Below are 57,671 nucleotides of genomic sequence, written 5' to 3' on the forward strand. Positions count from 1 at the left end.
CCAACGAAAAGTACATCCACAGTCTTTTCTGGGCACAAGGTTATTACGGCGCACCACGTAACTACTCAGTGTCTTTCAACTGGCAGCTGTAAGCTTTGAGCTAGAAGCTGAAAGTTTTAAGCTTTAAGTACATAAAAAGCCGCATTATATGCGGCTTTTTCACATTTAGCTAAGAGCTGTCAGCTCTAAGCTATCTTAATCTGATGGCTGATGGCTGATGGCTTATAGCACCCATAAAAAAACCGCTAACTGTGTAGCGGTCTTTTTTGTGTTAAGTGCGGGTCAAATCACGCTTAACTGTACTCTTTTGCGGTGTTTATAGCTCGTCTTCAGCTAATAGGCCTGCATCTTCACCATCTTCTGGTTGTTCTGTTGCCTGAAGTAATAGCATCTCACGTAGCTTACCTTCGATCTCATCTGCGATCTCTGGGTTGTCTTTTAAGAACTTAATTGAGTTTGCTTTACCTTGACCAACTTTGCTGCCATTGTAGCTGTACCAAGCACCTGACTTTTCAACAATCTTATGCTTAACACCTAGGTCAATTAACTCGCCTTGTTTCGAAATACCTTCGCCATACATGATGATGAACTCAGCTTGTTTAAATGGCGGAGCAACCTTGTTCTTAACAACTTTAACGCGAGTTTCGTTACCAACAACCTCGTCGCCTTCTTTCACAGAACCAATACGACGAATATCGATACGTACTGAAGAGTAGAATTTAAGTGCGTTACCACCTGTTGTTGTTTCTGGGTTACCAAACATAACACCAATTTTCATACGGATTTGGTTGATGAAAATACATAGTGTGTTTGAACGCTTGATGTTACCTGTAAGCTTACGTAAAGCTTGTGACATTAAGCGAGCTTGTAGACCCATGTGTGAGTCACCCATGTCACCTTCGATTTCAGCTTTAGGTGTTAAAGCTGCTACCGAGTCAACAATCACAACATCAACTGCACTTGAACGAACTAACATGTCACAGATTTCTAATGCTTGCTCACCAGTATCTGGTTGAGAAACAAGTAAGTCATCAATGTTTACACCCAATTTTTGTGCGTATACAGGATCTAGAGCGTGCTCAGCATCTACGAATGCACAAGTTTTACCTTGCTTTTGAGCTTCAGCGATAACTTGTAAAGTAAGCGTTGTTTTACCTGATGATTCAGGACCATACACTTCAACAATACGACCCGTAGGTAAACCACCAATACCTAGTGCGATATCGATACCTAGTGAACCAGTTGAAATTGCTTCAATATCTAGGGCTTTATTGTCGCCCAGTTTCATAATTGAGCCTTTACCAAATTGACGCTCAATTTGTGATAAAGCAGCGTCTAAGGCTTTTTGTTTGTTATCGTTCATTCTGTTCTCCAAATCCGGCTAATGCAGACAGTATACTGTATGAAATCACAGTATCAAGCTAATTTTCAGATTTTATCAATTCAATTATATTTTTTAATGAGTAAACAATAGCTTGCAGTCTAACTTCAGCTCGATCACCAGAGAAAACTTGCTGACTTGGGTAGTTTTGACCAGCAAAATGAATGCAAAACCATACTAATCCCACAGGTTTATCCAGTGTTCCACCACCGGGGCCTGCTATCCCCGAAATAGCTATTGCGATATCTGCATTTGCTGCTTTTGCTGCCCCCGATGCCATTTCAACAACGGTTTGCTCACTCACCGCACCAAAGCTGTTTAAGGTTTGCTCGCTAACGCCAATGAGCTCATGTTTTGCTTGGTTACTATAAGTGACAAACGCTCGGTCAATATAATTAGAGCTGCCTGGGGTATCGGTTAGTGCATAACTCACTCCACCACCAGTGCATGACTCTGCGGTAGTGATCCATAAGCGTTTATCCGTTAAAATAGCTCCTAATTTCGCAGCAAGTGTTTTAATCTCTTGATGTAATTCCATATTCAGCCTTTGGGTAAATACATGTCGTTTGATCTTTATGCACCGCACACTATAAAACAACAAACCCCTATGATGCAGCAGTATCTAAAAATAAAAGCCGAGCATCGGGATATTTTATTGTTTTATCGTATGGGCGACTTTTACGAACTTTTCTTTGATGATGCCAAGCGTGCAGCGCAACTTCTTGATATTTCTCAAACCCATCGAGGTAAAGCCGGTGGCGACCCCATTCCAATGGCGGGCGTACCCTATCACGCAGTCGAAAACTATTTAGCTCGCCTTGTACAAATGGGTGAGTCAGTAGCTATTTGTGAACAAGTTGGTGACCCAGCGACTAGCAAAGGCCCTGTTGAGCGTAAAGTTGTACGTATTGTTACACCGGGCACAATTTCTGACGAAGCATTATTACAAGAACGCCAAGACAACCTGCTAACCAGTGTATGGCAAAGTAAACAAGGCTTATATGGTATTGCTTATTTAGATATTAACTCTGGCAGATTCAATGTGTTAGAAGTTAATACCGATGAAGCATTTAGCTCAACATTACAGCGTTTAGCCCCTGCTGAGCTGCTTTACAGTGAAACATTTGCAAATGTGCACTTAATTGAACATATCAAAGGCGCACGTCGTCGCCCGGAATGGGAATTTGATCTAGATACTGCGCAGCATTTACTTTGCGACCAATTTGGCACCAAAGATTTAGTTGGTTTTGGAGTAGACAAAGCACACGCGGCTTTAGTGGCTGCAGGCTGCTTAATGCAATACGTAAAAGACACTCAGCGCATAGCCCTGCCGCATATTCGTGCAATCACCCTTGAGCAAAACGAACACGCGGTGATCTTAGATGCAGCAACTCGTAAAAACCTTGAACTAACGGTTAATTTATCGGGCGGTTACGAAAACACACTTGCACAAGTACTTGATAAAACAGCCACAGCTATGGGTTCACGCTTATTAAAGCGTCGTATTCATACCCCTGTGCGCAGCAAAACAGAGCTCAACTCTCGACTAAACGCAATTAGTGCAATTATCGATGCGCAATTATGTGGTGAGCTACAAGAGTCATTAAAGCAAATTGGCGACATTGAGCGTGTTATTGCACGCCTAGCACTTTGCACAGCACGCCCGCGTGATTTAACGCGCCTACGTAGTGCACTGCAAGCTCTGGCACCATTACACGAATTACTTTTGGACGCCAACGATCCGCGTATTAGCCAAATTATTGCAAAGTCGCAGCAATTACCTGAGCTACAAGACTTACTAGAACGTGCTGTCATCGAAACCCCACCGGTGCTTATTCGTGATGGGGGTGTTATTGCCCCAGGTTATAACAGTGAGCTTGATGAATGGCGTGCCCTAAGCCAAGGCGCAACCGATATTCTCGATAAGCTTGAAGAACGTGAGCGTGAACGCACAGGCATTAGCACCTTAAAAATTGGCTATAACAAGGTGCATGGCTTTTTTATTGAAGTAAGCCGTGCGAACTCGCACTTGGTTCCTGCGGATTATATTCGCCGTCAAACGCTAAAAAATAATGAGCGTTATATTATCCCTGAGCTTAAAGAGCACGAAGATAAAGTACTTGGTAGCCAGTCAAAAGCGCTAGCGCTTGAAAAACAGCTTTACGAGCAACTATTTGAGTTTATTGCTCCGCACATTGAGCAGCTACAAACAATGGCAGCCGTACTAGCAGATTTAGATGTACTGAACAACTTAGCTGAACGTGCGCAAGCGCTTAATTATGCTAAGCCAACTTTGTGCGATAACGATAATATCAGTATTAAGCAAGGTCGCCACCCGGTAGTAGAGCAGGTAATGAAAGACCCGTTTATAGCTAACCCTGTGGAGCTTAATAACGACCGAAAAATGCTCATTATCACAGGTCCAAATATGGGTGGTAAATCGACCTATATGCGCCAAACTGCACTTATTGTTCTAATGGCTCACATTGGTTGTTACGTTCCTGCTGATAGTGCAGAGATTGGTAATATTGACCGTATCTTTACGCGTATCGGCGCAAGTGATGACCTAGCATCAGGACGCTCAACCTTCATGGTTGAAATGACCGAAACAGCAACAATTTTAAATAATGCCACAGCGCAATCACTAGTCCTGATGGATGAAATAGGTCGCGGTACTTCGACCTATGATGGTTTATCACTTGCCTATGCAACGGCTGATTACTTAGCATCAAAAATTGCCGCTAAAACCTTATTTGCCACCCACTATTTTGAGCTAACCGAACTGGCCGAACAAAAAACAGGGCTGGTAAATGTGCACCTTGATGCCATTGAGCACAACGACACCATTGCCTTTATGCATACCGTGCTTGAAGGCGCAGCAAGCAAGAGCTTTGGCTTACAAGTTGCTGCCTTGGCTGGTGTACCAAAAGCGGTGATCCAACAAGCAAAACAAAAGCTTAAAATGCTTGAGAACCATCAACCTGTTACTGCCCCCATTGAGCAACAACAACAAACGTTAAGTTTTGATGATGAGCCTTCTGAGCTTGAATTAACCTTAAAACAGCTTGATCCAGACAGCTTAACGCCAAGACAAGCACACCAACTACTGTATCAATTAAAAGATTTACTGTAGTGCAATAAAAGAGGTATAAAAAAAGCTGACGTAATGTCAGCTTTTTTGTGTGTTCTAGACCCGAAGGCCTATGTATTGTTGTCAAATCAGGTGAATTGGTCGAATAGGCTATCTGTACTTAAACCTTCGTGTTGCAAAATGTCTTTTAAGCGACGTAATGCTTCCACTTGAATTTGTCTTACACGTTCACGTGTTAAGCCTATTTCACGACCAACATCTTCAAGGGTTGATGGCTCATAGCCTAGTAAACCAAAACGACGAGCAAGTACTTCACGCTGTTTCGGGTTTAACTCTCCAAGCCAATCAACAATGTGCTTGTTGATGTCATTATTTTGTACTTCGCCTTCTGGACCATAGTCTTTTTCATCGGCGATAATATCTAGTAACGCTTTGTCATTTTCACCGCCGATAGGTGTATCCACCGAGGTGATTTTTTCGTTTAAACGCAGCATCTTAGTGACATCTTCAACCGGCTTATCTAAGCACTCTGCAATTTCTTCTGCGGTTGGTTCATGGTCAAGTTTCTGCGTTAATTCACGGGCTGTTCTTAAATAAACATTAAGCTCTTTAACCACGTGAATAGGTAAACGAATCGTACGTGTTTGGTTCATGATGGCACGTTCAATGGTTTGACGTATCCACCAAGTTGCATAAGTTGAAAAACGAAAACCACGTTCTGGGTCAAATTTCTCAACGGCTCTGATAAGGCCTAAATTACCTTCTTCAATAAGGTCTAGTAGCGCAAGGCCACGGTTGTTGTAGCGGCGGGCAATTTTCACCACTAAACGTAAATTACTTTCAATCATTCGCTTGCGAGAGGCTTCGCAGCCTTTCAGTGCTTTTCGAGCAAAATAAACTTCTTCTTCTGCGCTTAGCAGCGGAGAAAAACCAATCTCACCAAGATACAGCTGCGTAGCATCTAAATTCTTGGCAACTTCTTCTTTTGCAAAAATTTCATCTTCGTTGTCGACTTCTTCAAGTAATTCAGAAGACTCTTCTTCGACTACCGTGTCATCAAATTTATCGTCAATCGCGTCAGTTTTTTTCTCTAGTTTTGCTGTGTGACCCATAAGCGTCCTCCCGAGCAAATATGTGATTGAGCTAAATCACTTTATCAATACCCTAAATGGCTAAGGTAGATACTTAGCAGGATTGACTGCTTGACCCCGATAACGAATTTCAAATCTCAAAGCCGTAACCGTAGAGTCTGAACTGCCCATTTCTGCTATTTTCTGCCCCGCCTTTACTTCCTGTTTTTCCTTTACAAGCAACTTTGAATTGTGCGCGTAAGCGCTTAGGTAATCATCATTGTGTTTCAATATGATTAAATTACCGTACCCCCTCAATGCGTTGCCCGCGTATACCACAGTTCCATGTGCAGCAGCTAAAACAGAAGCCCCTTGTTTATTAGTGATCTGTAATCCTTTAAAGCCATTCTCTTTGTTAGAGAAGCGTTTTGTGACTTTACCTTTTGCAGGCCAGCCCCATACAACTTTAGCATTAGAATCACGCTTTTTTTCACTAATTATTTTGTTGGCTTGTTTCTGAACATACTCTCGTTGTTTTGGCTGATCAAGCCCTTTCTTTAATTTTTTGTTATTTTTTTGTATAGAAACAGTAGACTTTTTACTCGAATTCGTATATTTTTTCGTCTTTTTTGATTTTTGTGCCGATTTTGTGAGCGAAATACTCTGCCCAGGGAAGATGGTATAAGGTGCTGGAATATCGTTTATTTTTGCGAGGGTTCGAAAATCTTGCTGAGCGCTAAAAGCAATTGAATACAAAGTATCGCCCTTTTTGACTACATATTTTGAGCCCGAGATATTTACTTTGCGTGTGGCGGGTTTAACTTTATTATCTAAACTACTAACCGGTGCCGGTGCTTCGCGAGAAGTACAACCAAAGAGCAAAATACTAAGAAACAAAGTAACATAGACTGTTAACTGCCTGCTCATCGTAAAATGCTCCTTATCGTACTAGTTTAATGGTTTTACGGGTTATCGTAGTAAAAAGTACGCAACCACAACTAAAACAACTAATCCCCAGCCAAGCGCTTCAACATATTGACGTAATTTTTGCTCCATTTTAACGCCGCCCCACTTCATTAAAGCCGACACTAAGAAGAAACGCGCGCCACGACCTATTGCCGAGGCAATTAAAAATGGCAAGAATGCCATTTGCATCAAACCTGCACCTATGGTGAAAACCTTATAAGGTATAGGAGAGAAGCCCGCTAAAAACACCACCCATACACCATAGTTTTCAAACCAACTTAGCGCTGTGTCAAATTTAGCTTGCCAACCCATTTGCGCAATCAGCGGTTCAACTACCGGTTCGAATAACCAAAAGCCAAGTAAATAACCTAAAATACCACCAATCACTGAAGCAATAGTAGTAAAGCTGGCAAAGCGCCATGCTTTATCTGGCTGAGCAAGCGACATAGGGGCTAGCATGACATCCGGTGGCACCGGAAAAAAAACAGATTCAGCAAAACTCATCCCTGCTAAATAACGCTCCGCATGACGGTGTTTAGCCCATACCAGCGCCATATCATATAACTTAGTAAACAACTTCAAAGTATAACGTCCTATTCAATATCACCAGGTACCAAAGGTACAAATCGTACTGGTGCAACTTTATGTTCTGTAAAAGTGTCGCCATTTCTAACGACCATCATTAATTGCTGATCTTGCTCACCGATAGGTGCAATCATAACGCCCCCATCAGCAAGTTGTGCCAGAAGTCCTTTTGGCATAGTAGCCGCAGCTGCTGTGACAATAATCCCCTCAAACGGAGCTTGCGACTGCCAGCCTTGCCAACCGTCACCGTGTTTCATGGTGACATTATATAAATCAAGCTTATGCAAACGACGTTTTGCTTGCCATTGCAATGCTTTAATACGCTCTACCGAGCACACTTTAGTGAAGGTTTTTGCCAGTATTGCTGTTTGGTAGCCAGAGCCTGTGCCAATTTCGAGCACTTTATCACGTACACCCGCTAAGCGGAGCAGCTCAGTCATGCGTGCGACAATATATGGCTGCGAAATCGTTTGCCCTTGACCGATTGGCAGTGCAGTATTTTGATAAGCTTTGTGCTGCAAAACATCATCAATAAAAATGTGTCTGGGTGTTGAGGCTATCGCTTCAAGCACAGTACTGTCTTCTACACCTTCGCGTTTCAATAACTCTGCTAATGCCAGTGCGCTGCGATTATAATTAGTCAGCACTATTAATCTCCATATTTGCTAACCAGCTATCGACGGCTTGTAAGCTCTCTTTCGCCGTCATATCAACACTAAGCGGGGTCACTGATGCATAACCATTATTAATGGCATAAAAATCAGTGCCTTCACCTGCATCACTTTCAGCACCAAGGGTACCATACCAATAAATGTCACGGCCCCATGGGTCTTGTTGTTTCGTCATGGTTTCAGCTTTATGACGCGAACCTAAACGGGTTACCTTAACTCCTTTTAGCTCAGTAAGCGGAATATCTGGCACGTTTAAGTTGATGATTTGATCTTTCGGTAACGGGTGCGATGCCAACTCTTTGATAATACTCACCGCAACCGCTGCAGCAGTTTCAAAGTGATTTCCTTCTTTAGAGCATAACGACACAGCAATCGCCGGCAGTCCTAAGTGGCGCCCTTCAGTGGCCGCTGCTACTGTACCTGAATACAAGGTATCATCACCTAGGTTGGCGCCGTGGTTTATTCCTGCAACCACTAGATCTGGCTGCTGCTCGACTAATTCATTAACTCCCAAATGCACACAGTCAGTCGGCGTGCCATTAATCGAAATAAAGCCATTATCAAGGGTGGTTGCACGAAGTGGATTCATGAGCGTTAATGAATTACTTGCGCCACTACAATTACGATCTGGCGCTACTAAGGTCACATCTGCTATTTGCGTCAATGCATGATACAAAACCGCAATCCCTTTAGCATGTACGCCATCATCATTGCTCAATAAGATTTTCATTTACGCATCCTTTTGTTTTTGTTCTCTGGGGCTTGCATCTTGATAGTCCACCAGCTCACGCAGCAGGGCGGTAGCAAAACAGCCTTTTGGTAAACCAAAACTTAACTTTAAAGTAGTTTCATCAATCGTTTCAACAGCTAATGAATCAGGAATAAGTCGTAACATTCTACGCTCATTCTTAAGGCCAAGTTCGCTAAGGCCATCTATCCAAGACTGATAAGGTTCGAGCCACACTTTTTCGGTTTCGGTCAGGCCTTTTTCGCCTTTACCAACCATAGGTGCCGACATCACAATATCGCCAGACGCTAAGCGCGCAATATTGTCATCACTAATGTTGTCTTCAAAAAAAGCATTACTGCCGCTGAGCATAAACACTTCGCGGTGCATTGTTTTCGCAAGGCCATGCTCGGCAACCCGCATACTCACGATTTCATTAAATACATAAGAGCGCGCAGCTGAAATAACTAAGCCACGCAATTTTTTATCGCGGATACGCTCTCCAGCAAACATGCGCTTTGCCATTTCAAGGTTGTGACCACCATGGCCAAAGCGCTGCTCACCAAAGTAATTAGGCACACCAGAACGCACCGCGTTGATACGGCACAAAATATCCAGCGGCTCAGTTACATTACGTAATGTAATGGTAAAGCGATTGCCTTTATGACAACCGGTTCTGAGCTTACGGTTATGGCGCTGTTGCGATATTACAAAAAACTGATCGTTATTCAGTTCGCTAAATTCTATGTGCTTCTTAATTGGAACTGGCACGCTAAACCATTGGGTACACACGCCATGACGGTCTTTTAAGCCTGCATAACTCACATCTCGTGGAGATACCCCTGCTTTTTCGGCAATGCGTTTCGCAATAAACTGAGTATTTTCGCCTTTTTTTACAACCTGCAAGCAAACATGTTCACCAGAACCGGTAAACTCAATACCTAAATCTTCATCAACCATGAAGTCTTCAGCGTGAGTTTTAAAGTCAGCCTTAGAAAGAGGTTTACCGTATAGGTAGTTTAACTCGCTCATGCGCTTTGTTTGCTCATAATCACCACAGCGTGGCTTGAGATACCTTCTTTGCGGCCTTCAAACCCAAGCTTCTCAGTGGTTGTTGCTTTCACATTAACTTGTGAAATATCAGCTTCAAGGTCTTGGCATAAGTTTTCACGCATTGCTTGAATATGTGGCAACATTTTTGGTGCTTGCGCAACAATCGTCACATCTGCATTGCCAAGTATATAACCTTGCTCTTTAGCAAGCCCAACCACGTGACGTAGTAAAATTCGGCTATCAATATTTTCGTATTCGCTCGCAGTATCAGGGAAATGCTTGCCAATATCACCCATTGCCAATGCGCCTAAAATGGCATCACACAATGCGTGAATGGCAACGTCACCATCTGAATGTGCTAAAAAGCCTTGTGGGTAATCTATTTTTTCACCACAAATTACCAACGGGCCTTCGCCGCCAAATTTGTGTACATCAAAGCCATGGCCAATTCGAATCATGAGGTACTCTCGTTTTGTTGTTTTTGCAGTAAAAATGCTGCTAAATCTAAATCTTCTGGGGTGGTAATTTTAATATTGTCACTGCGACCTGCAACCAGCTTAACAGGCTGCTTAGCCCATTCAATTGCCGATGCTTCATCGGTGATAGTCACACCATTTTTAAGGGCACTTGATAGCGCATTAGTCAGCGCCTGATAAGGGAAAAGCTGAGGGGTGAGTGCCTGCCATAAATCATCACGTGGAACCGTTTGCTCACTGTGTGTATGACCGCGCTTAATGGTGTCTTTTACTTTTGACGCTAAAATACCGCCTTCATTGGCAGCGATACATTCAGTTATTAAACGCTGAATATCTGCCAGACACACTAACGGCCTTGCCGCATCGTGAACAAGTACCCAATCAGGTGGGTTGTCAGCAAGTGATAGCAAGGCGTTAAGCACTGAATCAGCGCGCTCTTTACCACCACTCACACGCTCAATGCGCTTATCTATGTGTGGTAAATCAGCAAAGTAGCCGTCATCATCGCTAATTGCTACTTTGATGGTGTTTAATTCGTTAAGTTCTGCAAGTTTACTTAGGGTATGTTCTAAAATAGTTTTACCCGCAAGTTCAATATACTGCTTTGGCGCCGAATGTTGCATTCGACTCCCTACTCCCGCAGCGGGAACAATGGCGGTGATAGTTTGCTTAGTGTTCATTTTGCTGTTGACCTGGTAATACGCGAATAAATGTTTCGCCAGGTTTAATCATTCCTAATTCATTACGCGCCCGTTCTTCAATGCCCTCTTGACCGAGCTTTAAGTCTTCAATATCGGCTTTGAGCACTTTATTGCGCTTTAATAATTTCGCATTGGTGTCTTGATGAGAGGTAACCGCTTGTTTTAAACGAGTGTAGTCTTGCACCCCATTATGGCCAAACCATAAGCGGTACTGAATAAATAAAGCCAAACACAACAAGGCGAATTGAAAAACCCGCATTGAACACTCCTTCGCGGTTAAATTAAGTCAAAGGGCGTTTTAAATTACGCCAATTTATATTGCTTGCTAACAGCATTTCTCTTAATGACAAACGCTTAGGTGTGATGCGTTTATTAAATTGCCATTGATGACCGCAACACGCCGCAGCCATCACCGCCTTTGCAGGCTTAAGCAATTGAATATGCGTGTTTTCTAGCGATTCACCGGAAGTATCAAACCAACCAAGCTCGTTGCAATGTACCTTATTGTCGCTTACTTGATCTAAGCTGTCTATGCGCACGGTTGTACATTGCTCGTCATTAATTAGCACGGGAACAATTAACCCGCGCTTAGCATGTTGACTATAAAAGTCTTTTGAGTCTTTTTTATTATAAACAGGCGGCGTTGTTTTTTGTTTTTCAAGCCAACTGCCATTTTGTGAATCGAGCTGTAGTGGCGCATCACCACTGACAATACGCATAGCTAAACGCTCAATATAGTAAGGCAGGCTTGCTAATAAACGTTTTAGCCTTGCTGTATCAGGTTCATCAACTAAACGCGGGATCTCACGAGCATAGAATGCATTACATAACTGCGCATACAAAGCTCGCTCGGCATCAGTTTGCCAAATTTCGGCTTGTTGCGAGTGTTCGCTCTGTGAAGTTGGTTTAGACAATGCGCGCTCTTATAAAACAATTGCTTGACTGTTTTATAGCATAGAGCGTTTATTGAGCGCTACTTTACTGCGCCTTTTTTACCCAATTTTGCATTACCAGTTTCTAAAAACTGCACCATTGCATCACGCTTTTTACCTAGTAGCAAACTACCATCAGCTAAAAACATAAAGTTTTGCCAACAACGTTTAAAAACAGCAAAGCTGGTTTCAATGATGTTGTCGCGAGCCATGCAAAAATAAACAGTGGTGTTTGCTTCCCACTCTAAGTGGTTAAGGATTTCTTCTGGTAACTGCTCATCGCCCGCTTCCCATGCACTTTCCCAGTTAATGGTCTCTGAAAAGCTGTCGTCTTTGCCGCACCAATCTGTTTTATCAAAAAAGTCAGGGTGATCATGCTCGCGGCTCACCATAGTAGTCCATAAAACCGCAGCGCGTTCAGCGCTCATTGGTTTAATTTGCGCTGCGTCTTCGCTGCTTATCGGCATATCTTTATGACGAAAAACCCAGGCTTTTTTGTATTCATCTAACGAAATATAATTCATAGTTTATGCAGTTTGTTTCAGCGTAAAATGTGCAAACTGCAATTATACCCAAATGACTCCAAGATGCGAGATAAACACATGACAATCAAACCCGGTATTTACCTACATTACAAAGGTCCAAAATACAAAGTTGAATATGTTGCTACCCACAGCGAAACGAATGAGCCGCTGGTAATTTACCAAGCCCTATACGGCGAATTTGGCATGTGGGCACGCCCGCTTAGTATGTTTACAGAAACCGTCACTGTAGAGGGTAAAACGATACCGCGTTTTGCATACCTTTCAGACGCCGACTAACTATGGCATCATGACGTTATTAATCACTGCTCAGACCAGATAAGGTGACATCGTGCTTTTTAATTCAACCGATAACTACATTGCCAGTAACTCATTAAAACAAGCGGTTAACGCAGCGATCTTGCTCGAAAAGCCGCTGCTTATAAAAGGCGAACCCGGCACAGGTAAAACCATGCTGGCCGAAGAGCTTGCGAAAAGCTTAGACACCACGCTAATTCAATGGCACATCAAATCAACCACTAAGGCGCAGCAAGGTCTGTATGAATATGATGCAGTATCGCGCCTTCGCGACAGCCAGTTAGGTGATGAGCGTGTGCACGATATCAGCAACTACATTGTAAAAGGGAAATTATGGCAAGCCTTTACTTATGGTGAACAACATAACAAACGCCCTGTACTATTGATTGATGAAATAGACAAAGCCGATATTGAATTTCCCAACGACTTGCTATTAGAACTCGACAAAATGGAGTTTCATGTTTATGAAACCGGCGAGCGAGTTATTGCTAAGCAACGTCCGATTGTGATCATTACGTCAAATAACGAAAAAGAACTGCCAGATGCCTTTTTACGTCGTTGTTTTTTCCATTACATTGATTTTCCAAGTAGTGAAGAAATGGCGCAAATAATTGATGTGCATCACCCGCATGTTAAACAAGATTTAGTACGCCAAGCACTTGAGGTGTTCTTTAATCTACGTGATGTAAACGGCATTAAGAAAAAGCCATCAACCAGCGAATTACTCGATTGGTTAAAGCTACTTATGGCCGAAGATATTGACGCTAAAACACTGCATGATAAAAGCCAAAAAGGTGGCCTAATGCCTATGTTTGGCGCGTTATTAAAGAACGAGCAAGACATTAGCTTAGTCGAAAAACTTGCGTTTATGAGCCGCCGTTAAGATGTTGATTGCGTTTTTCTTTAAGCTTCGCGAATACCGCTTACCTGTTAGTTTGCGAGAGCTACTTGATTTGATCAATGCGCTCAAGCAAGGGGTTATTTTTGCCGACGTTGACGCGTTTTATTATTTGGCGCGTACCATCATGGTAAAAGACGAAACCCACTTTGATCGTTTTGATAAAGCCTTTGCAGATTACTTTAGTGGCGTGGCCGACCTTGATCTGCTCGAAAGTTTAAAACAGCAACACGACTTGCCTAATGATTGGCTACGCAAAGAGTTTGAAAAGCACCTAAGCGAAGAAGAAAAAGCGCAATTACAAGCCATGGGCGGCCTTGATAAACTCATGGAAACCCTCAAGCAACGCCTTGAAGAGCAGCAAAAGCGCCATGCTGGAGGTAATAAGTGGGTGGGTACCGGTGGCACTTCACCATTTGGTGCCTATGGCTATAACCCTGAAGGTGTTCGCATAGGCCAAGACGGTAACCGACATCGCCGTGCGGTAAAAGTATGGGATAAACGCAGCTACCGAAACCTTGATAGTGACCGTGAAATCGGCTCGCGCACCATTAAACTTGCTCTAAAAAAACTGCGTAAATTTGCCCGTACTGGCGCCAGCGATACTCTCGATTTAACCGAAACAATTCGCGCTACTGCAAAACAAGGCGGCATGCTCGATGTAAAAATGGCACCAGAGCGCCATAATGCGGTAAAAGTATTGATGCTGTTTGATATCGGCGGTTCAATGGATGATTACATTCATACCTGCGAAGAGTTATTTAGTGCCGCCCACAGCGAGTTTAAACACCTTGAGTTTTACTATTTTCATAACTGTTTGTATGAGCATGTTTGGCAAGACAACGAACGTCGTCACTCTAACGTCATTGATACCATGACCTTGATTAACAAGTTCACCAGCGACTACAAGGTGATCTTTGTTGGTGACGCCACCATGGGCCCTTACGAAATAGCCTACCCTGGTGGTAGCGTTGAGCATTGGAATGAAGAGCCCGGCAGCGCTTGGCTAAACCGCATAACCAATCACTTTGATAAAGTCGCTTGGCTCAACCCACAACCCGTTGAACACTGGCGCTATTATCAATCAATTGATTTTATAAAGCAGTTAATGGACAACCGCATGTACCCACTCACGCTAGATGGAATTAGTAATGCGATTAGGGAGTTGAGTTAGAAAGTTAGAAAGTTAGAAAGTTAGAAAGTTAGAAAGTTAGAAAGTTAGAAAGTCTGAACTGGCCACTATCTAAGTCAAGCAGCTCGAAAACTTTACTCTTACCCCTAGTAACTCGCTAACTGTCAATCTGACAGCTCTAACTTTACTCTTTCCCCTTGTAACTCGCTAACTAAGCGAGTTTCCAAACTAAAAACACCAGCGCAAAGCCCACTAAATAAACCAAACCTAGCCAGCTGAGGGTGCGTAATAAAGGTGAGTGATGAATGCTGGGTTCTGAGCGTACTAAACTAAAGTTCAGCCATGCAAATACGGGAGTGGTTACAAAAGCGAGGGTCATAGCAAAAGTAAGCATTGGGCCAAGGGCTGATTTAAAGAATAAAATCACTGCCATACCTGCAAATGCTTGTAGTAATAACCACATATTTAAACTGTGTTTAGATTGTTTAATCGGTAGCAGTTTATGTGACTCATTTAATGTTCTAGCGTAGCCATCAAGCACAGTTAGCGTGGTGCCAAACATGCATAAAAAAGCAATACCTGAAACCAGCGGTCTTGCCCACTCGCCCATGGTAAGGGCATACATATCAATTAGCTGCTTTGCAAAAGCGACTCCACCTAATTGCACAGCTTGTGCTTGGCCATATTGTACTAACACACCTAACGAGAAAAACACGAGCGCAAGTGCTGCGGTAAGCCAGTAGCCCAAATTAAAGTCAAACAAGCCTTGTTGTTTTGTCACTGGTTGTTGGTGCTGCTTTTCTTTTAGCCACAATGAGCTAATTGCTGATATTTCGATAGGCGCAGGCATCCAGCCCATAAGCGCGACCATAAAGCCGAGCATAGCAAGCTCATACGGCGACGGACCCACATAGTCAACTGGCGCCATAGCACCATTATTAATTGCCACTACCAACGCTGCCACAGTTGTAACCGTTAACAGCCCCATAATGAGCTTTGAGACATTATCGAGCGCTTTAAAATGCCCTAACAACAAAATAAGCAAACACACAGCTAAAATCAGCCAGCATAATAAGGTCACAGAAATTGTGACAGGTAATGCATAGTGCAGTAGGCTGGCCGTTAATAATAAAACCCCCGCAGTATTCACTACGGCGGCGACTATATTAAGCGCAATAAAGCTATAGAAATACCCCGGCCCTTTTTGCTTGTAGCCCTCAACTAAACTTTGTTTAGTCGCGAGCGTGTACTCCATGCCAAATCGAAAGAACGGATACTTCAATACGTTTACTACAATGATTAGCCAAAATAGCTGCCAGCCGAATAACGATCCTGCTTGTGTTGATGCTACTAGATGTGAGCCACCAATGGCGGCTGTAGCCATTAAAATCCCCGGCCCTAAAGCATTTAATTTAGACTGCCAATTTGATACTGCTGCTTGCATATGCTTTGTGTGTTTTATTCTTAGTAACAAGCAACTTACAGCGTTTTGTGTGAGATTGGAAGCAGAGCAAGTTAGCAAGTTAGCAAGTTAGCAAGTTAGCAAGTTAGCAAGTTAGCAAGTTAGCAAGTTAGCAAGTTAGCAAGTTAGCAAGTTAGCAAGTTAGCAAGTTAGCAAGTTAGCAAGTTAGCAAGTTAGCAAGTTAGCAAGTTAGCAAGTTAGCAAGTTAGCAAGTTAGCAAGTTAGCAACACTAGACTACCTACCACTTGTGTCAAGTAACTCGCTACTCGTTGGTTTTTTTAATCTGACTTCTAACGACTGATATCTAATATCTCCATTTTTGTTCAGCGTTAAAACGTCTCGTATATCGCAAACTTTCCCCTTTACTCTTTCTAACTCACTAACTTTTAGAACTTCAATCTGACGGCTGACGGCTGACGGCTGACGGCTGACGGCTGACGGCTGACGGCTGACGGCTGACGGCTGACGGCTGACGGCTAATAGTTAAATATTAAAACCAAAAAAGCCAAGCGTTTCGCAACGGTTGGCTTTTTCAGATTTAGTTTTAAGGCTAGCCGCTTAGGCTAGCGTTCTGTAATTAGTTCAGGTTCATTTCCTGGATGATTTCGTGGGCAATTTCCGGTGTAGTACTGACCGGCTTTTCGTGTAGTTTGGCTTTCATTTGCCCTTTACGATGTTTTAGTGATGCATCAAGTTTTTTTGCAGCACCTGCGATAGCTGGGTACATCACATCATCTTCAGCTTTTACTGATAAACGTGCGCCTTCATAGGTTGTACTAATCTCAGCCTGATATTTATTGTGTTCTTTTGAAAGAATAATATCGAGTGATATTAATGATGGAAAATGGCTAGCAATTTTCGAGAACTTCTCGTTGATATGAGCTCTAACAGCCTCAGTAACGTCAACATGATGACCAGAAATATTAATCTTCATAGGGTATCCTTTTTTCTTGTTACCTCACAGTTAGTATTGGGGGCGAATTGAATTAACACAAGCCAAAATTGCAGATAATTAGTAATTGATTGTAACCACAGATGATTTAGATCATGCGTTGCGGATAAAATATGCAAAAGCCCGCATCACACGGGCTTTTCAGAGAGGTTAACAACTGCTCATTAACTATACGAACAACAGTAATCAGCAAATTCGCTGACCTTTACTAGAAAGGTAACATTTGCATCAACGGTAAATGACTCTCCAGCTTGCATTGTTTGCCATTCGCTCTCACCGGGTAATAGCACTTGCCAACTGCCACCGTTAAGCTCCATCAATTCTTTTTTGCTCGTAGCAAACTCAAACTCACCTGGTTGCATAAAGCCTAACGTCTTCGTGCTGCCATCAGCAAATACCACTGTTCGGCTAGACACTTTACCGTCAAAATACACATTGGCTTTTTTCAGCACACTTACATTATCAAACTGAGACATCCTCACTCCTGTTGTTTTATTATTAAGTTACAGACAGTGCCAGTTGTCGGTTTAGCATTCAAGGGGAGCTGGGTGAGAAATAATCAAGTCGGGCTAGCTGTAAGCTGTCAGTTTTAAGCCGAAGGTGCAATTGTGGTAGGTCGTGCTTTAGCACGAGTATCAGCATGATAAGCACATCCTTCTTACTTTAGTTTGAGTTCAAAAATATGGCTTGAACGCTTTGTTACATACCTTGCATCCAAGCTCAACTGATACCATAATTAGGTATCTATTGGTATTAAGGGCTAAATCATGGCTAAAAACACTAGTATTACTTTGGGTGACCATTTTGACAGTTTTATAGCAAATCAAATTCAAAGTGGTCGCTATGGCTCGGCGAGTGAAGTCATACGCTCCGCTTTACGTTTACTTGAAAGCCAGGAGACGAAAATGAACACTTTACGCCAATTACTTGTTGAAGGTGAAAATAGTGGAGTTGCGGATTATGACCTTGATTCGTTTATCAATGAGTTAGACAACGAAGAAAGAAAATGAAGCCCTTTCAATTAACTAACAAGGCAAAATCTGATTTAAAAGATGTAGCCTTGTTTACCTCTCGACGCTGGGGTCGTGAACAGCGAAACATTTATCTAAAACAATTTGATGACTCATTCTGGCTGTTAGCCGAAAACCCTGACATTGGTAAAGCCTGTGACGAGATTCACGATGGCTATAGGAAATTCCCACAAGGAAGCCACGTAATCTTTTATCGTCAAATCGGCAGTCAAAATATCGAGATCATTCGTATCCTCCACAAAAGTATGGATGTGAATCCAATTTTTGGCGCATAACCCTCATCTTAAAAACTTAAATTTGGCTTCTGGTATTCAATCAAAAAGCATAACTTTCACGCGAAATAAATTTCACGCTTACAGTGAGGTATTTAAAACTGACAGCTGATGGCTGAAAGCTACCAGCTCTTAGTGCGTTGGGTTTCACTCCGTTCTACTCAACCTACGGGGGAATAAAAAAGCCCGCGCTGTGGTTATACAGGGCGGGCTTTTAAGTTTTAGCGGCTAAAGCTTAGAACAAGGCGTTTGCTTTGTTTACGATGTTTTCAACAGTGAAACCAAAGTGCTTGAATAGCTCGCCTGCAGGTGCTGACTCACCGAATGTCGTCATACCAACTACTGCGCCGTTTAGGCCTACATATTTGTACCAGTAGTCTGCGATGCCCGCTTCGATTGCTACGCGGCGTGTTACGCTTGCTGGTAATACGCTTTCTTTATACGCAGCGTCTTGCTCATCAAATAAATCAGTTGAAGGCATAGATACCACACGTACTTTTTTACCTTGTGAACGCAGTTCTGCTGCGGCATCTTGTGCAAGCTGTACTTCAGAACCTGTTGCAATAAGGATAAGCTCTGGCTCACCGTCACAGCTAAGTACGTAACCACCTTTTTTCACATCAGCTAACTGCTGTGCAGTACGCGTTTGTTGCTCAAGGCCTTGGCGAGTGAAAATCAGTGATGTTGGGCCATCTTTACGCTCAATTGCTTGTTGCCATGCAATCGCTGACTCAACTTGGTCACATGGGCGCCAGTTCACTAGATTAGGCGTTAAACGCATGCTTGCAATTTGCTCTACCGGTTGGTGCGTTGGGCCATCCTCACCTAAACCAATTGAATCGTGTGTGTAAACGAAGATGCTTGGCTGCTTCATTAATGCCGCCATACGTACTGCGTTACGTGCGTATTCCATGAACATTAGGAATGTTGCACCGTATGGAATAAAGCCTTTGTGCAATGCAATACCATTCATAATCGCTGACATACCAAATTCACGTACACCGTAGAAAATGTAGTTACCGCTAGCATCGTTTGCTTCTAGGCCTTTTGAGCCATCCCAAAGTGTTAAGTTAGAACCTGCAAGGTCAGCAGAGCCACCCATGAATTCTGGTAGTAACGGGCCAAACGCATTTAATGCATTTTGTGATGCTTTACGTGTTGCTGGGTTTGCTGGGTTTGCTTGTAGCTCTTCAATGTAAGCTTGTGACTTTTCAGCCCAATCAGCTGGTAACTCACCATTTGTACGGCGTTTAAACTCAGCAGCAAGTTCAGGGTGTGCACTTGCGTATGCTGCAAACTTTTCGTCCCAGCTGGCTTCTAGTTGCTTACCTTTTTCTTTGCCATCCCACTCGCTGTAGATATCAGCTGGGATTTCAAATGCATCGCCAGTCCAACCTAGGAATTCACGAGATGCTTTAATTTCGTCTTCACCTAGTGGTGCACCGTGACAATCATGGCTACCTGATTTGTTAGGTGAACCGTAGCCAATCACTGTTTTACAACAGATTAATGATGGCTTATCAGTGATGCTACGCGCTTCTTCGATAGCGGCGCGAATTGCATCAGGGTTATGACCATCAACATCGCTTACTACGTGCCAGCCGTATGCTTTGAAGCGCGCTGGTGTGTCATCGCTGAACCAACCTTCTACTTCACCATCAATTGAGATGCCGTTGTCATCCCAAAACGCAACTAGTTTACCTAGGCCTAATGTACCGGCTAATGAACAGGCTTCGTGTGAAATACCTTCCATTAAACAGCCATCGCCCATGAATGCATACGTGAAGTGATCAACAATATCGTGACCTTCACGGTTAAACTGTGCAGCTAGCGCTTTTTCGGCAATTGCCATACCCACTGCATTTGTGATCCCTTGACCTAATGGACCCGTAGTAGTCTCAATACCTGGTGCATACCCATACTCTGGGTGACCTGGTGTTTTTGAGTGCATTTGACGGAAGTTTTTAATTTCCTCTAGTGGTAAGTCATAGCCACTTAAGTGCAGTAGAGAATAGATCAGCATTGAACCGTGGCCATTCGAAAGAATAAATCGATCTCGGTCTGCCCACTCTGGATTCGTTGGATTGTGCTTTAGATAATCGCGCCATAGTACTTCTGCGATATCTGCCATGCCCATAGGGGCGCCAGGGTGACCAGATTTGGCCTGTTGTACTGCGTCCATTGATAAGACGCGAATAGCATTTGCAAGTTCTTTGCGTGATGGCATGAATTCTCCTACCTTTATGTATTTGCGCTGGTTGTTTATGAAGCCCCATTCTTACTTATTGTAAGGGTACAGTGCAATTAAAAATCCGCATTAAATGCACCAATTATGGGCGTTTGTTAAGAACAATACGTTATTAGTAATTTTAAATAGACGTCTAGGCGTAAAATTACTATGCAAACATATTTGTTTTAGATAAAATACGCCCCTTAATTTTTTAGCGCTATTACCGACGTTTGTGAAGCGCAATATTTGTGAGCAGAAATACAATGGCAAAACATTTATTTACTTCTGAATCTGTTTCTGAAGGTCATCCGGATAAAATCGCGGACCAAATCTCTGACGCGGTTCTAGATGCTATCCTTGAACAAGATTCTCATGCCCGTGTTGCATGTGAGACTTACGTTAAGACCGGTATGGTGATGGTTGGTGGTGAAATCACAACTAGCGCTTGGGTTGATATCGAAGAAATCACACGTAAAACAGTACGTGAAATCGGTTACACGCACTCAGACATGGGTTTCGATGCTGACTCTTGTGCAATCCTAAACACTATCGGTAAACAATCTCCAGACATCAACCAAGGTGTTGACCGTGCTCGCCCTGAAGAGCAAGGCGCTGGTGACCAAGGTCTAATGTTCGGTTACGCATGTAATGAAACTGATGTTTTAATGCCTGCACCTATCACTTATTCGCACCGTCTAGTTCAGCGCCAAGCTGAAGTTCGTAAAAGCGGTGAGCTTAACTGGTTACGCCCAGATGCAAAATCTCAAGTAACGTTTGCATACGAAAATGGCAAGCCTGTTGGTATTGATGCAGTTGTTCTTTCAACTCAACACTGTGATTCAATCTCACAAAACGACTTAGTTGAAGCGGTAATGGAAACTATCATTAAGCCGGTTCTTCCTGCTGAGCTAATCTCAAGCGCAACTAAGTTCTTCATCAACCCAACTGGCCGTTTCGTAATCGGTGGCCCAATGGGTGACTGTGGTCTTACAGGTCGTAAAATAATCGTTGATACATACGGTGGTATGGCTCGTCACGGTGGTGGTGCTTTCTCTGGTAAAGATCCATCAAAAGTTGACCGTTCAGCTGCATATGCTGCTCGTTACGTTGCTAAAAACGTGGTTGCTGCTGGCCTTGCTGACAAATGTGAGCTACAAGTTTCTTACGCTATCGGTGTTGCAGAGCCAACATCTATCAGCATCGAAACATTTGGTACAGGTAAATTAGAAGAAGCGCGTCTAATTGAATTAGTACGTGAGCACTTCGACCTACGCCCTTACGGCTTAATCCAAATGCTTGATCTTGAGCGTCCTATCTATCAACCGACTGCGGCATACGGCCACTTCGGTCGTGATGAGTTCCCTTGGGAGCGTACAGACAAAGCAGACGCACTTCGTTCAGCTGCTGGCCTGTAATAGGTTTGATAAAATGAAAAAAGCGCCTTTTGGCGCTTTTTTTATGTCTGTTTTAAAGGTAGGTAACTATCTTTTCGTAAACTGCGACACCCCAAACTAAGGCTAGAATTAGCAAGCTCAATGTCACTGCCGCAGAAGCCATATCTTTAGCTCGTCCCGATAATACATGATACTCAATCCCTACCCGGTCAGTGAGCGCTTCTATCGACGAGTTCAGTAACTCAACAATTAATAATAACAAGTAAGGAATAAACAACACTAACCAATGATTTAATGACTGCGCAAGAACCACTGACAAGGGTAATAAACACACCCCTAAATAGATTTCAGAACGAAATGCCGACTCTTCTTTAAATGCCGCTTTAAAGCCTTTAATAGAACACTTGGTTGCTTTTAAAATACGCCCAAAGCCAATACCATTTGGCTTATTAACTAGGGGAATTTTTGGTTCTTTCATTTTTTACCTACCCGCTCAGAATTAGCCTGATCATAATAATAAATTCTTACTCTGTCACCCAAATACGCTTGATTAAACGCTAGCAATCACCTGGAATACTGCTGGTGTTTGCGCGGGAGAACTGATTATTAGTTAATTGTTCTCTCAGTGCTTGTAGCGTTTTATAAACGCTTTTTAGCGATACCTTGTTACTTAACCAATGCGGAATTGAACCACTTGGATCAGCATAGGCTTGATGGCTGACCAACAAATTACTTTGTTGCTGCTCTAAACGCCAATAGGCGGTGAGGTCTTTAATACGCACAACGCCAGAGACTTCGGCTTTTGCATAAGGTTGGCTTTTGATTTGTAACTCGGTTTTGTGCTCATCTAAAGCGTGATAACAAGAGTAACTGACTAAATCTCTATCTGACACCGGCCAAGGCGAGTTAAAGTGGGTATAAACAAGGGTTTCTGAAGGGCTTAAGCGCTCCATTAGCGTCACGCTTTTGACATTTTCGAGCCAGTTTGCGGCGTTGTCGGTATCACTGAGCAATGCCATAAAATCACTGGCCTTGGCATTTTTTACCAGCACAGAAGCATTAATTTCTATAATACCAGTTTCGTGCTTTTTATAGCTAACCTTTATGCCGTCTTGCTGTTTGTAGGTTTGCCATTCAATAGGGTTAGCTACTGCCGAGAGACTCAAACATGCTAACCCTATCCATAGGCACAAGCGCATTTATTTAAAACCAATATGGGTCTGTATTAAATGACGCGTGGCGACTTTGCTCCATCGCACTAACCAAAAACTCTGACTTTTGATCAAGCCATGATTGAATTTTTGTCAGCTCTAAGTCATCTTGTCCTGCACATAACTGCTTTAAGTACTCAAGGGTGCTTAACTCATAAATACCATGGGAGATATCAACCCACGGCATACGGAACTCATTTCTATCTTCTTTATCGAACAAAGCGCCTAAGCAGTTGCCGCTGAGTAATGAATTTTCAAGGCGGGTGCGTAGTGCCAAATAGTCTTTATCTGTAAACACTTGCTGCTCAGGAATAAGCTCGTGCATGTCGTGCCAATCTTTAGCAAATAAACGCTTAGCAATATCGGCAACTGGTTTTTCTGCAGCCTGAAACTCAGCCTGCCCCCATGATTTGCGCCACTGTTTTTCAATTAACCAGGTTGTTAATTGTAATAATAAGCGGTTGTATCGGGTGCTATGAAAAAGAGTTTCAATATCATCAATGCTTGGCTGTAACTCTTTTAGGTCATTAATAACTTGTGTGAGCTCAGGCGCACTGTTGATTTTTTTGTAGTATGCGTGGCGCTTAGATGTGTAGGTTTTTAGCTGAATAGCATTTTCAACCCACGCTAATTCGCTCAATAACCACTTTAACTCTGTACGCAATGAGTCGGTATCGTCTTTACTAACAATATCGTCAAACAGCCAAAATGTATGGCGAATTAAACGAATACCGTCTGTGACACGCTTAAGGGTTTTTAAGCTTGGTTTTATGAAATAGCAGGCTTCATGTTTTTGTACAAAGCGAATCGCGTAGTTAATGCTTTCTACTAAAGCTTGTTCTTGGGTTGCACCACGTTTTAGTGGCACAAAGCCAATTGATTTGCTTGCTTTTAATGGTTTGTCATCTGCAAGACGATAACCTCGAGCAGCTTTAGAATAAAGCCCTAAGCGAACATGGCTTTCACTAACCAGTTTATCTGCCAAAGCAAACAACTCATTACGACTACCTTCAATCAGTTCGATTTCAAGTTCAGAGATTGGCTCAACCTGACCCGAGGCAGCAACTTCACCTTTATCTAATACCACTTCAATTTTTGCGCCATTTTCGGTTTCGAGTAACCAAGTACGGCGTATAAAGTTAGTGCTAAAAATTGGGTATAGGTTTTCTGCAATACCAGACACTTGCATGCCATGCGGCCAAATAGCAGCATCAAATGCGAGTAAATCAGGGCGGTTACCTGACAGTGGTAAGTTGTATTCTGGGCGCTGATGTAAGCCGCCAACCACTTCGCCAGCAAGCTTGATAGTTTGTTCACACTCACCATCACAACAGCGAGTACGAAGGCCAATATCTAAAGCGCGTAATTCTCGGCTTGGCGTATCGTAATAAGCATTTTGTAAATTGCGTGACGGTTTGTTAGTAACGGTTTTTGCAAATTGGGTAATTAATGCGGGGATCAGTGGAACAACGGCATCTGACACCAAAAACTTCAGTTCTATCTCAGTATCCATTCGCTTTGCGGAGTACATTTAAAATAAATAAGTGATCAAAATAAACAAAGCAGACTGTTAATGCAAATTTTTTCCTGTTTTTTACGGTTAAGCCCACGCACGGATTACAATATCAGCCTTGCTATTAATAGTTGAAATCCCTACTATCTCTATACATAAAGAAATTATAAATTTAGCCACTTCTAGGCAAGATCACATTAACAAGGTAGATTGATGTTAAAACAGTGTATTTTTGGGTTGCTCCTTGCGGCCACCTCTTTTATTAGCTACGCAGAAGAAGCACCAAGCAGCGACAGCCAAAACACCGCCTACATAGTCGATAACCTGTATACCTTTATGCACTCAGGCCCAAGCAAAAACTACCGCATTTTGGGTTCAGTTGATGCAGGTACGCAAGTTGTGTTGTTGTCAGGTGAAGATAATGGCTACTTTAAAATTCGTGATGATAAAGATCGTGAAGGTTGGGTTGAGTCAAAATTTGTTACTGAAAACGCGGGTATTCAACAACAGTTTCAAGCGCTGAATAACGACATGACGGTAATGCAAGAGCAGCTTCGCCAAGCTGAAATTGAGTTGCCACAACTACAAGAGCAGAACAAATCACTAACAGAGCAAAACCTAGCTCTTAGCAAGCAAATCGAAACACTTAAGAACACTATTGAGTCTGAGCGCAATGCAAAGCAAACAGCCAGTGCTAAAGAGAAGCGTCAGCTACTTACATATGGCGGCGCAATTGCATTTATCGGCTTACTGTTAGGTATTATCTTAACCGTGGTGTTATCTCGCCGTAAACGTTACGACGGCTGGGCATAAGCCACTAAATAGTCAATAAAAAAGCACCTGATGGTGCTTTTTTTGTATCTATATATCGAACCTTAGTCCGGTATCTTGTTTAATTTTTTCGATCACCATATAGGTGTGATGCGTACCTACCCCTGGTATATCAACTAAATCCCCCAGCACCTGACGGTATTCGTCCATATCAGACACACGTACTTTTAATAAGTAGTCATAGCCACCAGCAACCATGTCGCATTCAACTACTTGTGGAATATTTAAAATATATTCACGAAAGACTTTAAATACCGATGTATTCGAAGTCACCAACGAGACCTGTACATGTGCTAACAAGCTCTGGTTAAGCTTTGCTTCGCTAAGCTTTGCGTAATAGCCTTCGATGTAGCCTTCTTGCTCTAAACGTTTTACACGATCTAGACACGGGCTTGGGCTCAGATTTACCTGTTTTGCGAGGTTTACGTTCGATATTCTGCCATTTTTTTGCAGAGCGTCTAAAATTGCTAAATCGATGCGATCTAACATGCGTAATCTATTCGGACTGGTCATAACAGAATTTTATGCGGCTAAGTTAACGGTATGCCCTGTAAATTATCGTAAATCGAAAAATTTAACCAGCATATTCTGCTGGATTTTAATTAGAATGCACGAATTATATCAATGGTAAGAAATGCAATTAGTTCATTTTTTAGACTCCACATACCAGAGGGTTACATATGCTATTTAATGGCGATTTGACAACTGAATGTCCAATTAGACAAAAGATCCGTGATTTCTACCGTATTGACGAAAATGCGGTTATTGATCATATTTTGCCTTTGGCTGAAGTAGGCGTGAAAGCGCGTAGCCGAGCGTGGGAACGTGCTCGTCAAATGGTTTTAAATATCCGTCGCGATCAGGATGGTCAAAGCGGTGTAGATGCACTATTAAATGAATTCTCACTTTCAAGTGAAGAAGGCGTTGTATTAATGTGTCTTGCAGAAGCACTATTACGTGTTCCAGATAAAGCAACGCAAGAGTCACTAATTCGTGACAAACTTGCTAAAGGTGACTGGAGCTCGCATTTAGGTAGCAGCGATTCTTTGTTTGTAAACGCCTCTTCTTGGGGTCTGTTAGTAACCGGTAAAATGGTTAACTACAGCGACAAGTCAAAAGAGCAGCAATTCGGTGTACTTAAGAAAACAATTGGTCGTTTAGGTGAGCCTGTTATTCGTAAATCTGTGAACTTCGCGATGAAGATCATGGGTAAGCAATTCGTTATGGGTCGTACTATCGACGAAGCGATTGAACGTGCAGCAGAAAAAGAGCAAAAAGGCTACGTTTACTCATACGATATGCTAGGTGAAGGCGCACGCACAATGAAAGATGCAGAGCGTTACTTCAACAGCTACATGACAGCTATCCACGCGATTGGTAAAGCAGCAAATGGCCGTGGACCAATCAAGAGCCCTGGTATCTCAGTTAAAATTTCTGCGATTCACCCTCGCTATGAATTCACTCACCGCGAACGTGTTATTGCTGAAGTTGTACCTAAGTTAAAAGAGCTTGCGCTTGCAGCGAAAAGCTACGATATCGGTTTTACTGTTGATGCTGAAGAAGCTGACCGTTTAGATATCTCTTTAGATGTTATTGAAGCGGTATTCAGTGATGACGATTTAGGTAACTGGAACGGCTTTGGTTTAGCAGTTCAAGCATACCAAAAGCGCGCTATTTTTGTCGTTGAGTGGGTTGCAGAACTTGCTCGTCGCGTTGGTCGTAAACTAATGGTTCGCCTTGTAAAAGGTGCATACTGGGATACAGAAATCAAAACCACTCAACAAGATGGTTTAGATCATTACCCGGTATTTACACGTAAGGCGACCACTGATGTTTCTTACAAAGCTTGTGCTATTAAGCTTCTAGAAGCACGCGATGTATTGTATCCGCAATTTGCTACACACAACGCATACACTGCAGCAACAATCTTAGAAGTTGCAAAAGGCGACAACGAAGGTTTTGAATTCCAACGCCTGCACGGTATGGGTGAGTCGTTATTCGACCAAATCGTAACCCAAGAGAAAATTCAATGTCGTGTTTACGCACCAGTGGGTCAACACGAAGACTTACTTGCATACTTAGTACGTCGTTTATTAGAAAACGGTGCTAACTCGTCATTCGTTAATGCGATTGTTGATACGACTAAGCCTGTTGAATCACTATTACCTGACCCTGTAGAAACACTGCAAGGTTTACGTAACAAGTACAACACGCAAATCAAGATGCCAATTGATTTATACGGTGAAGAACGTGCTAACTCAAAAGGTATGGACTTAACTGATATCAACGTCATCACACCATTTAAAGAAAACCTTGATACCTGGTTTGATGAGCACCGCATTGAATTAAGCGATGTGCCAGAAGGCTCTCTTCCTGTGAAGAACCCTGCAAATCACAAAGAGATTATTGGTCATGTGAAACTACAATCTTCTGACGAAATGACTGCTCTTTTAGAAAATGCAGAAAAAGCATTTGAGTCATGGTCACAAACGCCTGTAAAAGAGCGCGCAAACTTATTACGTCGTGTTGCTGACATCTTAGAACGTCACCACGATGAGCTTGTTGCTATCTGTATTAAAGAAGCTGGTAAAATTACCCAAGATGGTATCGATGAAGTTCGTGAAGCAGTGGATTTCTGCCGCTACTACGCGGCACGCGCTGAAGAACTTTCTGAAGATGAGCGCTTTGAAGCACGTGGGGTGATCTTATGTATCAGCCCATGGAACTTCCCACTTGCAATCTTCTTAGGTCAAGTAGCTGCAGCAATCGTGACTGGTAACACAGTTATTGCTAAACCTGCTGAGCAAACAAGCTTAATCGCACTTCGTACCATTGAACTGATGCTATCTGTAGGTTTACCAGAGCACGTTGTACAACCTGTTATTGCTCGTGGTAGCGAAGTAGGTAAAACTATCGTTCCTGATGAGCGCATTCAAGCTGTTATGTTCACAGGTTCTACAGAAACAGGTACTGTTATTTCGCAAACACTTGCTGCGCGTAATGATATTCAAGTACCGCTTATCGCTGAAACAGGCGGTCAAAACTGTATGATCGTTGACTCAACCGCTCTACCAGAGCAAGTTGTTGACGATGTGATCAGTTCAGGTTTCCAAAGTGCTGGTCAACGCTGTTCTGCACTGCGTGTATTATTCTTACAAGAAGACGTTGCTGATGGCATCATTGAGATGATCAAAGGTGCTTTAAAAGAGCTTCACGTTGGCGACCCGTCATTGCTTTCAACTGATATCGGTCCTGTTATCGACGAAAAAGCACTGAAAAATTTAAATGACCATGTTGAATACTTAAAAGGTAATGCAACACTTCACTATGAGTGTGCTATTCCTGATAACAATGAAAATGGTGCTTACTTCTTTGCGCCTCGTTTATACGAAATCAAAGATTTATCTGTACTTAAGCGCGAAGTATTTGGCCCATGTGTACATATCATCCGCTTTAAAGGCACAGAGCTTGATAACGTGATTGACCAAATCAATGGCACAGGCTTTGGCTTAACAATGGGTGTGCATTCGCGTATCGAAGAGCGCTGTGAATACCTAGCGAAAATGTCACGTGCAGGTAACGTTTACATCAACCGTAATATGATCGGTGCGATTGTTGGCGTACAACCTTTCGGTGGCCGTGGTTTATCAGGTACTGGTCCAAAAGCGGGTGGCCCTAACTACCTACAACGTCTAGTGAAAGAAAAAGCATCACCAGATAACGTGCAAATGACAAACCTAACACCTGATGAGTTAGATACTCACCACTATTCAGGTGCAGCTGAGCAGGTTGCTACGCTAATGGATAACTCATTACGCGACGAGAAAATCTGGCGTGCAACACCACTGAACGACCGAGTTTCTGCTGTACGTCAATTACTTGCAAAAGTAGCGACTGTAGAAATTATCGACGAACTTGCCGATGATTTAGCATTAACGCTAGCTGATGCTCGTGCGCAACTTAACCGTCTTGAAAAACACATGCGTAAGCACACTGTGTTGCCTGGACCAACGGGTGAGTCAAATACACTACACCTAGAGCCTCGTGGTTGTGTAGTTTGTTATGCAGATAAGAGTACGTCATTTAACTTCTGGGCAATTTCGATTATCACAGCACTTGCTGCTGGTAACACGGTAATCACGGTTGCTTCTGAGTTATTCTTTGACGAAGCAGTTGCATTCAGAGACAAGTTTATCTCAACAGGTATCGCTGAAGGTGTATTCCAAGTAGCTAAACCTAATCAGTTACAAGCTATCTTGGCGCACCCTCACCTTGCAGGTGCGGTTGTTGCAGCTCGTTCATCACGCTTAGGCTACTTTAGCCAGCAGCTAGCACAACGTAAAGGTGCAATCCTGCCAGTGATCAGCTCTGAGTACTATGACACGCTAATCAAGCGCTTACTCACTGAGAAAACAATCAGTGTTGATACAACCGCTTCAGGTGGTAACACATCACTAATGACCTTAGTTGAAGACGACGAGTAATCGTATTAGTTAAAGGAAATTAAACTTTCCTGAGCTACTTAAAAGCCCTCGCATTTGCGGGGGCTTTTGATTTTTACAGATACCTTTTTACTATTCTTATTTACCGAGCTACAAATTTTCTGCTAGTTTTATAGTAATGTATTCGACTAGAAGTAAAGGCTTTGAAAACACTCCCTATCAATCAACTTAAGCCCGGCATGTTTGTCCAAAGTGTGACAAAACAAAAAGGCAAGATCCGTATAAAAAACCAAGGTTGGGTAAAAACACAGGGAAGCATAGACAAGCTGATCAAGGCTGGCATATTAGAAATAGCGATAGACCCAGACAAAACACTGACCTTAGACAGTGAGAATAAAGTGGTTGAGCAGCAACATAATCCGCAACCTGTTGGCGAGACTAGCGCTTTTGACCCTTGGCACACTACTCACAGTGTGTCTGCAGAAATGGGCAAAGCAAACAGCTTATATAACGAAGCAAGATCATTGCAAAGCAAAGCCTTTGACGATATCCGCGATGGCAACAAAATTGATATTGCCCCTTTTAAAGAACTCGCAAGTGGCTTTATTGATTCAGTTTTTCGTAATCAAGATGCGCTTGCCTGTATCACTCGAATGCGTGAAAAAGATGCTTACCTACTTGAGCATTCTATCAATGTATCAATTTTGATGAGTATTTTTGCTAAGCACTTAGGTATTGAAAAAGCCATTATTGAAGAGCTTGCGACCGGTGCTTTACTTCACGATATTGGAAAAATAAATATTCCCGATGAGATACTCAATAAGCCTGGCAAGTTAACAGATGAAGAGTACAAAGCTATTCAAGATCATGCTCGTTTCAGTAAAGAAATTTTAGAGCAAGCAGGCTTGAGCGGGATTGCTGTAGATATAGCAGGGTTCCATCACGAACGTTTAGATGGCAGTGGCTACCCGTTTGGTAAAAGTGGTGACGAGATAAGCTTGTACGTACGCATGGCTTCAATTGTTGATGTGTATGATGCATTGACCGCTGAGCGGGTCTACAAAGCAGGAATGGAGCCAATTAAAGCATTTAAAATACTCAAAGATGGCTGCCCAGATAGCTTTGACGGAGATCTAGTCACTAAGTTTATTCAGTGCATCGGTGTTCACCCGGTTGGTACCTTAGTTAAACTTGAAAGCCAAAAATTAGGTTTGGTCACACACAGTAACCCTACAAGTCCTTTAAAACCTCAAGTGAAAGTGTTTTATAACGCTAAACATGCACGCTATACCGAAGTGCAAGATATTGATTTGGCTAACAGCCGTTGTCACGATAGCTTAGAATCAGCAGTCAGGCCGAGAGACTTTAACATCGACCTGATCCGCTTTTTTAAAAGTGCTATTCTACCTTAGCCCTTAAACTAAAGACTGGCTACTCAGGCCAGTCTTGTAATGCTTTTAAAGTAAACTCATACCCATCGTAGCTTAATAAGCTCTGCTCTGGAGTGATTTCAATGACTGATAACACACCTATGTTATCGCCTTCGTATAACTCACGACCATTTAACTTTATCCAACGCTTCGATGTTTCTGAAGCATAAATATGCGCTTGGTATTTAATGGTAGGAATGAGACTTTGTAATGCATCAGGCAAGAGCTCAATTGGCTCTGCATAAGACGTATTTTTAGTGCTACGGGTAATATCAACACTATGTTTGTTATCAACATCTTCAACCGCTTTAGCAAAAGCATCTTTCAATGTATCTGGTACATCTTTGAGCTCATCATTTGTTGATGATTGAGAAGCTGGTTGAGTTGGCTGACCATTAAGTGGCTTGCCTAGCACCTTGTATTTACTTAAATCAATGCCATTACTGCTCATTTGCTGCGGGTTGATTTGTTGCATTGGCTGCGAAAACTGTGGCTGTGATTGATACACTGGCTGATTTTGATACACAGCTTGTTGCTGGTACTGAGGTTGTACTTGATAACCTTGATTTGCATACATAGGGGCTGAATTTACCGGAACTTGTACCCACTGATATTGCTGACCTTGCACTGGCACCTGCTGCATCATTTGTTGCGGTACAGATTGTTGCACTTGCCCTTGTTGCATCGTTGTTACTTGGGCTGGGTTATTGGTCGCTTGCGGGTTTTGGCTTTGCGCTACTTGCTGTTGCTTAGCGGGTTGCTGTGTTTCAGGACTTGCCTGAGCCTCAGTGGCAACGCTTTCTGTGGTTTCATTGCTGTTATTAACAAGCTTTGGCTGCTCAGCAGCAGGTTTAGTTTGTTGTAACCATTTACCAATCGAAAATCCTGCCATAAGCGTCAATATTGCCGCCAGTAATAGCCCAAATGAAAAAGCTAAGCGTCGATACCGTGTTAATTCTTGCTGTTGTTTGAGCGCAAGTGCGGCTTGGTCATGATCAACGGCAGTTTGTGCGTGCTGATCAGATTGTTTAATTGCATCTAGTAATAATGACATAAATGAACACTCGTTATATTAGGTAGGATAAACCAATACCCATTCCTAATACGGCTAAAAATGAAACTGGGTAAAGCCAAACATAACTCGGCTCTTTATTTGCTACAGCAACAGGAGTGCTGGTTGGCGGCAGTGCTTCTGCGGCTGAGCGCATCACAAGCTCGCTGTCGATACTCAATTTTTGCTGTGAAAAAGCTCCCACTAAACAGCGCTCACATAATAAATTGATCAATCTTGGTACGCCTTGAGTAACCTGATAAATCGCTTTTAACGCATCCCCTGAGAACAATGCTTGCTCTGTGCCCGCTTTAAATAAACGGTGCTTAACATAGGCAAACACTTGTCCTTCAGTGAGTGGTAATAAGTGATAACGCGCAGTAATACGCTGGGCAAGTTGTCTTAATTCAGTGCGTTTTAGTAGTTCTTGAAGCTCAGGTTGCCCTACTAATACAATTTGCAGCAGCTTTTTATGATCTGTTTCGATATTGGTTAACAAGCGCAGCTGCTCTAGCACATCAGGTGCGAGTAATTGTGCTTCATCAATAATTAAGATGGTGTGACCGCCCGCTTGATTGTTTGCCTCAAGGTGCTTTTTAATCACATCAGTTAGGGTCTTCAAAGTCGCATTAGTACCGTCGTACTCAATCTTTAATTCATCACAAATACTGGCAAGCAGTTCAAGCTGTGACAAAGCCGGATTATGAATTTGTGCCACTTGGGTGTTTTCAGGTAACTGCTCTTGCAGACTTCTTGTTAGTGTTGTTTTACCTGTACCCACTTCGCCTGTTAACAAAACGAAGCCACCCGCTTCACCTAATCCATAGGTAAGGTGCGCTAACGCCTCTTTATGGCGCTCACTAAGAAATAAATACTCAGGATTTGGGGCAATCGAAAAGGGTTTTTCTGACAAGCCAAAATAGCTTAAATACACCGTGTTATTCCTTGCGTTTAAAATCACGGTCTATAATGGCAAAAAACATCGCTACTTAAAACCTTGTTTACATTTTATTGGCTAAATAACGTAAAATAGCGAAAAGGCAAAATTATAGGTGTTTTATGCAGGTTTATTTAGTCGGTGGCGCAGTCAGAGACGCCCTACTTGGTCGTGACGTTAAAGAGCGCGACTATGTGGTGGTTGGTGCAACGCCTGAGCAACTGATCAGCCAAGGCTATCAACAAGTTGGTAAAGATTTTCCGGTATTTTTACACCCACAAAGTAAAGAAGAATATGCGCTAGCGCGCACCGAGCGAAAACAGGGCCAAGGTTACACCGGCTTCATTTGTGATTTCACGCCAGATGTCACATTAGAGCAAGACTTAATTCGTCGAGATCTCACCGTAAATGCCATTGCTCAAGCTCAAGATGGCAGCTTAGTTGACCCTTTTTCTGGCCAACAAGACCTTGAGAATCGTGTGTTACGTCATGTCTCCGATGCCTTTAGTGAAGACCCTCTACGCATATTACGCGTAGCCCGTTTTGCTGCTCGTTACCATTACCTCGGCTTTACTATTGCGCCAGAAACCAAGGCGCTTTTAATTGATATGGTCAAAGCCAAAGAGCTAAACACACTAACAGCTGAACGCGTTTGGTTAGAATGCGAAAAATCTCTAAGTGATGGCGCATTTTGCGAGTTTTTAAATGTACTTGCCAGCATTGGCGGCCTGCATGTAATTAGCTCTGAGCTTAAAAGTAAATGGTGTGATGAGCTTTACCATACTTTACAATCTCGCTTTGCCTATGCGAATAAACTGCAAGTTAGTGACACTGCGTTATTATTTAGCCAAGTTACCTTAGCGCTTTCAAGCGACGAGATAAAAGCGATGGCTAGCAAGATACGCATACCTAATGAAGTGCGCGATTTAGCGCTATTTAGCCAAACACATCAAACAACGTTAAGTGCAGAAAAACCATCTAGCGAGGCCGTTTTTGCTTGCTTTAACCAACTTGATTTATGGCGTCGTCCTGAACGTTTTGAGCAAGTATTAAAGGTGTTAGAGATAAGCCAGCAACAGCCAGTAGCCAGCTATGACTCTTTAGTAAATGCAGCCACGCAAGCACGAGCTGTCAACCCGCAACAGTTTATTGCACAAGGTATTAAAGGCGCAGAAATAAAAACCGCGCTTGAGCAAGCGCGGTTAGAGATTATTAAAGGCTACTTTTCGTAGCGCACTAAACGCAAATAAACATCGGACGTTTTTGCGTGAAGGCTGTTGATGCCTTTATCAAATTGATACACCCAAGCTAGATCAGTGCGACTGATCCCTGAAGTGCTACTCCAGTAGTTTTGCAGCTTAGTCGATAAAAATGCGTTTTCGTTAATACTAGGCTGCACACAACTATGCTCTAAAATACTTGCTAATTCTTTAACATTTGGCACATGCCAATCACTGTAATCAGCAAAGGTTGCATTTTCAGCCCCGCGTAAAGCTTCGCCCCATGTAAGCTGCTGGCTCGTGCCCTCGCAAGTATCCGTGTCACTATCATAACTTTGACCAAACGTACAACGTTGCCACATAAGACCCGTTTCGCTATCACTCACAGTGCCATCTTCGTTAATTACAAAACGGCTGTCAGGGGTCGTCTCATTGACGGCACTGTAACATACTTGCGCAGCAGCAAAACCCGATTGCAGAGCAATACCGGTAATTACTGTGATTAAAGGTAACTTTCGCATATTACTCTCCCGGCGTTCTAACTAAGCGCACAAAGGCGGTATTACTTTTTGGATATGCTAAGTCATTAGCACTACTCATATCGATAATATAAGCTTGCGATAAACTCGTACCATCTGCCGCTGTTTGTGAAGTCCAATAAGGCATGAATGAGCTACTATCACTGCTTAGCTGAGTATCACTTGGTTGATTAGGGAAGAAATCACTATTAAGCAATGTAGGCTCACCTTGCTTGGCATAATCTAATAACCCTAATAATTCGGTGTAAGTTGGCACACGCCAATTTGTACCACCGCAAAAATCGCTGCTGTTCACATCATTAATGTAAGTTTGCAGGCCACAGTCACTGGTGCTTGGGCAAGTAGAGCCGGCAGCCCCTTGCACACTACCCGTTTGCACACCACTTGAACCATTTAAATACCAGCTATAATGGTTTGTTGCTGCACGATCAGCTGTCGACGGTGGTAATGTTGAACTGGCTTCTTTTACTTCCCAAATAAGGCCCGTCACATTATCTCGAACACAACTAAAGCTGGTAGCATCATCAGGGAGTTCGTCGGCAAATTCATTCATTTTAGTAAAATCAAACGCTAAGTCGCCCTGACCTACTTTATCTAGTTGGTTTGCGACACTATCACGACCTACATCGGCGTCTTGGCTTGGGAAGTCTTCGCTGTCACAATTAATTTTTTGTGAGTTGTTATAGCAATCACTCATGCCTGTATCGTTAATTAAACCAAGTGGTTTTGGGCTAATATCAATTATCACAGTATCTGTGTCGCTTCGCGATTTACTGTCAGTCACGGTAACTTCAAAACTCAGCTCTGAATCGGTATCAACATCTGGGGCTACAAACGTCGTGATACACTGGTTCTGGTTTGCCAAGGTCACAGTTTCGCCTGTTAATTGCTCCCAAAAACATGACTTTGTTGCCGTCACAATTTCACTATTGCTGGCATCAAGGGTTACGGTATCAAACTCAATAACCTGCTGATCTTCACCTGCATCCGCAATAATTACCTCAACGGTTTTGTTTAAGGTAAACGATGCTTCAGTGCTTGCTGAGCCACCTTCATCATCCGTTACAGTTAAACGCCATGTCATCGCTGTATTTGATTCAAGTAGTGGGTGAGTAAAGCTAATGGTTTGATTGTTGTAACTGTCAGCCGTTAAATCTGGGCCATCAAGTTGAGTCCACAAGTAACTGTCAACTGAGCCATTTTCATCAATATCAGCAGACTCCTCGCCACTTAATGTGATCACATCATTATATTGTGATGGCAATTCTTCTGGAGCTGTTTGCGTGATCACTGCAACAGGCAGTTGATTATTTGATGTAATAAAAATACTGACCTGATCGGAAACAAGTTGCCCATCGGTTTGATAATTCACTTTTAAAACAAGTTCAGAGTCGAGTTTAATATCAGGCGCGGTAATGGTTTGTTCTGCGCCCTCTGCAGGAAAACCTTCTAGTGCGGGGCCACTGACTCGCTCCCAAGTAAAGGTGCCATCAGCTGGGGAGCCTTGGGCAGAGACAGTAAATTCACTTTTTTCAATAATTTGCTGATCTGAGCCTGCATTAACTGTTGCTGCGACTGGGTTCGAATCACTCGAACCACCACCGCCGCCACAGGCTGTTAATGTCGTTAATGCAACTAGGGTAAGAGGCACTAATCTCATGTTTACCACCTTAAAATGCAAAGTCGGTCATGGCCGACTGCCAAATAAGCTAATAACAAGCAATTAAAGTGCCAGACTAGGAATTATAAATAACTATCTTGGTGAATACGTACGAAGAGCTTAGTGCCTATTTTACTGTAATCAACTTTGTACTCTCTGCCATCAAGGGCTTGAATAAACAACAAACGTTTTTCTTCTGCAAATACATCTGGGCTTGATACATACACCATCTCTAAGTAGCGTTCTTTGGCTTCACGACGGTTTTTTGGCAGATCTTCTTTAAACGGCTCTAAACCGTTTTGAGTAACTTTAATTCGTGGATGGTTCTCACCATTCACAACCACTAAGTCGAGTTTTTTATCTTTATGTATAATTGTGTTTCGACCGCTTTTAATAAAAGAACGTTCTTGACTCATAGCCTTTTCCTACTACTTACTGCCACCTATAGCTTACTTTTTCAGTAAGCGAGTCTCTATAAACTCACTAGGATTCAGTTTCCAACGATTCAAATCAGCACTAAATTGCCAAATATCAACATCAAGTACATTGGCAGGCAATAATAAATCGTATCCTGTCAACTGCCTTAAATGCTGCGTACGATTGGCAAACATGGCAATCAATCCTTTGTAAAGCTGACCACTTGGGGCAGTGTAGTCCGTCTCTTCTATTAACCATTTTGATGGGCAATCACCATTTTTGCAATGTTTTTGAATAACTTGCATAAATAGATGACGCTGCTCTATTAGTAATCGTCCGGCAATTCTTGGGTGAATCTGTGTTAAAAATTCATCTATGTTATTGAGTTTAATACCAACTGCATTTAACTCAAGGTATTCTAAGCCCTGTTCCACTTTTGGTATACCACTATGATGAAAATTAGCATGATTTAGCTGCCAATTCCCAACTTTGTGATGATAAATAAGTAAATTCTGAGTAAATGTTAGGCTAAAGTATGGTTCTTGAGTTTTTAAAAAGCCAACAAAAATTGCCGCTATGCAGGTTGTGGCTAAAAAAATCTCAACAATGCTAATTTCACCGGGCCTCAATAGGTTAACTAGCATAATAATGATTAACCCAATACCACCAACAATTAAAAACTCACTGCCATGGCGGGATGCTTGTGCGCGCACTCTAAGTGCAGGAGGTTTCTTATCCATAAACAGAAAAGTAAAAAATAAACATCACAATTGTGACCAAAACTATCTTTCTAAGCGTTAAACAATAGTTACATTTTGGCTCTTTACCCATACTAAAACCTCTCTTTTAGTCACAATAAAGGAACAAACTAGCCGAACTTTTAACTTTTACGCCAAATGCACAAATTTATGAGATACCTGACATACGGGGCACGTACTAATTTTGTACACTACACTCAACTAATTTTCTGGTAACACGATGATGTATTCTACACAATCTGGTAAAGCACTTTTTCCTTTTATTATTACCCTTTTACTAGGGTTATGTATTTATTTGTATTTACCTTCAAGCCAAGGTGAACAAAGCAACTTTGGCGACCGTGCAACTCAAGTGACAGCGCACACTGTTACAGCCGAAGAAAATGCTGTGCTAATAGAAGCAATTGGTAGTGCTCGTGCTAACCAAGCTATTTATATTCGCAGTGCACAAAGCGATTATGTTACCGATATCTTTTTCAATGATGGCGACTTAGTAAGTAAAGGTCAAAAACTGGTTCAATTGCAATCTCAAGAAGAAGAATTAGCAGTGAAAGAGCTAAGCATTAACTTACGTGAAGAACGCCGTCAACTTGAACGCCTTACTGAGCTATCTCGCTCACAGGCTACGGCTAAATCGTTACTAGAAGAGCAGCTATCACGCGTAGACGCAACCGAAGCACAACTTGAAAGCGCTAAAACAAAACTTGCCGAAATGACGATTAAAGCACCCTTTTCTGGCTTACTTGGTAAGCGTGAAATTTCAATTGGTACTTATGTTAGCAATACTACAAACATCACCACCCTTGATGATATCAGCATCATTAAAGTCGACTTTAAAGTACCAGAAAAATACCTAGCGCAGTTACAGCTAGGAATGAAAGTGATGACACAAAACGATGCTTACCCAGATAAAACCTTTAACGGTAAAGTGACGCATATTAGCTCGCGTATCGATTCAGTCACTCGTAGCGTTGAAGTGACAGCAAGCTTTATCAATGAAAAAGGCCTTTTACGCCCAGGTATGCTATTAAACACCGCACTAGAGTTAAGCTCAAACCAAGCTCTAATGGTGCCAGAAAAAGCCGTCATTCCTCAGCAAGACAAACACTACGTGTTCCAAATTGAAGATGGCGTTGCTAACAAAGTCGAAGTACATGTGGCGGGTCGTCACAATGGCTGGGTAGCTATTGATAAAGGCCTTGAAAATGGTCAGCAAGTCGTGACTGAAGGCATCATTAAGATCCGTACTGGCAGCAAAGTAAGTATCAAGGGCTAAACATGAAAATTACTGATACTAGCGTTAAACGCCCGGTCTTTGCGATCGTAATAAACCTGTTGTTACTTACCTTTGGTTTGGTGGCATTTTCTATGCTACCACTGCGCGAATACCCAGATATTGAAACACCGATTGTCAGCGTTAGCACTAATTACACAGGTGCCAGCGCAGAGATTATTGAAACGAAAATTACCCAAGTACTCGAAAACCGCATTTCGGGTATCGAAGGCATTAAAAGTATTAACTCATCAAGCCGAAATGGTCGCTCAAATATCACCATTGAGTTTAATATCAGCCGCGATATCGATGCCGCATCAAACGATGTACGCGAACGTGTAGCCCGTGCCCTTGATAGCTTACCAGAGCAAGTTCGCCCACCAGAGGTCTCTAAGTCAAATAGTGATGAAAGCCCAATTGCCTGGTTTGTACTAAACAGTACCACTATGGATTCATTGCAGTTATCTGATTATGCACAGCGCTTTATTGTTGACCGATTAGCCGTTGTTGATGGTGTCTCTAACGTACGCGTTGGTGGCGAGCGTAAATACGCAATGAAAATCTGGTTAAACCGTAAAGCGATGGCAGCACGCGGTATTACCAGTAGCGATATTGAAAACACCTTACGCACTGAAAACGTTGAATTACCTGCCGGTGAAATCGAATCTATCGACCGTGATTTTACAGTACGTACCGCGCGTAGTTATAAAGATCAGCGAGACTTTCGAAACCTAGTAATCAAACGTGGCGATGATGGCTATTTAGTACGTTTAGGTGAAGTGGCTGATGTTCACTTAGAAGCTGCTGACGACGAAAGCTTATTCCGTGGCAATGGCCGTAATATGATTGGTTTGGGTATTGTAAAACAAGCCAAAGCCAATACCCTAACCGTGGTTGATAATGCCCGCGCAGAGCTTGAAAAAATTAAGCGTAACCTGCCAGAAGGCACCACCATTCAAGACAGCTATGACTCATCAATTTTCATCAAAGAGTCTATTGATGAAGTGTATAGAACCCTTGGGATTTCAATGGCGCTAGTTGTCTTGGTTATTTACCTATTTTTAGGCAATATCCGCGCAACCCTAGTACCTGCTGTAACCGTACCAGTGGCGTTAGTAGGCAGCTTTATGTTCTTGCTCGCTATGGGTTACTCAATCAACTTGTTAACTCTTCTGGCACTCGTGCTTGCTATCGGTTTAGTGGTAGATGATGCGATTGTAATGCTTGAGAATATTCATCGTCGTATAGAGTTGGGTGAGCCGCCACTGCTTGCTGCGTTCCGTGGTGCCCGTGAAGTTGGCTTTGCAATTATTGCCACTACCCTCGTATTGATTGCGGTGTTCGTACCGCTGGTGTTTATGGATGGCCGTATTGGTGCCCTATTCACAGAATTTGCGATGGCAGTAAGTGCCGCGGTGTTCTTTTCTAGTATTACGGCATTAACCCTTTCTCCAGCGCTTTGCTCTAAAGTGTTAAAAGCTTCAGAAAAAGAGAGTAAATTTAGCCAGTGGATGGATAGAACCTTCGCCAAAATCGAAAACGCCTATCGTAACTCGCTGGCTTCAAATATGGGCCGTAAGTGGAGCTTACTACTGACTATGATTTTGGCCGGTGTTGCCAGCTTTATGCTGTTTCAGAAAGTGCCTTCAGAGCTTACGCCAAAAGAAGACCGCGGTACTTTCTTTATCATGATGAGTGGCCCAGAGGGCGCAAGTTATGAAAATAACGCTGCAAACATGGCTAAAATTGAAGAACGTTTAATGCCTTACTCTGAGTCTGGTGAATTGAGCCGAGTGCTTGTTCGTGTGCCGGGCTGGGGCGGCCAAGGTGGTGTTGCTATCATTGGTATGGCTGACTGGGATAAGCGTAAGCGCTCGACGTGGGAAGTAATGGACGAAATCAGCGGTAAAATGACTGAAGTGACTGATGTGCGTGCGTTTGCCATTATGCGCCGTGGTATTGGTGGCGGCGGTTCATCTCGTCCGATTGAATTTGTACTGCAAGGTAACGATTACGACCAGCTAGCCGATTGGCGAGACCGTATTATTAAGCGTGCTGAGAAAAACCCAGGCTTGGTAAGAATTGACCACGATTACAAAGAAACATTCCCGCAGTTTTTAATCAACATTGATAAAAACAAAGCCGCTGATTTAGGGGTTTCTGTATCTGATGTAGGCCGCACGCTAGAAACCATGTTAGGGCAACGCCGCGTAACGACCTTTATCGACCGAGGTGAAGAATACGATGTGATTTTAAAAGGCACCAAAGAAGACTTTGCTAACCCAACTGATATCTCAAATATCTATTTAAAATCACGCAGTGGTGAATTAGTGCCGCTTGATAGCTTAATTAGCTTAAAAGAAGAAGCCACTGCATCGCGTTTAAACCGTTATAACCGTATGCGCGCAATTACGTTAAGTGCGAACTTAGCAGATGGTTATACCCTAGAAGAAGCGCTTAACTTCTTAAATCAAGTTGCAGCAGAGGAAAACGATATCGACGGTGCAATTGACTACAAGGGTGAATCGCAGCTGTTCTATGAAGGTGCATCGGCGATGACCTATGTATTCATACTGGCACTGACAGTTACCTTCTTAGTACTTGCAGCCCAGTTTGAAAGCTTTATTCACCCATTTGTGATCATGCTTACTGTGCCACTTGGTTTAGTGGGTGCGTTATTTGGCTTGTGGTACACCGGACTTACTCTAAATATTTACAGCCAAATTGGTATCGTAATGCTGATAGGCTTGAGTGCGAAAAACGGTATCTTGATTGTTGAGTTTGCAAACCAGCTGCGCGATAAAGGCGTTGAGTTTAACGAAGCGATTAGCCAAGCGGCAACGCAGCGTTTACGCCCAATTATTATGACGTCACTGACCACAGTGATGAGCTCGGTACCGCTAGTACTTGCAAGTGGCCCAGGTGCAGAAAGTCGCATGGTAATTGGTGTGGTGGTATTTACAGGTGTTATTGTTGCAACCTTACTGACCTTATTCGTAGTACCTGCAGCATACAGCGCACTTGCTCGAAATACCCAGTCGCCTGAGTACTTGCAGAGCAAGTTAGAACAACAAGCAAAAGACAAGCCGTTAGAAGAAATTTAAACGAGCTTAAGCTTTAACAAAACGCCGTCTTTACGGCGTTTTGTTTTTTCGGCTATAGTCAGCAAAACGGTAAGGGAGTGAAATATGGATAACAACATACAAATCGCCACTTTTGGCGGCGGCTGCTTTTGGTGTATTGATGCTGCATTTAGACGTGTAAAAGGCGTGCTTAATGTCAGCTCTGGCTATGCCGGCGGTGAGATTGAAAACCCAAGTTATCAGCAAATTTGTACTGGCTTAACGGGTCACGCTGAAGTGGTTCAGCTCGATTTTGACAGCAGTATTGTAAGCTATAACACCCTACTTGAAATGTTCTTCACTTTACACGATGCCACACAGTTAAACCGCCAAGGTAATGATGTCGGCACCCAGTATCGAAGTGTTATTTACTATCATGATGAAAAGCAAAAAGCAGAATCTCAAGCCATGATTGATGCCTTACAAAAGCAAATTCGTGAGCCGATTGTCACCGAGCTTAGCCCGCTTACAAACTTTTACCCTGCAGAGCAGTACCATCAAGACTATTACAATGAAAACCCAAATCAAGGTTATTGCAGTATTCTGATTGCCCCTAAGCTTGCAAAGTTCGAACAGTATTACGCAGATAAACTAAAATGAAAAAAGCCCGCTAAGTAGGTAGCGAGCTTTTAGACGCAGAACTAATAATAACGCTGAGCGTGTTTTAACTTAAGACTAATGACATCAACGGGCAAATTAATGTCAATTACTAGCTATAAGTAAACAACTCAGCTGACTTTAAGAGTTATTAGAACTGATAGCGGGCACCTACAAACAGGCGACGCTCGGCCGTGTTGTAGTAATAAAATTCGTCGTTGATGTAATCACCATCTAGGTCTGTACCATAGGCATCAACGGCGTTGTACTCTTTATCGAATAGGTTTTCTACACGTAGTGACACAGTTAAGTTGTCAGTTGCTTGGTAGTGACCTACTAAATTCCATAACGTATACGAAGGTAAGTGCGTTAACTTGCCATCACGGTCACCACGGTATTGCATATCGATACCGGCATCAAAATCCCCCCATGCTTTGTTTAATGACCAATTCACACTGTGATTTGACACATAGGTTAGTGACTGACCTGTCTGTGTATCTTCCGCTGAAAGATAGGTAAAGTTAAAGCTGTGATCAAAGCCAAACACTTGGTTTTTAAAGCTAAACTCAACACCTTCGTGGCGAGCTTCGTTTATATTGGTTGGGATCCACTGCCCTGATGCATTTGGTGCCCAAGCGATTTTGTTGTCGATTTCGCTGCGGAAAATCGCAATATCTAAGCTGATATCATTCACATTGAGTGATAAACCAAGCTCTTGGTTATCTGATGTTTCAGGATTTAACTCTGGGTTACCTGAGCCAGGGTAATATAGGTCATTAAATGTTGGAGATTTAAAACCCGTACTTTGACTTACGCGGAATGTCGCGATGTCATTTAAGTGATAACCAACAGCTGCGGTGTAAGTTGTTTCATCACCAAACTGCTGATCATCATCTTGGCGAACGGTTAGGTTTGCCAGCACGTGTTCGTCGTCATAATAAGCGCCAACAAACGCAGCGAATACTTCACGGCTATCTTTTAAGTAAGTACCTGAGTTAGTGTTCACTTCATCTTTATACCAATTCAAACCGCCACTAAGAGTCAGCGCTTGATTGAAAAAGTATTGGCCATTGTAATCAATTTGCTCACGCTCAGTTTCAAACTTATCAACCACCGTTGCGCCCGTGTAATCAATGCGTGAGTCATCTGAACTGTCACTTGATATGGCAATATCAATGGCATGGCTGTGTTTTTCGAAAGCTTTTTTCCAACCTAGTGAAGCTTGATAATTTTCGAACTCGCCTTTTTCTACGGTGCTGTCTGCAGGGCTATAAGCGCTATCGTATTTTGCTTCGCCTTCTGAGTATTGTGCTTGCGCTAAAAACTCACCTAACTGCTCATTTTGATAACCTAGATTAAAGCCAAGGTTTTTGTTCTCGTAGCCGTCTTCATCTGGCGCTAAGCCTTGAAGGACATCAAACCCATCTGTTTTTTCATAACCGGCATTAACGGCAACATCAACACCCGCAACCTGACCACCTGTCGCTACTTGGTATTCTTGGTAAGAATCTGAGCCAAAAGTAACATCTAAGGTCGTGTTTTGTGCTTTACGGGTAATGATATTTATCACACCAGCTAGCGCATCAGAACCATATACAGCAGCACGTGAGCCTTTAATTACTTCAACACGCTCAATACTGTTTAAAGGAATATTGCTAATACTTTTATAGCCAAGTGTTGCAGAACCTGTACGCACACCATCAATTAAAATAAGCGTGTGACGAGAACTTGCACCACGTAATGAAACACCTGAGCTTTGCCCAAAACCACCATTGGCATTAATTTGAAAGCCTGCCTGAGTGGCCAGTAAGCTTGGTAAGTCACGAACATAGCTTACTTCAATATCAGCACGGTCTATAACAGTAACGCTGGCTAATACATCATTAATTGATTGTTCGAATTTATTGGCAGTAACTGTGATGTGCTCGATCGATTGCTCGTCAGCAGATACAGAAAAAGACAACGCAGCAGCAACCGCTACGCCTAACGCAGATTTATTTAGCATGATATCCCCTAGCCTGTGCCCACCGCACACGCGAATAGTAAGTTACTTCAAGGCCGGTCTCCGGACTCTGTAAATGCATGGCATATACATTACCGTTGCGGGGGCAGTGTTGGCATTGTTTTCTCCCTGAAAACGCACCGACTTCCCGATTATCTTGCGACTATTTCACCCTTTGAAATAAAACGTATCTGAAGATACAGCAAGCACCTCGAAAATAGGCCGTTATTGTGATGATTTTGGGGAAGAAAGTCAATGGACGGCTATACTGCTAAAATGAAATTTTAAGCTTTAAGCTGTAAGCCGAAAGTAAAAAAGCCAATCAGCATGGCTGATTGGCTTTTTAAAACAATGATTACCAGAAATACTCATGAGGTTTCGAGTTTCCTAACGGAAAAACAATTCCTTCTGGGTCAGCACCATTCAGCACAAGCTTACAAAGAGCTTTATTTAAACGTCTTCTTGGCTTGGTCATCGTCATTTTCACCCACCAACTTGGTGTTTGTTGGTAAAAATAAGTACTGTGTGGGCCTGTGTATTTTCTGTTTATTTTACCGTGTTTATTACGATCTATTGCTTTGTTTTTTACTGACATAAATATCCTCTAGCTGAAAATAGCTAGAAGATATCTTTTTCTCTGTAACCTAATATTTGTCTCAAAATACGCTCCTTGTAAAGTTCAGAAACTTGTAGGCTTATAGCTTAAAACTTACAGCTTAAAGCTAAAAACATAGAGTATTAATCGCGGAAGTTTTTGAACTGGAATGGTTGACCTAAATCAGCAGTACGAACAACTTGCATTGCTTCTTGTAAATCATCACGCTTTTTACCAGTTACACGTAATTCTTCACCTTGAATGGCAGCTTGTACTTTGATCTTTGAATCTTTGATTAACTTAACGATTTTCTTCGCTACGTCTTTTTCGATACCTTGCTTAAGAGCAACATCACGCATTACGTATTTACCGCTACGCGACTCATCTTTAAGCTCAAGGCTAGATACATCTAAGCCACGCTTTGAAATTTTCGCAGCAAGAATGTCAAAAAGTTGCATAACTTGTTGTGGTGCTTCTGCTTTTAACTTGATTACTTTGTCACTTAGTTCGATTGATGCATCAACACCACGAAAATCAAAACGCGTCTCTAGTTCACGCTTTGCATTATCTACTGCATTCTGCGCTTCGTTCATTTCTACTTCAGAAACAATATCAAATGAAGGCATGGGGTTCTCCTAACATAGTCTTTTTTAAATTCATTTATGGTTGGCAATTATAACGCTTATTTGTCGATTCTTTCTATTTTTATCCGACTTGTTCAGGTGCGATGCAAAAATTGTTTGATATACTGGCCATTCAATTTCGGCATTTTTTAGGGTTTATTGTGACAAGGCGTGTTTACCAAGTTATCTTTTTAGCCAGTATTATTGGCTTTACAATTTTATTTGCCAAAGAAATTAAAGGGGTGAGCAACCTCTTTCCACACGTTGATAAGGTAGCGCATTTTGGTATTTTCTTTGTACTGGCCATGGTGATGGATAAAGCCTTTAAATTGCCACTTATGGTGCAAATTTTACTGTTAGCCGGATATGGTGCAGCCATAGAGTTTATGCAAGATATGCTGCCTTATCGTCAAGCCTCGGTTGGTGACTTTATCGCTGATTTTATCGGTGCAGTTAGCTACTTTATCATCAAACTTGGTTTTCATTTAGGTAGTAAGCAACGTAATGGCTAACATTTTAATTGTTGGCGACGGTGCAATTGGCCTATTGTTTAGTCATTTTTTATCAGCACAACATGACATTACATTGCTGACCCGTAAGCCAACCCTGACCACGCGTTTTTATCAAACGAGTAATGGTAAATCACACCCAATTAAAGCTCGCCTTATTCACCACAAAGAGCTAAGTCAATCGGACCCCTTTGACTTGGTGTTAATAACAGTAAAAGCATTTCAGGTGCAAACTGCCTTTGAACAAGTAAAACCTTACCTCAGTAAAACATGCCAAATCGTTCTTTCTCACAATGGCATGGGGAATGTTGATGAACTGAATGCTCAGCTTTTAAAAACGCAAGGTTTAGCGTTTTTAACAACGCGTTTAGCTGGTTTTAAAACAACGCCTTATAGTGTGAGCCATACAGGTAATGGTGAAAGCGTGTTAGGTGCATGTAATGCAGCTGCAAGCGAAAACCTCGGTGAACTTAAGCAGCAGTTTAGTTACTTACCACACTTTTCTGTGAGCGATGATATTCACTCATTGCGATGGCAAAAATTGTTAGTGAATATTGCTATTAACCCGTTAACAGCGATTCATAACGTAAAAAATGGCCAGCTACGTGCACCGCAATTTAGCACGCGCATTATTAATTTACTTAATGAAGCGTGCCTAGTCGCCAATAAACAAGGGGTTAAAGTAAAACTCAGCGAGGCGCTGGATCAAGCCTATTCTGTGATGACAGCCACCGCTGAAAACTTTTCTTCTATGCAGCAAGACATCAGCCATAATCGAGAATCTGAAATTGATGCAATTTGTGGTTATGTGTGTGAACAAGGCGCTAAGCTAGGTGTAAAAACACCGTATAACCAAGCCATGCTGAGTATGATAAAAATAAAAAGTTAATTAGCTGCTAGTTACTAGGGGAAAGAGTAAAAAGTTAAGCTACAAGGGGAAAGGAGAAAGAGTAAAGTTACTAGCTTCTCGTTTCTCGTTTCTGATTAATTATTTCAGACATTAAAAAAGCGCGAACATGTCGCGCTTTTATTAGCATCCCTTACGGGCGATACACTTTTACATTGCTAAAGCCTTCTTCGTGCAAGATCAGCGCTTGAAGCTGACTCATCACACCTTTAGCGCAGTATAAGTAATATTCTTTATCTTTTGGTAAGTCACCAAATTTAGTCGCTAAGCGGAAGAAAGGTAAATGCACAACTTCAATACCTTCAAGCTCTAGTGGGTTTGCATCTTCTTCATCAGGTGAGCGAATATCAACAACAACCGCCCCTTCAGGTAAATCAGATACAGACTCAGCTTCTTTCACTTCTTCTTTTGCTTCGGTGTCGATATCGCGAATATCCATCACACGCGCATTTTCAACAACTGTATTTAGCACGTCGAAGTCAAACTTAGCTTCTTCAGCAAGAATAGTTTTGATTTTAGCTTTAACTGTTGGCTTTTTAGAAATCACACCACAGTATTCAGGCATGCTTTCTGCCATCTCAGCCGTGCCGATTTGACGCGCAATATTGATTATATCTTGCTTGTCGTGTTGGATTAACGGGCGAATGATTAAAGTTTCCGTCACACGGTCAATCACACTCAAATTAGCCAATGTTTGGCTTGATACCTGACCAATACTTTCGCCAGTTACTAGTGCTTGTACACCTAGTTTTTCTGCAACTTGGCTACCGGCACGCATCATCATTCGCTTAAGCACAACACCCATTTGGCTGTTTTCAACGTTCTCTAAGATTTCTGCTACAACAGGTTCAAAATCAACAGTAACAAACTTCACTTTATGAGTAGAGCTGAACTGTTTCCAGATATAATAACTCGCCTGCTTAACACCGATTTCGTGCGCAGCACCACCTAAGTTAAAGAACAAGAAGTGAGTACGTGCACCTTTACGGATCATTTGATAGCTGGCAACACCAGAGTCAAAACCACCCGACATAAGCGACAATACATCTTCTTGTGTTGGCAGCGGGAAGCCCGCCATACCTAAGTGAGTTTGAGTAACAATGTATGCTTTATCATCACGTACTTCTAAGCGAACAGTCACTTCAGGGTGAGATAACTTAACGCGCGCACCTTCAACATGCTGGTTTAAACCACCACCTACGTAGCGCTCTACATCGCTCGATGTGAAATCATGCTTACCAGAACGTTTACAACGCACACAGAAGGTTTTGCCCGCAATCGTATGGCCGATTAGTTCAAGTGCTTTTTGGTAAATATCGTCGATTGAGTCGAAGTCTGTTTCTGTTACTTCAATAAACTGTACGATACCTGGAATGCGTTTTAAGCCATCGATAATATCTAAGCGAACTTGCTCAGATTCTAGCAAGCTAACAACAGAGATATTGTCCCAGTTGTTTCTTACCTGAACTTTTTCGTCAACACGACGCAAAACGATCTTAATGTTATTTTCTAATAACTTGGTAAAACGCTTACGAACAGATTTACTCTTGATCGCGATTTCAGGGTGTAATTTGACGATAAATTTAAGCATAGTTCACTCTTAGACTGTGGATTTCACACGCCCTAAGGTATAGCAACCTCAAGGGCGCGCGATTATAACAAAAATTATAGCGTCTAGGAAATAAACTGCTTTGCGGGATTATTGTTCGCTTTGCTCTGTTTCAGCAAGGGCCAAATACTTGGCTCTTAATTGGTTAACTTGCTCTAGATGTTGCTCGGTGCAATGAGCTTTTAATAGCAGTAATACTTTTAAAATACCGTTATAAATATCAGCTCTGGCAAGTTCACCACTTAAGCGGCGAGCTTTGATGTAAGGCGTCCAAAAGCTCACGGTCATTTTAAGCATATGCGCAAGTTCTGTAACATCTTCGTCTTCAATGCAAATAACACCACCTTCACGTAATGCAAACAGCACATCTTTGACTTGCTCTAAAAGCTCAGCTTGAAACGCAATGTAGCCTTTTTTCAGCTCTTCATCACGAGATAAAATATCGCCTAAGTTGTCGTAGAAAAACTGAAAACGCCACATTAATTCAAACAGTGAATCTAGGTAGCCCGCCAGGTTTTCTAGCGCATCATCGTCTGGAGTCAGTGGCTTAAAGTGAGTGTGTAGATGGTCGCTATACAAAGCAAAAATGTGACGAATAATATCTTCTTTATTTTTAAAGTGATAATACAAGTTACCTGGACTTATCCCCATATGCGAAGCGATATGGTTGGTTGTTATGGCACGCTCACCGTGGCGATTAAATAATTCGATGCTGGTGTGTATGATTTTGTCCTTTGTGCTCATAGCCTATTTACTCTGTTTTTTTATGATTATTACGGTCCCCAGCCGAGCAGTATAAACAAATGCGCGACAATTAAATACTACCTTGAAAAATATTAACCTCAATCGGCTTAGTACCTTATATAGGTGAAGGTTCCTAATCCGATACGCGTATTTTCTAAGCTGCATAGTCGAGAAAACACTGTTAATATAGCAGGCAAATTTATAAATCGCTGATAGTTATGAACGTTACTGCAATCTATCCGGGCACTTTCGACCCACTTACAAATGGCCATACAGACTTAATTCATCGCGCGGCAAAAATGTTCGATAAAGTAATTGTTGCCATTGCGCATAACCCAAGTAAGCAACCATGCTTTACTCTTGATGAGCGCGTTGAGCTTGCTAATAAAATTTTGGCGCATCTTGATAATGTGAGTGTAATTGGTTTTTCAGGCTTATTAGCTGATTTAGCTCGGGACCATAAAGCCGAAGTGCTTATTCGTGGTATTCGTGCGGTGTCTGACTTCGACTATGAATTTCAGTTAGCGAATATGAATCGTCGCCTGAATCCAGATCTAGAAAGTGTATTTTTAACACCGGCAGAAAAAAATTCATTTATTTCATCGACTCTCGTCAAAGAAGTCGCACGCCACAATGGCGATGTGAGCGAGTTTGTTGACCCTATTGTAGCTAAAGCCTTACAGGATAAAATTCACGGATGAAATTAAAAAAGTTCATTAGCTTAACTGCATTACTAATGATCTCTGCACCAAGTGTTGCTGGGCCATGGATAGAAAGTGACGACCCGTTACTTCGCGCTTCAATCGAAATGCTATTTAACCAAGGCATTATTAAACAGCCTATTAATAGCTACCCATTAATGTGGCAAGGTATCGCACGCGACCTAGACGTTGCCAATACAAGCCAACTAGATGAGCAAAGCTTATTTGCTTATCAGCATGTAAAACATGCTCTTGATAATGCAAAACAAAAAACCAACTCAGGTATTCGCCTAAACTACAATAGCGAACCACACTCTCAGCAAGGGTTTGGTAAACGCCACCAGCAAGAAAGCGGTATAAATAGTTATGGTTCAATCACAGGAAAGCGTGTTAGCGCTAAAGTCAGTGTAAATTATGCCGATGACGCCCTTGATAAGCAGCATGTTACTTACCAAGATAGCTATTTAGCCGTACTCCTGGGTAATTGGTCACTTAGTGCGGAGCAAGTTAGTCATTGGTGGGGGCCAAGTAACGATAACGCCCTACTACTATCAAATAATGCGGCGCCAATGAAAGGCGTGCGCTTTACCAGAGCAAATACCCAATATGTAGGCCCAAGTTGGTTATCATTTATCGGTAACTGGCAGTTAACGGGTATTTACGCCAAACAAAAGCCATATCTAAATAGCTCAGATGACGGTGACTTTTGGGCGCTCCGATTTGCAAGTACCCCATTAACAGGCCTTGAAATAGCAATTAACAGTGCAGGCTCTGATTATTTAACTAACCTAGAAATTGACCCTGTTACACTCGAAAGCAATGAATCAACACACCGTTTAACGAGTTTAGATGTTAAGTACTCAACCACTTTAGCAGCTCAACCAGTGGCATTTTATGCTGAAGTAATGGGTCGAAATGAAAGTGGCTTAGCACCAAGCGAGCCATTTTATACGTTGGGTGTTGAAAGCTATTTTGGCTCGAAAGAGAGCCTACTAAAAAGTTACTTTGAATATTCAAATACAGAGCAAACTTGTGAGCAAATTAGCGATTGCGTATATGGCTCTGGCAGCTATACACAACGCTCGCGCTTAATTGGCAGCTCAACACCACTACAAAGTAAATCGGCTATCCTTGGCGCCTATTACCACACTCTGAATGGTTATGGTGGCCATGCTAAGCTTCGTTGGATTGAAAGCGAAACCACACACGCTGAGCTCGCATCAGAGATGAGTCAGTTGCAGTTAGAACTCGGTTATCAGCAATCTGTGTTTAACGGCCTGTGGAAAGTGACAGGGCTTATTTCAAAGGATGAAATTGGTGATGAGTCAGAAACAAACACAGCACTTAGAACCAGTTGGGAATACCGCTTTTAACTAATTGAGGTTAAGTTGGTTTAGCTTGACCTCGAATTCGCCTATAAAGCTTTACAAGCCCTAAAAAGTCTTTATTACTGAAAAGTGCGATGAGCATCATGATATCCATCAGGTTCACTGTGATACTGTAGACATCCCAAAACCACCAGCTTCCTGTATAGGCGTAGTTAATATCGAAATACATGCCTAAAAACAGTGATGAGTTAACTAAAAGCCCTGTGTATATATAAAGTTTAGCAGGAGCCTGAGTAAGACTTCGCTTTCGAGCAATTAACCACACAATGAGTAGTATTGTTAAATCAGATAGCGCCCAAATAACATAAGCAAAGCTTGAATCTAAGATATCGTAGCCAAGCGCCACATTAAGTAATGGATCGCTCATCATGTAGGAGATAAACAGTGCAAGTGAGATCCACATTACTGTTTTGTCACCATTTGGCGCTGATGATTTCTTTACCATGTTATAAAGAAACGACATCAAGAAACCCCACATGATAAATGCTGCGAGGTATACTCCAAAATTGTCTTGGATTAGTTTAAGCATTTATCGCTTTCTCAATGCTTTGTTTACTTCTAAAAAAATTAACTAATGCTACTAACTTGAAAAAGTCTTTATTCGTTAACAAGGCAATTAACATCGATATATCCATTATATTGACAGTGACTGTATATACATCCCAAAGCCACCATCTTTCTTCATTCCCGTAGACACTAACATCTAGATATAAGCCAAAAAACAAGCTGCTATTCGTTAGCAAGCCAATAATCACATACAACTTGGCTGGGAATTTTTCTATCGAACTATTTCGACTAATAAGCAGAATAATACCCAAACATGTCAAATCAAGAATGCACCAAATAATAAAAATAGAAGCATATCTCAACGACTCTATTTCAAAAGCCATAGATACTAATGGGTCGGTCAGTAAGTAAGAGAGAAAAATCGATAAAGATATCCACATCAAAGTTTTATCTTTACTTACAATTGAGGAGCGACTAACCATATTGAATAAAAAGGTCATCAAAAAGCCCCACATAATTAATGTGGCTAGATATGTGCCCAGTGTTTGCTGAATGGTTATTATTAAATTACTAATATTCATAATTAGATTAGGACCACAATTAGTAAATAAATGAATGGTAATGAATAGTTAAAACGTGGAGTTTTTATGGATTGCTTTCTGCTATCTAGTAGCCAAGATTGCTTTTTTTATGCTTTTTAAACAAGTAGTTCTTAATTTTACTAACAAATAAAAAGTCTTTATTCGTTATTAAGGCAACAATCATTAGAAAATCAACAACGTTGACACCAATTGAGTAAAAGGTCCAGAACCACCAAACCTCTCGATTCCATAGTACAATTAAATCAATATGAATAAGTGCGTACAGAACACTATTAATTATTAATCCAGCGTATATATACTTAGCTGCGGTAGAAGTTTTAGACAAAAAGCGGTGTGAAATAAGAATAAAGATAAGTGTTACAAGATCATATACGAACCATTCTATATATAGGTTTGTATTGGAGCTTTCTAGTTCAATGAAGTGGTTGCTACTAAAATACGAAACAGCCATGAAGAAGGAAGTGATTACCAAAGACTTATCTTGATTAAGCTCACTTACATAAAAAAACAAATTAAGTAAGAACGCCATCAGCATTCCTAAAACTATAATCGTGTCGAAATGTAAACCGAGCGAGCTTAAATCAAAATACATCTAACTTATTTTTTCCAAAAATTATGTCTCTTTTTTATCTGGGAAAACTAGACCACCGCCACCGCGTTGGATTTCAGCACCACCAGATAAAGCCAAGGCTTCACTTGATAAAGTTACTGTATCAGATTGCAGGGTTTTATTACTAGTAGTTTGTTCCAAAGCAGGCTTTGTTTGTTGCATTTGGCTGTAAGCTTGCATTTGCAATTGGCTATTGTTTGAAACTTGCATAAGTTAATTCCTTTAAGTTAATTGTTTTTTCAGTACAGCTTACAATAGCTTGCAAGCTGAGTTAAGCGTTCTCATTTTTTTGACGCTTTTTTATACTTCATCGCGACGTTGCCACCGCGCTGATAATAAAGCAATTAACGATCCAACTTTTATAAGTTTTGATCTTTTTGATCATAAAAATCAGCAAATCTAAATTTCAGGTATAAAAAAACGCACAGGGGTAACCGTGCGTTTTTCTCATCCAGGGAATTTAAGCCACGTGTTTACACGGGATCACCGCGCTATTACTTGGCTTTAAAATATATTCCATTGCCACTTCATCGCAGTTCTCTTTGCGAAGGCAAAGCTCACAATCTTTGATCACTTTTTCTGGCAAACTGTCTTTGCTACAAAAGCTGAAACCTTGGCTTGCAAAAAACTCTGGCACTCTTGTCAGGACAATTACCCGACTAAGCGCCAAGCTTTTGGCTTTTTTTAGCAAATGTTCAACAAGTTGACGCCCCTGCCCGGCAATTCGTGATTCGGGGTCCACCCCAAGCGAGCGAATTTCAGCAAGGCCAGTGTCGTAAATATACAGCGAAGCACAGCCAGCAACTTGGTTTTCAACTTCTGTGACAGCAAACTCATTAATTGAGTGAATCATGTCGCTCTTAGCGCGTGGTAGGTTTTCACCTACCGTAGCCCAATGCTGAATAAGCTTAGCGATGGACTCAACATCATTTAAGGTTGCGTCACGTACCGCTATTTGCTGTTTTTTTTTGCGTATTTGATGGCACTTGTTACTTGCTCAAGAGAGGTACCACCCTGCGCTTGTCTTGCTTTAATACAGGCATCTATTTCTAATACAGGATATACATCTGATTCGAAAATGCTATGCACTGACTTAAATTGCTCTAAACTTAAATCTTCTAAGTTATTCCCTTGTGCAATAGCCATTTGCACGAGCGTACCAACAATGTGGTGACCTTCTCTAAATGGAATACCTTTAGCCACTAAATAGTCAGCAAGTTCAGTCGCATTTGAGTGACCACCTTTTGCAGCTGCTAATGTTTTATCTGCATTAACTTTAATGCCTTTGATACACGCTTGCGCCATATGAATACATGCCAGCCAAGTTGGCATTGCATCAAATAAGCCCTCTTTGTCCTCTTGCATATCTTTATTGTAAGCAAGTGGTAGCGCTTTAAGTGTCATCATCATGGCACTGAATGCGCCAAAAACACGGCCTGTTTTACCACGGATTAATTCAAGTGCATCTGGGTTTTTCTTTTGCGGCATTAGTGAAGAGCCTGATGTTACCCCATCAGAAAGCTCAATAAAGCCCGCTTCACCCGAGTTATAGAAAATTAAATCTTCAGCCATGCGCGACAAGTGGATCATCGAAATCGATGCACAGCTTAATAGCTCAACTACAAAATCACGATCTGATACAGCATCAAGGCTATTGCGTGTGGCACCGGTAAAACCTAACCCTTCGGCAAGAGTTTGCCTATCAATTGGGTACGCAGTCCCGGCTAATGCACCGCTACCAAGTGGGCAATAATTCATACGATTTTTGGCATCGGTTAAGCGGCTTTCATCACGCTCAAGCATTTCAACATAGGCCATACACCAATGACTAAATAGCACAGGTTGTGCGCGCTGTAAGTGTGTGTAACCAGGTAAAATAGTGCCAAGCTCACGCTCAGCTAAAGCAATAAACTCACCTTTAAGCTCTGCAATTGCTTCAAGAATATGCTCAGCTGTATCACGACACCACAAGCGGAAATCTGTTGCAACTTGGTCATTACGGCTGCGACCGGTGTGTAACTTTTTAGCAAGGTCACCCACTTTATCAATCAGTGCTGATTCAACATAAGAATGAATGTCTTCATGCCCAGCTACAGCCACTGCTTGTGGGTTTGCTTTAACTTCATCTAACAGCTTATTAAGTGCTGCAACTAAGTCATCGTATTCTTGCTGGTTTAGAACATTGACTTGTTTTAACGCCCCAGCCCAAGCAACTGAACCAATAATGTCTTGCTCTGCAAGTTGATAATCAAAAGGAAGTGAATCGTTGAATTGTTTAAACGCTTCATCTGGACCCGTAGAAAAACGTCCGCCCCATAGTGCCATTGAACTGTCTCCAAATTCGGCTATTGCCCTGCAATGCAGGGCAATAATTAAATTACTTTTTCGTTAGTGCTGAGATTCTGCTAGATAGCGAGAATAAACGAATGAAGCCTTCTGCATGTGATTGGTCATATACATCATCTTCGCCGAAGGTTGCGAAATCTTCGCTGTATAAGCTATTCGGTGATTTTTTCTGTACCGCAGTGACTTGGCCTTTATAAAGCTTAAGCACTACTTCACCCGTTGCTAACTTAGACAGTGATTCAGCACCAGCTAGAATCGAGTCTTTTAATGGCGTAAACCAACGACCGTCATAGACTAAGTGAGAGAACTCGCCACCAAGTACTTCTTTCCATTTTCGGCTTGATTTATCTAGCACTAGCTCGTCAATCGCTTGAAGAGCAGCCATGATCACAGTGCCCCCTGGTGTTTCATAACAGCCACGCGACTTCATACCCACTAAACGGTTTTCTACGATATCAACACGACCTACACCATGCGGCGCAGCAATGTCATTTAATTTAACTAGGCAGTCATATGGTTTAAGTGATTCACCATTTACAGCAACCACTTCACCTTCAACAACGTTTAATGTTACATATTCTGCTTCATTGGGTGCTTGCTCTGGCGAGTTAGTCCATGTCCATACTTGATCACTTGGTTGGCACCATGGATCTTCAAGCTCACCACCTTCGTGAGAAATGTGCCAAGCATTAGCATCACGGCTATAAATTTTTGTTGCTGACGCAGAACACGGAATATTACGCTCAGCTAAGTAATCAAGTAATGACTCACGGCTTGATAAGTCCCACTCACGCCAAGGGGCAATCACTTTTAGATCAGGTGCAAGGGCTGCGAAACATGACTCAAAACGCACCTGATCGTTACCTTTACCAGTACAACCATGCGAAAGCGCATCGGCACCTACTTTACGGGCAATTTCAACCTGCGCTTTAGCAATGATTGGACGCGCCATAGATGTACCTAGTAAATAAGTGCCTTCGTAAATAGAACCCGTTTTTAAAGTTGGGTAAATATAGTCACTGACCATTTCGTCTTTTAAGTCAACGATATGACATTCCGACGCACCTGAAGCAATGGCTTTTTCTTCAACGCCTTCAAGCTCTTCTGCGCCTTGGCCAACATCAGCAACAAACGCGATTACTTCACAGCCGTAGTTTTCTTTTAACCATGGCACGATTGCCGATGTATCAAGACCACCAGAATAGGCTAATACGACTTTTTTAATTGAACTCATTGGTGTTCCTTAAACAAAATTTGGATTTAATAATGTGACAAGTAGAGCATTTTGCGCGTGCATACGATTCTCTGCTTGTTGAATAATTTTTGATGCTGGGCCATCCATTACCTCAGAGGTAATTTCAAACTCACGATGCGCTGGCTGACAATGCAGTACCGTTTGCGCACCGGTTTTCTCTAGTAGGGCTTGGTTAAGCTGATATGGCATATATTTAGCTTTAACCTGCTCAAGCGGTGTTTTATCACCCATTGAAACCCAGGTATCAGCATAGACTGCATTTGCGCCAACTGCCGCCTCAATTCTGTCACTCACCATAACAGACGCACCATTCATTGCTGCAATTTGCTCTGCTTGCTTAAGAATTTGCGAATCTGGCGAACTGCCTTTAGGACAAACTGCAACAAAATCAGTACCTAAAGTGGCAGC

The 57,671-nt window shown here is 42.1% G+C and carries 56 protein-coding genes, 1 pseudogene and 1 riboswitch (2 of these 58 only partly in view); of the genes and pseudogenes, 19 read left to right on the forward strand and 38 right to left on the reverse strand.

The features are described from left to right. On the forward strand, window positions 1–92 hold the final stretch of the coding sequence (locus AOG26_RS01440) for a TonB-dependent siderophore receptor (RefSeq protein WP_054560893.1). It extends 2,032 nt beyond the left edge of the window; only the last 92 of its 2,124 coding nucleotides appear in the window; its start codon lies beyond the left edge, outside the window; it ends in the stop codon at window positions 90–92. A 224-nt stretch (window positions 93–316) separates the two neighbouring features. On the opposite strand, the gene recA is transcribed toward AOG26_RS01440, so the two are convergent. Both recA and AOG26_RS01450 read right to left on the reverse strand, forming a co-directional pair. Next, window positions 317–1,363 carry a recombinase RecA gene (gene recA, locus AOG26_RS01445; protein WP_054560894.1) on the reverse strand — a complete coding sequence of 349 codons (1,047 nt, stop codon included), beginning with the start codon at window positions 1,361–1,363 and terminating at the stop codon, window positions 317–319. 58 nt (window positions 1,364–1,421) lie between these two features. Next, window positions 1,422–1,919: a nicotinamide-nucleotide amidohydrolase family protein gene (locus AOG26_RS01450; RefSeq protein ID WP_054560895.1), complete on the reverse strand. Its 498-nt coding sequence runs from the start codon at window positions 1,917–1,919 to the stop codon at window positions 1,422–1,424. Between the two features lie 21 nt (window positions 1,920–1,940). Between AOG26_RS01450 and mutS the strand changes: the two genes are divergently transcribed. Beyond that, window positions 1,941–4,514, forward strand: coding sequence for a DNA mismatch repair protein MutS (mutS, locus tag AOG26_RS01455; RefSeq protein ID WP_054560896.1), 2,574 nt, complete (start codon window positions 1,941–1,943; stop codon window positions 4,512–4,514). Between the two features lie 86 nt (window positions 4,515–4,600). Here mutS and rpoS read toward each other — a convergent pair whose 3' ends face one another. Genes rpoS through AOG26_RS01510 form a run of 11 tightly spaced genes read right to left on the reverse strand, consistent with a single transcriptional unit; the run spans window position 4,601 to window position 12,177 of the window. Beyond that, complete coding sequence (rpoS, locus tag AOG26_RS01460; protein WP_054551147.1) at window positions 4,601–5,584, reverse strand: RNA polymerase sigma factor RpoS; 984 nt, start codon at window positions 5,582–5,584, stop codon at window positions 4,601–4,603. Window positions 5,585–5,644: 60 nt separating this feature from the next. Beyond that, window positions 5,645–6,469 carry a peptidoglycan DD-metalloendopeptidase family protein gene (locus tag AOG26_RS01465; protein ID WP_054560897.1) on the reverse strand — a complete coding sequence of 275 codons (825 nt, stop codon included), beginning with the start codon at window positions 6,467–6,469 and terminating at the stop codon, window positions 5,645–5,647. Between the two features lie 42 nt (window positions 6,470–6,511). Next, on the reverse strand, window positions 6,512–7,090 hold the full coding sequence (locus tag AOG26_RS01470) for a YqaA family protein (protein WP_054551145.1): 579 nt from the start codon (window positions 7,088–7,090) through the stop codon (window positions 6,512–6,514). 11 nt (window positions 7,091–7,101) lie between these two features. Continuing rightward, window positions 7,102–7,740 carry a protein-L-isoaspartate(D-aspartate) O-methyltransferase gene (locus AOG26_RS01475; protein ID WP_054560898.1) on the reverse strand — a complete coding sequence of 213 codons (639 nt, stop codon included), beginning with the start codon at window positions 7,738–7,740 and terminating at the stop codon, window positions 7,102–7,104. Further along, window positions 7,730–8,494 carry a 5'/3'-nucleotidase SurE gene (surE, locus tag AOG26_RS01480; RefSeq protein ID WP_054560899.1) on the reverse strand — a complete coding sequence of 255 codons (765 nt, stop codon included), beginning with the start codon at window positions 8,492–8,494 and terminating at the stop codon, window positions 7,730–7,732. Before surE ends, AOG26_RS01475 begins: the two co-directional genes overlap by 11 nt. Beyond that, a complete protein-coding gene (gene truD, locus AOG26_RS01485) occupies window positions 8,495–9,523 on the reverse strand; it encodes a tRNA pseudouridine(13) synthase TruD (RefSeq protein WP_054560900.1) in 1,029 nt (342 codons plus the stop codon). Then, the gene (gene ispF, locus AOG26_RS01490) at window positions 9,520–10,002 is read right to left on the reverse strand and encodes a 2-C-methyl-D-erythritol 2,4-cyclodiphosphate synthase (protein ID WP_054560901.1); all 483 of its coding nucleotides are present in this window, start codon (window positions 10,000–10,002) and stop codon (window positions 9,520–9,522) included. Before ispF ends, truD begins: the two co-directional genes overlap by 4 nt. Beyond that, complete coding sequence (ispD, locus tag AOG26_RS01495) at window positions 9,999–10,700, reverse strand: 2-C-methyl-D-erythritol 4-phosphate cytidylyltransferase (RefSeq protein WP_054560902.1); 702 nt, start codon at window positions 10,698–10,700, stop codon at window positions 9,999–10,001. Before ispD ends, ispF begins: the two co-directional genes overlap by 4 nt. Further along, window positions 10,690–10,980 (reverse strand): cell division protein FtsB, encoded by a 291-nt coding sequence (gene ftsB, locus AOG26_RS01500; protein ID WP_054560903.1) that lies wholly within the window; start codon window positions 10,978–10,980, stop codon window positions 10,690–10,692. The genes ispD and ftsB overlap by 11 nt, the downstream gene beginning before the upstream one ends. Before the next feature lie 22 nt (window positions 10,981–11,002). After that, window positions 11,003–11,635, reverse strand: coding sequence for a hypothetical protein (locus AOG26_RS01505; protein ID WP_054560904.1), 633 nt, complete (start codon window positions 11,633–11,635; stop codon window positions 11,003–11,005). Between the two features lie 59 nt (window positions 11,636–11,694). Further along, window positions 11,695–12,177 (reverse strand): DUF2947 domain-containing protein, encoded by a 483-nt coding sequence (locus AOG26_RS01510; protein ID WP_054560905.1) that lies wholly within the window; start codon window positions 12,175–12,177, stop codon window positions 11,695–11,697. A 63-nt stretch (window positions 12,178–12,240) separates the two neighbouring features. On the opposite strand from AOG26_RS01510, the gene AOG26_RS01515 reads away from it, so the two are divergent. Genes AOG26_RS01515 through AOG26_RS01525 form a run of 3 tightly spaced genes read left to right on the forward strand, consistent with a single transcriptional unit; the run spans window position 12,241 to window position 14,564 of the window. Next, complete coding sequence (locus AOG26_RS01515) at window positions 12,241–12,474, forward strand: DUF1653 domain-containing protein (RefSeq protein ID WP_442960158.1); 234 nt, start codon at window positions 12,241–12,243, stop codon at window positions 12,472–12,474. Between the two features lie 52 nt (window positions 12,475–12,526). Further along, entirely contained in the window at window positions 12,527–13,375 is an 849-nt protein-coding gene (locus AOG26_RS01520) for an AAA family ATPase (RefSeq protein WP_054560907.1), read from the forward strand. Between the two features lies 1 nt (window position 13,376). Beyond that, entirely contained in the window at window positions 13,377–14,564 is a 1,188-nt protein-coding gene (locus AOG26_RS01525) for a vWA domain-containing protein (RefSeq protein ID WP_054560908.1), read from the forward strand. 169 nt (window positions 14,565–14,733) lie between these two features. Here the strand turns inward: AOG26_RS01525 and AOG26_RS01530 are convergent, their stop codons facing one another. The 3 genes from AOG26_RS01530 to ppnP form a co-directional block, all read right to left on the reverse strand. Beyond that, the gene (locus AOG26_RS01530; RefSeq protein WP_432212404.1) at window positions 14,734–15,906 is read right to left on the reverse strand and encodes an NRAMP family divalent metal transporter; all 1,173 of its coding nucleotides are present in this window, start codon (window positions 15,904–15,906) and stop codon (window positions 14,734–14,736) included. A gap of 656 nt (window positions 15,907–16,562) precedes the next feature. After that, the gene (gene hpf / locus AOG26_RS01535; RefSeq protein ID WP_054560910.1) at window positions 16,563–16,919 is read right to left on the reverse strand and encodes a ribosome hibernation-promoting factor, HPF/YfiA family; all 357 of its coding nucleotides are present in this window, start codon (window positions 16,917–16,919) and stop codon (window positions 16,563–16,565) included. A 182-nt stretch (window positions 16,920–17,101) separates the two neighbouring features. Continuing rightward, window positions 17,102–17,413: a pyrimidine/purine nucleoside phosphorylase gene (ppnP, locus tag AOG26_RS01540; protein ID WP_054551131.1), complete on the reverse strand. Its 312-nt coding sequence runs from the start codon at window positions 17,411–17,413 to the stop codon at window positions 17,102–17,104. A gap of 291 nt (window positions 17,414–17,704) precedes the next feature. Between ppnP and AOG26_RS01545 the strand changes: the two genes are divergently transcribed. Continuing rightward, the gene (locus AOG26_RS01545; RefSeq protein WP_054560911.1) at window positions 17,705–17,947 is read left to right on the forward strand and encodes a type II toxin-antitoxin system ParD family antitoxin; all 243 of its coding nucleotides are present in this window, start codon (window positions 17,705–17,707) and stop codon (window positions 17,945–17,947) included. Continuing rightward, window positions 17,944–18,243 (forward strand): type II toxin-antitoxin system RelE/ParE family toxin, encoded by a 300-nt coding sequence (locus tag AOG26_RS01550; protein ID WP_054560912.1) that lies wholly within the window; start codon window positions 17,944–17,946, stop codon window positions 18,241–18,243. Before AOG26_RS01545 ends, AOG26_RS01550 begins: the two co-directional genes overlap by 4 nt. A 232-nt stretch (window positions 18,244–18,475) precedes the next feature. On the opposite strand, the gene tkt is transcribed toward AOG26_RS01550, so the two are convergent. Continuing rightward, window positions 18,476–20,467 (reverse strand): transketolase, encoded by a 1,992-nt coding sequence (tkt, locus tag AOG26_RS01555; protein ID WP_054560913.1) that lies wholly within the window; start codon window positions 20,465–20,467, stop codon window positions 18,476–18,478. A gap of 266 nt (window positions 20,468–20,733) precedes the next feature. Here tkt and metK point away from each other — a divergent pair, with 266 nt between their 5' ends. Next, a complete protein-coding gene (metK, locus tag AOG26_RS01560) occupies window positions 20,734–21,885 on the forward strand; it encodes a methionine adenosyltransferase (protein WP_054560914.1) in 1,152 nt (383 codons plus the stop codon). 52 nt (window positions 21,886–21,937) lie between these two features. On the opposite strand, the gene AOG26_RS01565 is transcribed toward metK, so the two are convergent. The 3 genes from AOG26_RS01565 to AOG26_RS01575 all read right to left on the reverse strand — a co-directional run bounded on the left by AOG26_RS01565 (window position 21,938) and on the right by AOG26_RS01575 (window position 24,588). Continuing rightward, window positions 21,938–22,342, reverse strand: a complete 405-nt coding sequence (locus AOG26_RS01565) for a diacylglycerol kinase (RefSeq protein WP_054560915.1) — start codon at window positions 22,340–22,342, stop codon at window positions 21,938–21,940. Between the two features lie 79 nt (window positions 22,343–22,421). Next, window positions 22,422–23,030 (reverse strand): START domain-containing protein, encoded by a 609-nt coding sequence (locus tag AOG26_RS01570; protein ID WP_054560916.1) that lies wholly within the window; start codon window positions 23,028–23,030, stop codon window positions 22,422–22,424. Window positions 23,031–23,067: 37 nt separating this feature from the next. Continuing rightward, entirely contained in the window at window positions 23,068–24,588 is a 1,521-nt protein-coding gene (locus AOG26_RS01575; RefSeq protein ID WP_054560917.1) for a CYTH and CHAD domain-containing protein, read from the reverse strand. A gap of 213 nt (window positions 24,589–24,801) precedes the next feature. Between AOG26_RS01575 and AOG26_RS01580 the strand changes: the two genes are divergently transcribed. Next, on the forward strand, window positions 24,802–25,401 hold the full coding sequence (locus tag AOG26_RS01580) for a TIGR04211 family SH3 domain-containing protein (RefSeq protein ID WP_054560918.1): 600 nt from the start codon (window positions 24,802–24,804) through the stop codon (window positions 25,399–25,401). A 48-nt stretch (window positions 25,402–25,449) separates the two neighbouring features. Here AOG26_RS01580 and AOG26_RS01585 read toward each other — a convergent pair whose 3' ends face one another. Then, entirely contained in the window at window positions 25,450–25,932 is a 483-nt protein-coding gene (locus AOG26_RS01585) for a winged helix-turn-helix transcriptional regulator (protein WP_054551119.1), read from the reverse strand. Window positions 25,933–26,099: 167 nt separating this feature from the next. On the opposite strand from AOG26_RS01585, the gene putA reads away from it, so the two are divergent. Continuing rightward, window positions 26,100–29,903, forward strand: coding sequence for a bifunctional proline dehydrogenase/L-glutamate gamma-semialdehyde dehydrogenase PutA (gene putA / locus AOG26_RS01590; RefSeq protein ID WP_054560919.1), 3,804 nt, complete (start codon window positions 26,100–26,102; stop codon window positions 29,901–29,903). A 161-nt stretch (window positions 29,904–30,064) separates the two neighbouring features. Beyond that, on the forward strand, window positions 30,065–31,273 hold the full coding sequence (locus AOG26_RS01595) for an HD-GYP domain-containing protein (protein ID WP_054560920.1): 1,209 nt from the start codon (window positions 30,065–30,067) through the stop codon (window positions 31,271–31,273). Between the two features lie 19 nt (window positions 31,274–31,292). Here the strand turns inward: AOG26_RS01595 and AOG26_RS01600 are convergent, their stop codons facing one another. Both AOG26_RS01600 and AOG26_RS01605 read right to left on the reverse strand, forming a co-directional pair. Further along, the gene (locus tag AOG26_RS01600) at window positions 31,293–32,345 is read right to left on the reverse strand and encodes a general secretion pathway protein GspB (RefSeq protein WP_054560921.1); all 1,053 of its coding nucleotides are present in this window, start codon (window positions 32,343–32,345) and stop codon (window positions 31,293–31,295) included. A gap of 13 nt (window positions 32,346–32,358) precedes the next feature. Then, window positions 32,359–33,276 (reverse strand): ExeA family protein, encoded by a 918-nt coding sequence (locus tag AOG26_RS01605; RefSeq protein WP_054560922.1) that lies wholly within the window; start codon window positions 33,274–33,276, stop codon window positions 32,359–32,361. A gap of 125 nt (window positions 33,277–33,401) precedes the next feature. Here AOG26_RS01605 and AOG26_RS01610 point away from each other — a divergent pair, with 125 nt between their 5' ends. Beyond that, a complete protein-coding gene (locus tag AOG26_RS01610; RefSeq protein ID WP_054560923.1) occupies window positions 33,402–34,511 on the forward strand; it encodes a tRNA nucleotidyltransferase in 1,110 nt (369 codons plus the stop codon). Here AOG26_RS01610 and AOG26_RS01615 read toward each other — a convergent pair. The 4 genes from AOG26_RS01615 to AOG26_RS01630 form a co-directional block, all read right to left on the reverse strand. Then, window positions 34,499–35,020 (reverse strand): Lcl C-terminal domain-containing protein, encoded by a 522-nt coding sequence (locus AOG26_RS01615; protein WP_054560924.1) that lies wholly within the window; start codon window positions 35,018–35,020, stop codon window positions 34,499–34,501. The two genes, AOG26_RS01610 and AOG26_RS01615, sit on opposite strands and share 13 nt — an antisense overlap. 1 nt (window position 35,021) lies before the next feature. Beyond that, a complete protein-coding gene (locus tag AOG26_RS01620; RefSeq protein ID WP_054560925.1) occupies window positions 35,022–36,698 on the reverse strand; it encodes an Lcl C-terminal domain-containing protein in 1,677 nt (558 codons plus the stop codon). Between the two features lie 83 nt (window positions 36,699–36,781). Beyond that, the gene (locus AOG26_RS01625) at window positions 36,782–37,114 is read right to left on the reverse strand and encodes a hypothetical protein (RefSeq protein ID WP_054560926.1); all 333 of its coding nucleotides are present in this window, start codon (window positions 37,112–37,114) and stop codon (window positions 36,782–36,784) included. A gap of 33 nt (window positions 37,115–37,147) precedes the next feature. Continuing rightward, complete coding sequence (locus AOG26_RS01630) at window positions 37,148–37,855, reverse strand: DUF2982 domain-containing protein (protein WP_054560927.1); 708 nt, start codon at window positions 37,853–37,855, stop codon at window positions 37,148–37,150. Between the two features lie 241 nt (window positions 37,856–38,096). Here AOG26_RS01630 and AOG26_RS01635 point away from each other — a divergent pair, with 241 nt between their 5' ends. The 3 genes from AOG26_RS01635 to msrA all read left to right on the forward strand — a co-directional run bounded on the left by AOG26_RS01635 (window position 38,097) and on the right by msrA (window position 42,868). Then, window positions 38,097–39,149, forward strand: coding sequence for an efflux RND transporter periplasmic adaptor subunit (locus AOG26_RS01635; protein WP_054561193.1), 1,053 nt, complete (start codon window positions 38,097–38,099; stop codon window positions 39,147–39,149). A gap of 2 nt (window positions 39,150–39,151) precedes the next feature. Then, a complete protein-coding gene (locus AOG26_RS01640; RefSeq protein ID WP_054560928.1) occupies window positions 39,152–42,250 on the forward strand; it encodes an efflux RND transporter permease subunit in 3,099 nt (1,032 codons plus the stop codon). 84 nt (window positions 42,251–42,334) lie between these two features. Continuing rightward, a complete protein-coding gene (gene msrA / locus AOG26_RS01645) occupies window positions 42,335–42,868 on the forward strand; it encodes a peptide-methionine (S)-S-oxide reductase MsrA (protein ID WP_054560929.1) in 534 nt (177 codons plus the stop codon). Window positions 42,869–43,016: 148 nt separating this feature from the next. Here the strand turns inward: msrA and AOG26_RS01650 are convergent, their stop codons facing one another. The 3 genes from AOG26_RS01650 to AOG26_RS01660 form a co-directional block, all read right to left on the reverse strand. Then, window positions 43,017–44,870 (reverse strand): TonB-dependent receptor domain-containing protein, encoded by a 1,854-nt coding sequence (locus AOG26_RS01650; RefSeq protein ID WP_054560930.1) that lies wholly within the window; start codon window positions 44,868–44,870, stop codon window positions 43,017–43,019. Window positions 44,871–44,904: 34 nt separating this feature from the next. Further along, window positions 44,905–45,060: riboswitch (cobalamin riboswitch) on the reverse strand. A 162-nt stretch (window positions 45,061–45,222) separates the two neighbouring features. Next, entirely contained in the window at window positions 45,223–45,462 is a 240-nt protein-coding gene (locus AOG26_RS01655; protein WP_054551105.1) for a hypothetical protein, read from the reverse strand. A gap of 143 nt (window positions 45,463–45,605) precedes the next feature. Beyond that, complete coding sequence (locus AOG26_RS01660) at window positions 45,606–46,088, reverse strand: YajQ family cyclic di-GMP-binding protein (RefSeq protein ID WP_054551104.1); 483 nt, start codon at window positions 46,086–46,088, stop codon at window positions 45,606–45,608. 158 nt (window positions 46,089–46,246) lie between these two features. Between AOG26_RS01660 and AOG26_RS01665 the strand changes: the two genes are divergently transcribed. Then, window positions 46,247–46,597 (forward strand): VanZ family protein, encoded by a 351-nt coding sequence (locus tag AOG26_RS01665; protein ID WP_054561194.1) that lies wholly within the window; start codon window positions 46,247–46,249, stop codon window positions 46,595–46,597. Continuing rightward, window positions 46,590–47,483, forward strand: a complete 894-nt coding sequence (locus AOG26_RS01670) for a ketopantoate reductase family protein (RefSeq protein WP_054560931.1) — start codon at window positions 46,590–46,592, stop codon at window positions 47,481–47,483. The genes AOG26_RS01665 and AOG26_RS01670 overlap by 8 nt, the downstream gene beginning before the upstream one ends. A gap of 151 nt (window positions 47,484–47,634) precedes the next feature. Here the strand turns inward: AOG26_RS01670 and thiI are convergent, their stop codons facing one another. Beyond that, complete coding sequence (gene thiI, locus AOG26_RS01675; RefSeq protein ID WP_054560932.1) at window positions 47,635–49,092, reverse strand: tRNA uracil 4-sulfurtransferase ThiI; 1,458 nt, start codon at window positions 49,090–49,092, stop codon at window positions 47,635–47,637. A gap of 108 nt (window positions 49,093–49,200) precedes the next feature. Beyond that, window positions 49,201–49,854 (reverse strand): TetR/AcrR family transcriptional regulator, encoded by a 654-nt coding sequence (locus tag AOG26_RS01680; RefSeq protein WP_054560933.1) that lies wholly within the window; start codon window positions 49,852–49,854, stop codon window positions 49,201–49,203. A 218-nt stretch (window positions 49,855–50,072) separates the two neighbouring features. On the opposite strand from AOG26_RS01680, the gene coaD reads away from it, so the two are divergent. Both coaD and AOG26_RS01690 read left to right on the forward strand, forming a co-directional pair. Continuing rightward, window positions 50,073–50,555 (forward strand): pantetheine-phosphate adenylyltransferase, encoded by a 483-nt coding sequence (gene coaD, locus AOG26_RS01685; protein WP_054551099.1) that lies wholly within the window; start codon window positions 50,073–50,075, stop codon window positions 50,553–50,555. After that, window positions 50,552–51,928, forward strand: coding sequence for a capsule assembly Wzi family protein (locus tag AOG26_RS01690; protein WP_054560934.1), 1,377 nt, complete (start codon window positions 50,552–50,554; stop codon window positions 51,926–51,928). Before coaD ends, AOG26_RS01690 begins: the two co-directional genes overlap by 4 nt. 10 nt (window positions 51,929–51,938) lie before the next feature. Here AOG26_RS01690 and AOG26_RS01695 read toward each other — a convergent pair whose 3' ends face one another. The 6 genes and pseudogenes from AOG26_RS01695 to AOG26_RS01730 form a co-directional block, all read right to left on the reverse strand. Further along, a complete protein-coding gene (locus tag AOG26_RS01695) occupies window positions 51,939–52,472 on the reverse strand; it encodes a hypothetical protein (RefSeq protein WP_054560935.1) in 534 nt (177 codons plus the stop codon). After that, the gene (locus AOG26_RS01700) at window positions 52,465–53,031 is read right to left on the reverse strand and encodes a hypothetical protein (RefSeq protein ID WP_152966927.1); all 567 of its coding nucleotides are present in this window, start codon (window positions 53,029–53,031) and stop codon (window positions 52,465–52,467) included. The genes AOG26_RS01695 and AOG26_RS01700 overlap by 8 nt, the downstream gene beginning before the upstream one ends. Window positions 53,032–53,665: 634 nt before the next feature. Then, entirely contained in the window at window positions 53,666–53,872 is a 207-nt protein-coding gene (locus tag AOG26_RS01710; RefSeq protein ID WP_054560938.1) for a hypothetical protein, read from the reverse strand. 250 nt (window positions 53,873–54,122) lie between these two features. Beyond that, window positions 54,123–55,987 (reverse strand): annotated as a pseudogene (argH, locus tag AOG26_RS01720) (argininosuccinate lyase). 52 nt (window positions 55,988–56,039) lie between these two features. After that, entirely contained in the window at window positions 56,040–57,242 is a 1,203-nt protein-coding gene (locus AOG26_RS01725; RefSeq protein ID WP_054551091.1) for an argininosuccinate synthase, read from the reverse strand. 9 nt (window positions 57,243–57,251) lie between these two features. Further along, a protein-coding gene (locus AOG26_RS01730) for an ornithine carbamoyltransferase (RefSeq protein WP_054560941.1) crosses the window boundary here: on the reverse strand, window positions 57,252–57,671 show its end. It continues 501 nt past the right edge of the window; the window shows 420 of its 921 coding nt (coding positions 502–921); its start codon lies off the right edge, out of view — the gene reads right to left on this strand; its stop codon occupies window positions 57,252–57,254.

Origin of the sequence: Pseudoalteromonas sp. UCD-33C, from assembly GCF_001306895.1 — a bacterium.
In the GTDB taxonomy this organism is placed as follows: domain Bacteria; phylum Pseudomonadota; class Gammaproteobacteria; order Enterobacterales; family Alteromonadaceae; genus Pseudoalteromonas.

Bases quoted from the DNA above. Each gene is read 5' to 3' on its own strand.
- recA (WP_054560894.1), bottom strand. From the start codon at position 1,363: ATGAACGATAACAAACAAAAAGCCTTAGACGCTGCTTTATCACAAATT.
- AOG26_RS01450 (WP_054560895.1), bottom strand. From the start codon at position 1,919: ATGGAATTACATCAAGAGATTAAAACACTTGCTGCGAAATTAGGAGCT.
- mutS (WP_054560896.1), top strand. From the start codon at position 1,941: ATGTCGTTTGATCTTTATGCACCGCACACTATAAAACAACAAACCCCT.
- rpoS (WP_054551147.1), bottom strand. From the start codon at position 5,584: ATGGGTCACACAGCAAAACTAGAGAAAAAAACTGACGCGATTGACGAT.
- AOG26_RS01465 (WP_054560897.1), bottom strand. From the start codon at position 6,469: ATGAGCAGGCAGTTAACAGTCTATGTTACTTTGTTTCTTAGTATTTTG.
- surE (WP_054560899.1), bottom strand. From the start codon at position 8,494: ATGAAAATCTTATTGAGCAATGATGATGGCGTACATGCTAAAGGGATT.
- truD (WP_054560900.1), bottom strand. From the start codon at position 9,523: ATGAGCGAGTTAAACTACCTATACGGTAAACCTCTTTCTAAGGCTGAC.
- ispF (WP_054560901.1), bottom strand. From the start codon at position 10,002: ATGATTCGAATTGGCCATGGCTTTGATGTACACAAATTTGGCGGCGAA.
- ispD (WP_054560902.1), bottom strand. From the start codon at position 10,700: ATGAACACTAAGCAAACTATCACCGCCATTGTTCCCGCTGCGGGAGTA.
- ftsB (WP_054560903.1), bottom strand. From the start codon at position 10,980: ATGCGGGTTTTTCAATTCGCCTTGTTGTGTTTGGCTTTATTTATTCAG.
- AOG26_RS01510 (WP_054560905.1), bottom strand. From the start codon at position 12,177: ATGAATTATATTTCGTTAGATGAATACAAAAAAGCCTGGGTTTTTCGT.
- AOG26_RS01515 (WP_442960158.1), top strand. From the start codon at position 12,241: ATGCGAGATAAACACATGACAATCAAACCCGGTATTTACCTACATTAC.
- AOG26_RS01525 (WP_054560908.1), top strand. From the start codon at position 13,377: ATGTTGATTGCGTTTTTCTTTAAGCTTCGCGAATACCGCTTACCTGTT.
- AOG26_RS01530 (WP_432212404.1), bottom strand. From the start codon at position 15,906: ATGGCTACAGCCGCCATTGGTGGCTCACATCTAGTAGCATCAACACAA.
- hpf (WP_054560910.1), bottom strand. From the start codon at position 16,919: ATGAAGATTAATATTTCTGGTCATCATGTTGACGTTACTGAGGCTGTT.
- ppnP (WP_054551131.1), bottom strand. From the start codon at position 17,413: ATGTCTCAGTTTGATAATGTAAGTGTGCTGAAAAAAGCCAATGTGTAT.
- AOG26_RS01545 (WP_054560911.1), top strand. From the start codon at position 17,705: ATGGCTAAAAACACTAGTATTACTTTGGGTGACCATTTTGACAGTTTT.
- AOG26_RS01550 (WP_054560912.1), top strand. From the start codon at position 17,944: ATGAAGCCCTTTCAATTAACTAACAAGGCAAAATCTGATTTAAAAGAT.
- tkt (WP_054560913.1), bottom strand. From the start codon at position 20,467: ATGCCATCACGCAAAGAACTTGCAAATGCTATTCGCGTCTTATCAATG.
- metK (WP_054560914.1), top strand. From the start codon at position 20,734: ATGGCAAAACATTTATTTACTTCTGAATCTGTTTCTGAAGGTCATCCG.
- AOG26_RS01565 (WP_054560915.1), bottom strand. From the start codon at position 22,342: ATGAAAGAACCAAAAATTCCCCTAGTTAATAAGCCAAATGGTATTGGC.
- AOG26_RS01575 (WP_054560917.1), bottom strand. From the start codon at position 24,588: ATGGATACTGAGATAGAACTGAAGTTTTTGGTGTCAGATGCCGTTGTT.
- AOG26_RS01580 (WP_054560918.1), top strand. From the start codon at position 24,802: ATGTTAAAACAGTGTATTTTTGGGTTGCTCCTTGCGGCCACCTCTTTT.
- AOG26_RS01585 (WP_054551119.1), bottom strand. From the start codon at position 25,932: ATGACCAGTCCGAATAGATTACGCATGTTAGATCGCATCGATTTAGCA.
- putA (WP_054560919.1), top strand. From the start codon at position 26,100: ATGCTATTTAATGGCGATTTGACAACTGAATGTCCAATTAGACAAAAG.
- AOG26_RS01600 (WP_054560921.1), bottom strand. From the start codon at position 32,345: ATGTCATTATTACTAGATGCAATTAAACAATCTGATCAGCACGCACAA.
- AOG26_RS01610 (WP_054560923.1), top strand. From the start codon at position 33,402: ATGCAGGTTTATTTAGTCGGTGGCGCAGTCAGAGACGCCCTACTTGGT.
- AOG26_RS01615 (WP_054560924.1), bottom strand. From the start codon at position 35,020: ATGCGAAAGTTACCTTTAATCACAGTAATTACCGGTATTGCTCTGCAA.
- AOG26_RS01620 (WP_054560925.1), bottom strand. From the start codon at position 36,698: ATGAGATTAGTGCCTCTTACCCTAGTTGCATTAACGACATTAACAGCC.
- AOG26_RS01625 (WP_054560926.1), bottom strand. From the start codon at position 37,114: ATGAGTCAAGAACGTTCTTTTATTAAAAGCGGTCGAAACACAATTATA.
- AOG26_RS01630 (WP_054560927.1), bottom strand. From the start codon at position 37,855: ATGGATAAGAAACCTCCTGCACTTAGAGTGCGCGCACAAGCATCCCGC.
- AOG26_RS01635 (WP_054561193.1), top strand. From the start codon at position 38,097: ATGTATTCTACACAATCTGGTAAAGCACTTTTTCCTTTTATTATTACC.
- AOG26_RS01640 (WP_054560928.1), top strand. From the start codon at position 39,152: ATGAAAATTACTGATACTAGCGTTAAACGCCCGGTCTTTGCGATCGTA.
- msrA (WP_054560929.1), top strand. From the start codon at position 42,335: ATGGATAACAACATACAAATCGCCACTTTTGGCGGCGGCTGCTTTTGG.
- AOG26_RS01650 (WP_054560930.1), bottom strand. From the start codon at position 44,870: ATGCTAAATAAATCTGCGTTAGGCGTAGCGGTTGCTGCTGCGTTGTCT.
- AOG26_RS01655 (WP_054551105.1), bottom strand. From the start codon at position 45,462: ATGTCAGTAAAAAACAAAGCAATAGATCGTAATAAACACGGTAAAATA.
- AOG26_RS01660 (WP_054551104.1), bottom strand. From the start codon at position 46,088: ATGCCTTCATTTGATATTGTTTCTGAAGTAGAAATGAACGAAGCGCAG.
- AOG26_RS01670 (WP_054560931.1), top strand. From the start codon at position 46,590: ATGGCTAACATTTTAATTGTTGGCGACGGTGCAATTGGCCTATTGTTT.
- thiI (WP_054560932.1), bottom strand. From the start codon at position 49,092: ATGCTTAAATTTATCGTCAAATTACACCCTGAAATCGCGATCAAGAGT.
- AOG26_RS01680 (WP_054560933.1), bottom strand. From the start codon at position 49,854: ATGAGCACAAAGGACAAAATCATACACACCAGCATCGAATTATTTAAT.
- coaD (WP_054551099.1), top strand. From the start codon at position 50,073: ATGAACGTTACTGCAATCTATCCGGGCACTTTCGACCCACTTACAAAT.
- AOG26_RS01690 (WP_054560934.1), top strand. From the start codon at position 50,552: ATGAAATTAAAAAAGTTCATTAGCTTAACTGCATTACTAATGATCTCT.
- AOG26_RS01695 (WP_054560935.1), bottom strand. From the start codon at position 52,472: ATGCTTAAACTAATCCAAGACAATTTTGGAGTATACCTCGCAGCATTT.
- AOG26_RS01700 (WP_152966927.1), bottom strand. From the start codon at position 53,031: ATGAATATTAGTAATTTAATAATAACCATTCAGCAAACACTGGGCACA.
- AOG26_RS01710 (WP_054560938.1), bottom strand. From the start codon at position 53,872: ATGCAAGTTTCAAACAATAGCCAATTGCAAATGCAAGCTTACAGCCAA.
- AOG26_RS01725 (WP_054551091.1), bottom strand. From the start codon at position 57,242: ATGAGTTCAATTAAAAAAGTCGTATTAGCCTATTCTGGTGGTCTTGAT.